This is a genomic window from Paenibacillus plantarum, assembly GCF_013141695.1.
In the GTDB taxonomy this organism is placed as follows: domain Bacteria; phylum Bacillota; class Bacilli; order Paenibacillales; family NBRC-103111; genus Paenibacillus_E; species Paenibacillus_E plantarum.
In genome coordinates, this window is record NZ_WHNY01000060.1 from 173,015 (window position 1) to 230,685 (window position 57,671).

Here is a 57,671-nt window from a genome sequence, read left to right on the forward strand (position 1 = left end):
TGGAGGAGGCGAGCCATGGCGCGTTCAAAACCGCTTTGGTTGCTAATTAGTTGGTTTGTTGTTGCTATTCTTGGACTACTCGTATTGAAATGGGCAGGTGTATGGGAACATGTAGATCTGAATTGGGTCACGAGATGGCTTCGTGATTTGGGCCCGCTTGGGGGTCTGTTGTATATCCTGGCGTATACGCTCAGGCCGTTGGTTTTGTTCCCGGCAACACCTTTGACGCTCTATGGGGGCTATGTATTTGGCGCCTTTTGGGGGACTATCTACGATATTATTGGTGCAGGTGCAGGGGCCTTGCTGTCTTTCTACATTACACGCAAATGGGGCCGCGGCAGCTTTCAACGCATATTACGAAGCCCTAAGCTGCTATCTTTTGATCAAAAAGCGGAGGAAAAAGGCTTCATGGTGGTGCTGTATATGCGGCTTATGCCTTTTTTTCCATTCGATGGGATCAGCTATGGCGCTGGCTTATCGAAGATCCGTTTCTGGGACTATACGTGGGCTACATTCATCGGCATTATTCCGGGAGCGATTGTTTATAACGTTTTTGGTGCTTCCTTAAATGATATCTGGTCATGGAAGTTTCTCGGAGCCGTAGCGATGTATGCGGTTTTTGCTATCGTTCCACTAATTATTAAGAAAAGGCAAGGGCGCAAAGTACGCCAAGCAGCGTAAGAATAGGTAGGCATAGACGATTCGCCTTGGGAGGGCATGAAACAGATGAAGGGGAAAGTAGTAGTAAGGCATGGAATGTGGAGAACAGGGGGAGCAGGTGCTCTGCTCCTTATGTTTATTGTGTTGTCGCAGAGTATTTCGGCGAAATGGTTACAAGCTTTTGATCAACATGTAGGCGGTTACATCCAGGAACAGAGAGGAGATTCATGGACCTCTATTGCAAAGTTTTTTACATTTCTAGGAAGCGGTGCCACGGAATTTATTCTCTTTTTTCTAGTAGCTGGACTGCTGTATTTTAAATTCAAGCATAGATGGGAAACCCTTGTCTTATTCGTTGGCGTACTTGGTGCATGGCTGCTAAATTCGGGGTTGAAAGATCTTATTAAACGTGATCGTCCATCTGCTGAGCGATGGCTAGTGGAGGTGGATAGTTTCAGTTTTCCTAGCGGTCACGCGATGGTCTCCATACTCTTCTACGGTTTGCTTGCCTACTTGTTATGGGTGAATGTGCGACAAACATGGAGAGCGGCTTGGCTGATACCACCAGTTGCTGTTCTAGTCATTCTGTGTATTGGTCTTAGTCGGATTTACCTCGGTGTGCATTATCCAAGTGATGTACTGGCTGGCTACTCAGCTGGTGGTCTTGGGCTTATCGGCTGTATGTACGCAATTCGCACAATTAGGCGCAGAAGAGTCATGACATCCACTCAGAAAGGGAATTACACATTCTTCGAGAATATGTAATAAATAACAATATATATAAATGATATATGGGGGAATGTGCATGGCTATAGATACATCTCGCTTTTTTACTTATGAAGATACCAAGAATCAAGATATTTTTTATCGGTTGCCTGATCATTGGTGGAGTAGACATTATGAGTACATATGGGCTTCCCATTTTGTTGAAAAAGGTGATGTTGTTCTAGATGCTGCATGTGGATTAGGTCATCCCTTTAAGTATTATTTAGCGGACAAGTGTAAAGAAGTGTACGCTTGCGACATGGATGAACGTATATTAGATTCAAACGAAATTATCAAAGAGCTGGAATATTATATTGGGAAAGAGAATATAGATCAAATTAACCTGCCTATTTTAAGTATTCCTAAATTCGCTGTTTCTGATATTTCAAATTTACCTTATGAAGACGCTAAGTTCGATGTAGCGTTCTGTATTTCTGTCATGGAGCACATCGAAGACACAGAGGTGCAGCTTCGTTCGCTGCAAGAGTTTAAGCGGGTTATGAAAGATGACGGCAAATTGATTATTACCGTTGATTATCCGGATGTAGATGTTGAAAGCTTTCTAAGTTTGATTTCGGCTTCGGGGTTGCAATTGGTCGGAGATCACGACTTTACGAAACCTGATAATGCGATTACTTCTGACTATTATGGCAGGGACTTATGGTGTATTCGATTTGTACTTGAAAAAATAAACCTCTAAAATAACGACTACGGTAATTACACACCTCAAAGGACAACGCCACATCGGTTTGTCCTTTTTTCTTTTGTGAGCCGAGCGTTGTATAATTATGATTGTCATCATTAGCAGAAGACTCAGAAAGAAGGGATGACCATGCTAAAGCTAAGTATTCTTGATCAGTCACCGGTATCATCCGGCTTTACCCATAGTGAGGCATTACAACAAACGATTGCGTTAGCGCAGGTCGCTGATCGACTAGGCTACACCCGATTCTGGGTGTCAGAGCACCATAATTCAGCAGGGCTTGCAGGTTCTTCTCCAGAGGTGCTCATATCCACGCTTGCTGCTCGCACAAGCCGCATACGGCTTGGCTCTGGCGGCGTGCTGCTTCCTCACTACAGCGCCTACAAGGTCGCTGAGAACTTCCGTATGCTCGAGGCGCTCTATCCCGGGCGTATCGACCTTGGTATCGGGCGTGCGCCCGGCGGCACGCCGCATACGGCCAAGGCGCTGCGTGGCGTCAGCGCCGATCTGTTCGAGGGACTTGAGCGGTTCCCTGCGCAAGTCACGGATTTGCTGCGGTTCCTCACCGACTCGGTGGAACCTGGGCATGTGTTCGAGGGCATCCGTGCCACCCCTTTGGTGGCCTCGATGCCCCAGGTGTGGCTGCTCGGCTCCACCGGGCAGAGCGGGGTGTATGCGTCGCAGGCAGGCGCAGCCTTCTGCTTCGCGCACTTCATCAACGGCGCGGGAGGTCAGCATGCGGTGCGAAGCTACCGCAGCTCGTTCCAACCGTCCGCTCTCAATGTCGTGCCGCAGGCGACGGTCTGTATTTATGTGCTGTGCGCAGAAACGACAGCGGAGGCAGAGGAGCTTGCGACCTCGGTCGATTTGCGTATTCTGCAAATGGAAAAAGGCGAGTTCACCGGAGTGAAATCGCCGAAGGAAGCAGCGGAATATACGTATTCCGATTGGGATCAAACCCGTGTGAGAGACAATCGCTCACGGATGATCGTGGGCAATCCTGGCCAGGTCAGGGAACAAATCCTTCTGCTAGCCGAAAGCTATGGTGTCGACGAAGTCATGGTCGTTGCAGGTGGACACCAAGTGGAAACGAGACTGCGCACCGTGGAGTTGTTGGCGGAAGCTTTTGAACTCAGCCATCAGCACAGTTATGTCATCTAGGCAAGGGAAGCCCAGGTGAATGAGAAATCACCTAGCGCGTGCGCTTCGGCCGTTTATCGATTTCTTGCGTCACAATGAACGCCAGCTCTTCATTGCCAAAGAGGGAAAGCACGCCAAGCAACGTGTCATCCGGCACTTCGCCGGCTTCCTCTTTCGGCACGGTTAGTTCAAGTGCTTTCTCAAGCGCTTCATTATTCGGCTGTTCTGGATAGGCGCTATGATAAAGTGCTGCGGGGTCCAGACCATGGTTAATACACCACTGTGCAAAAACCAAAATCATCATATGCTCTTCACGTTTGTAATTTTCGATCATTTGTTCTTCTAATTGTTTATTGTTCATCGGGTAACAGACAGCTCCTTATACAACGATTGCAACACGCGTAATAACTAGGCCAACCTCTATCCACCTACGGGTGGATGGGTTCATTATAGCGAAAGATTAGGTGGATTCACAATGATTATTAAGAATGAGAAAATCAAAGCTTCCGAAGTCCAGGTAACGGGGCTGCAGGGTGAGGATTTAGGTGTAATGTCCACGAAAGATGCGCTTGCTCTTGCCAAAAAGTTAAAGGTAGACCTCGTCTGCACCTCGCTCATGAGCAGCCCGCCTCCTTGTAAGCTGATTGGAGCAGGCTCAGCCAAACAAGAGGCTCTGCAAGAAAAGCAGCAAGCCCGTAAGCAAGAACAGGGCCCGAAAGTCAAGGAGCTTCGCTTGACGGCCAACATCGAGGATCACGATCTCGAGACGAAGCGCCAGCAAGCTGAGCGCATTTTGAAGGGCGGGGACGCCGTCCTGCTGGTCGTTAAGATCTCCGGCAAGGAAGGCGCGAAAGCCAAGGAATTGCTGGAAAGGCTGGTCAAGGAGCTTGGCTCCCACGGCAAGAAGCATACCGGCATTCAACTGAGCGGCAAGCAAGCTGCTGTTCAGCTGGACCCCTTGTGAAAAAGCATGGACAACCCCTTGGGGATGTCCATGCTACTTTAGCTACTTTAACAACTTCGACTACCTAAGCAACTTTGACTACCTAAACGACTTCGACTACCTAAGCTACTTCGACCACTTAAGCAACTTCGACTACCTAAGCAACTTCGACTACCTAAGCAACTTTGACTACCTAAACTACATCGACTACCTAAGCAACATCGACTACTCAAGCAACTTCGACTACCTAAGCTACATCGACTACCTAAGCCACTTCAACTATCTAAGCCACCCCAGCTATCTAAGCAACTCTATCTAATCAACTACTCCTACTAGTCTCAAAATACGCAACCTCAGTCGGCCGCACGATTACATGTAAAAAATACAGTTAATTTTATGAAATTTAACGAGTCTGAGTAAATAGATGGAAAAAATCCATCTAATCTGGATAAAATAGCCGAAAAGGTGCGATAACAGCTAAATTAGCTACATATTTTCCATCTAATGCTTACTATTTGTCTGAACGAGCAGAATTAGATGTACTTTTTCCAGTTATTGTGAAAGATAGCCGTTATCCAATGATCGTGATGGCCTGGGAGCCCATGAACTCCCATGCTTCCTTGAAGGAAGGGAGTGGATAGGCTTCTTGTTCACCCGTCATCGGATCGTTCATATACGCATAATTATCATCCCAGCCAGTTAGTAGTAAGGCATGCTCGGGCTGATACCACGGGACAAGCTCACCCGTCTCATCCTCCCACTCCAAGTCGAAATAAGGGCTATCCATATGCTCAGTTGCCCAAATCATGGCAGGGTTGCCTTTGGCAATGACGCCAAGTAAATCCTCGAAGGAGGTTCCTGTCAGATCACGAATGTGACCAGGTAACCACTGGTTCATCAATTTAGCGACTGGGGTATGATAAATCCCATAGCCGATATCAAAAGGATCGCCAACGAAAACATCTTTAGGATTTGCACCAACAAAAGCACCAAACTCATTCTCATAGGGCATATCTCCCGTGGGCAGAGCATGAGCCACTTCTTCCTTCGTTAGCGGCAGTCCAGCCCAATTCAGCAGCATGGTCGCAGCGACAGCTTCACAACCATTTGGTAGCTCAGGAAGCTGTGAGAGCGCGGGAATCGCTTGTATTTGAACATGATGCTTAGTGAGTGTAGGGGCTTCATCAGTGGATGTCTGGTTAGTTGTGGATTCCGCCTCGGCTACGACAGCATCAATAGGTGAAGGGATTTCCGTTGCGGTTTCCCCTGCAAGATGCTGATCTGCAACTTTTCCCTTAGGACTAGATAGCGTGAGGAGTTGTTTCGCATCGGGGGAATTTGATTTTATAAGTAGAATAAGTGTAAAGCTGGACAACGCCAGCAATAGCAGTGTGAGCAATTTCAATTTCTTCATGTAGCACGTCCGTTCCTGTCAATGTTCTCATTACATCATGCGAGGATAGAGAATGCAAGACATGATATCCAAAATATGCCTTGAGACACATACGCTGCTGCCTTGTTCGCATAGACTAAGTAAACAAGCTTATCCAAACTACTAATCTCTATCAAAGTTGAGCCTATCAAGATGAACGTGGAGGCATGGGATGAAACGTTTCTATTTGTGGTGTGCAGCTGCTTTTGCTGGTTATGCCGTTATCGTGATTTTATATTTCTTAAAAGGGGATTTGTTTCAAATCCCTATGGCGTTAGTTGGTTCTGTGGCGGATCCGAATACGTTCATGACCCATGCAGAAATTGCTAAAGCGGAGACACTTTCAAGGATTCATTCGTTAACGTTCTTTTTAAGCGCTCCCCTGCAAATGGGTGTGACCGTTACTTTATTCGGCATAGCCGTCAGCTTCCGTCAACTCGCGGAGAAAGTATTCCGAGCTTCTTTCCTGCAAATGATCCTTTTTGTGGTTCTTTTTACCCTCGTCATGGACGTGCTATTTCTTCCCATTGATGTGTTTCTGTTCAAAATCGACCAAGCCTACGGCATATCCAATGAGACGCCAATCATTTTCCTGAAGGATTATGTAAAAACATTTCTCATAGATATCGTAGGCACGATACTCATGGTGGGGATTTTCAGATGGATCAGTAAGTGGAGCCCTAAGCGGTGGTGGGTATGGTTGTGGTTAATTTCAATTCCATTAATCTTATTCGTCACGTTTATTCAGCCTGTGGTACTGGACCCGTTGTTCAATCAGTTCCAGCCACTTCAAAATCAGGAATTGAAAACGCAAATTCTTGATCTTGCAGCCAAATCACATATACCGACCGATCAGGTTTACGAGGTCAACATGTCGGAGCGGACGAATGCCATTAACGCTTATGTCAATGGGATCGGCGGGAACGCGCGCATTGTACTGTGGGATACCATTTTGAATAAATTGCAGCCAGATGAAATCTTGACAGTGATGGCACACGAGATGGGACATTACGTAGAACGACATATCTATTGGGGGATTGCCTATGGTGTTGCACTCAGTTTCGTTGGTTTCTGGTTGGCTTTTCATGCGTACCGGCTAATCTTAAAACGCTGGGGGGCACTTTGGGGCATGCGAGGTGAAAGAGATCTAGCCGCATTACCAATTCTTCTGCTGCTCATCTCACTGATGAGCTTCCTGTCATCACCGGCTCAGAATGCGTTCTCAAGGGTGATCGAGCACCGGGCAGACGTCTATGCGATGAAAATGACGGGGGATGGGGATGCAGCAATTCGGGCGTTTCAGCATATCGCCAAAGAAAATCTTAGTCCCGTTACTCAGCCAAAACTGGTGCAGTGGTTCCGCGGCTCTCATCCGACGATTGAGGAGAGAATTGTGTATTTTGAGCGGTATAAGAAGTAGATGAATCAAAAAAAGCACGAATGCCAATCTTCCCACATGGGGAAGAGGACATTCGTGCTTTTATGATTACTCAGCTACACATTTCTGCGTGTCATTTGCTGCCAAACAGATCCTTCAGCGGCATGACCGCCTTCGATACGCTCGAGGGCAATCTTGACCTGCATCCGCACCTCGAACTCGGGGTCGTCTGCAGCTTGCTTTAGGTCAGGAAGCACGGAGTCGTCCCCGACTTCATAAAGGAAACGGGCTGCGCGCCAACGGACAAGCTTGTTGCGGTCCTTGAGCGCCTTGGCCATCGCCGGCATGGCGGCGGGGTCGCCAAGATCGGACAGCGTATCGCCTGCCGTCCGACGCACAGAAGCTGTATCGTCCTCGAGGGCGCGATACAGATAGGGCAGTACCTCGGGTTCCTTGATATCCCCGAGGTATACCGTGGCCAGTCGCCGAAGCGACGTGTTCTCGTCCTGCAGGGCCTGGACGAGAAGCGGCAGCGTCTCAAGCGACGGCTGGATCTTCTGAAGCGCGGCGTAGCGCAGCTTCCAATCACTGTGTCGCAGCTGCTCAGCGGCTGCGACAAGATCCCCTGTGGCAGCCTCCTCCACAGGGGCATCCGTGTTCTCCTGCATCGCGCGGGAGACTAGTTCCTCGACGCGGGCATCGTCGTAAGAAGCGTCCAGTTCCTGGACGACTTCGCCCGCGATGTCCGAGAGCTCGCCGTAGCGGACGCCGAGCTCCTCGAGCTTCCGCTCTTTGATCAGGTTCGGCGAAGCCGTACCTGCGCGTACCGCGGCTTGCGTGAAGCGCTCTGGCATAGCGACGCGCGCTTCTTCGGAGCCTGCGCGTACCCTCACCTGGAGCGGAATGCCGCGAAACATTTGCACGAGCACCTGCGCCTCGCCAAAGGCGGCGTCAGCAGCAGGCTGCTCGGCTGGCAAGCCAGCGCCAGCCTTTGGCTGCGCTTCGCCATAAATCTCGCGCGCCTGTGCCAGGATGAACTGCCAGTCACCCTTCGAGCTGCGGTCTACCGCGATGAAGTCGGCTGCATGGAAGATGCTGATAACGCCAGGTACAGCAAGCAATTTTTGCACTTCTGCAGGAGCGCCTGTCAGATTCTTTTTCGTATACGTTTCACGCACACCGGCAGGTAAGGACTCATCCATATTGAGTTTCATGGAGTTGGGGCTGGGTGTAGGTTCAATGGAAATGATTTTCATATCATTCAACTCCTTAGTAGGAACGGACCACTTACGAAGCCGTTCATTCGTTAGATGAAAAGGCCCGGACGGGGGACCGTCCAGGCCTTATTTCGGCATTTACTGCCCTTCGTTCTAGTCTAAATCAACCAGATTACGATTCAAATAGTGATCTAATGTTTTGGTAAGATCAAATACCGTATGAGCCAAGTCCACATTTTCAAAAACATGATCACATTGGTCACGGTAGGCTAATTCATTTTCGTAGTCAGACAAATATTTGGAGGCGATTTCTTCGGAATCTCCGCTTTCTTTCATCCGCTCTTCAAGTGTGTCTCGCTGGGCATAAATGAAGATTTGGACAACGCGGTCGCCATATAGCTTTTTGAGAGTTTCGGCACCGAAGCGGTTCAAGATCAAGTAGATGCTGCCGCTTTGCTGGAACATAAACTCAATATCAGAGCTTTTGATTCCATAGAGATGGTCATTCACAGTACTAACTTCAATGAATTCGCCGCCTGCTTGTGCTTGCACAAATTGAGCGGGTGAGATGAAATGATAATCTTGACCATCTTCCTCTGTTGCTTTCGGAGGTCGTGTGGTGTACGAAATCACTTGTTTCATCCCCAGCGTGGAGCCGGACATTTCCGCAACGGTTTTTCGGCCTGCCCCGTGTGGGCCAGTGAATACAAAAATCATTTCCTTATCCTTTAATGCGTACATGGAACATACCTCCTTTGATTGGATGGGGGGTAAATCCTACGTGCGAGCACGGGTTGAAACGATTTTTATAAAATAGAATCTGAATAAATCATACCTATATCTTACATCGTAAGGCTTCATCGGTAAAGACTTGCATGAAATCGCTTCATCAGCCTAGCGTTTGCTGCCGCCGCCGCGAGTGCCTCTTGGTGCACCTCCACGAGCGCCGCCTTGGCCACCGCGTGGGCCGCTTGGTCTGTCACCGCGCGGAGCACCGCCGCGTGAGCCGAAGCTGTCGCCACGAGGTGCTGCGCTGCGCGCACCACGCTCATCACTCCGTCCGCGAGGAGCGCCGCCCGTACGAGCGCCAGAGCCCTCACCGCGAGGAGCGCCGCCTGTGCGAGCGCCGAAGCCCTCGCCGCGAGGAGCGCCGCCCGTGCGAGCGCCGAAGCCCTCACCGCGAGGAGCGCCGCCCGTGCGAGCGCCGAAGCCCTCACCGCGAGGAGCGCCGCCAGTGCGAGCGCCGAAGCCTTCACCGCGCGGAGTAGCACCGCGTGCTGCTCCGTCGCCACGGCCTTTGCCGCCGCGAAGCGTGCGAGACGCGCTAGCCGCGTCATCACGACCTGCGCCGGCGTACTTGTTGTATGGCGAGTAGGACTTATCGCCATGTGGAGCGGAACGCTTGCGCTCTGCACCTTCACCGCCACCGTTGTAGGAACCGGTTACGCGTGCTTTGGCTGCGCCAATGTTCGCTCCACGAGCTGGAGCCGCATTCGTAGTTGGCGATTCGTGAACAACGGTTGCACGTCCCCATGTATTCGGGCTACGTTCCGAATTGACTTTAGCTGGTCTTTCGCCTGAACGCCCAGCACCAGCTGAACCTCCGCGTGAGCCGAATTTGTCGCCTTTGGAACCAAAACCTGTTTTCCGCTCGCCACCGTACTGAACGTTAGCGCGATCGCCTCGCAGCTCGCGTGCTCCAGGTCTTCCCGCACGTCCGCCGCTGCGTTGTTCTGGCGCACCAGTGCGGTCATTGCGTCTGCCACCGCGTGAGGAAGCACCAGCTCCTCCTTTACGTGCAGACCCTCTGCCTTCTTGCTCGATGTAATCATCGTTTTGGGAACGAACAACACGTCTTTGCTGTCCATCAGCACCGCGCAATGACATTTTGATACCTTTTTCGATAAGCTCGATCGTTGGCATATCTCGTTGCGTTGCGAAAGTCACGGCAACGCCTGACTCACCGGCACGCCCCGTTCTACCAATCCGATGAATGTAGCTTTCGGCATCTTGAGGTACATCGTAGTTGAAGATATGCGTTACGCCTTCCACATCTAAACCACGAGCTGCGATATCCGTAGCGACTAAGAGCTCGATCCGGCCTTCTCTGAAACGCTTCATCACTTGCTCACGTTTCGCTTGAGACAAGTCACCATGCAGCTCATCGGACATTAATCCGATTTCTTGCAGCGTTTCATTGAGGGCAATCGCTTTGGCTTTGGTCCGACAGAAAATCATCGCAAGATAAGGCCTATATTGTTTAATTGCTGCAATAAGAGCATCCTGTTTATCACGATCAGTCGTAGGGACAAGTACCTGCTGAATCTCAGTCAAAGTGACTTGTTTACTTTGAATTTTTATTTCTTTTGCTTCCTTCATATAAGCCTTAGACAGATTAATGACCTGTTCGGGCATGGTCGCAGAGAAGAGCAACGTTTGGCGATAAGGAGACGTTTGCGCAATGATATCCTTGACTTCATGCAAGAAGCCCATATGCAACATTTGATCTGCTTCATCTAAAACGAGTATTTTCAATTTATAGAAGTTGATAGAACCGCGACGAAGATGATCAAGCAATCTTCCCGGTGTTCCTACTACTATATGTATGTTGCCTTGAAGCTTTCTAAGCTGTTTTTCTACATCTTGACCGCCGTAGGCAGCTAGAACCTTCGCACCTGTGATCGGGACAAGGGTTTTCAACTCATTGCTGATTTGAATCGCTAATTCACGGGTAGGAGTAAGAATAAGCGCTTGAACATCCGAGCTTTCTACATCAATGGTTTCTAATATAGGAAGTACAAAGGCAAGGGTTTTACCTGTACCTGTTTGAGCTTGTGCGATAACGTCCGAACCTTTTAACAATACTGGAATCGCTTCTCGTTGAATGGGGGTCGGTTCTACGACACCTTGATTTTGCAAAACTTGAACTAATTGTTCTCTAATACCTAATGAGGCAAATCCATTTGACATGGGTAATTGGCCAGCTCCCTTTTTCCTTCTTAGTAAAGACGATTCCCTCATTGTACAGGAATGAAAGACAAATGAAAACAGGAGCCGACCCACAAGCAGAAATAAACTACTTTATTAATAGAAGTTTTACATGCTGGTTGTGCTCCAAAAGGCGTAGTAAGACCTCCTATGAGAAGTAGAGCTTCTTTTAGGAGGCCAGCCCTAATTAATCTAGTCCTGAGGTAGTGATTGTGCCGTTCCAAACACACGTGTCACGGTCTGATTGAAGTCGGTTAGAAGAGGCATAAGCGAATGGCCTTTCCAACTTTCCTGTGCGAAGCTATTCATTTTATTAAGGAAATCTCGATTTGCCGAAATATAGACGTCCATCAGATCGGGTTTAAGAACGCGAAGCTTTTCAGCAATGGCTTGTTTAAACTGATGAGAAAGTAGATCATGATGCACAGCTGTTTCATAACTATTGTAACCTTTATTTATATCGTTAGACGGAAGGGAGTCATCATAGGGATTATCATCGTTGTAGAAGCCTTTGTTTGTACCTTGATTATTCGTCTCTTTTGTTAACCCTTTCGTGCCAATTGCGCTGTTATCCATCATTAGTGCAACATAAGCATTCTGATTTGTAATCATGACAAAGGCTGTATTTACACCATCCATGGTATGCAGTTGATCCGATAGATATTGACTGTATTCCAACTTGGTATTGTTGTGTGAGACAGGACCAGAGAGTTGTTGTACTTGATAGGCACGGTCCATCGCGTCTCCCTTTTCGACATTTGCGCCAAAATTCGAGCTAGTAGAGTTATTTGGATTGCCTCTGTACTCTTTTCCGCTAGTGCCACATGCGGATAATGTAAGCAGGAGGAATATGATTCCACAAATCGGAAAACCTAACTTCCTGAACATAATTTACAGACCTCCTAAAGCGATTTGATGTTTATAGGATGAGATGTTTCTGTCTAATTATTCGTCTTCACAAATAAAGGCTTTTATGCATAAAGAGGTGGGTGTATGGAAATAACCATGAAGGGAAATATATCGCTACAGACGCTGTTTAAGAACAATTTGTGAACTCTCCTACAGCGATTGACAAAAAGTTTTCACGAATTTATAGTTATTAAAGTGAATTGACATGGGCATGGCCTTCGTGGTAAAAATATTGTTTTAAAAGTGGGGTTGATACAATGAGTCAATTGAAAAAGTTCTGGCGTCTGCTACCCCTTCTAGCGGTGATGACGCTCATGCTAACTGGGTGCGGAGACCCAACCTTATCTGCTTTAGTGCCAAAAGGTCCTGTGGCGACGGAGCAGCTTTATTTAATGAAATTAAGTCTCTTTATCATGATTTTTGTCGTAATTGTCGTATTTGCGATTTATGTGTACGTTTTAATTCGCTTTCGCAAGCGTAAGGGCGACGAAAGTATTCCGAAACAAGTCGAAGGAAGTCATGTTTTGGAGATTATCTGGACGGTAATTCCAATTCTCTTGCTGTTAGTACTTGCGGTGCCAACAGTATCTTACACGTTCAAACACTCCGAGAATTACAACAAGAACAAAGACGCTATCCATGTGAAAGTCACTGCACATCAGTTCTGGTGGCAGTTTGAATATCCAGACCTTGGTATCGCTACAGCTCAACAGCTCGTGATTCCGAAGGACAAAATCATTGCGTTTGATGTCGTTTCTGCTGACGTAGCACATGCTTTCTGGGTACCATCTCTAGGTGGTAAAGTTGATACGAACCCAGGTATCCGTAATACGCTTTACTTGCAAGCGGATGAAATTGCAACGTTCCAAGGTAGATGTACAGAGCTTTGCGGAGCTTCCCATGCTTTGATGAACTTTACCGTTGCGGCTAAGTCTGAAGCAGACTTTAATGCTTGGGTTGCGAAAATGAAAGCACCTTCTACCGTGCCAGCATCTGCTCAAAAAGGTGAAGAGCTTTTCAAAGAAAACTGTATGTCTTGTCATGCTGTTAATGCAAGCGGCCCTGGGGTTGCTCCTAACCTTAAAGGTTTCGCAGATCGCGACACTCTTGCAGGTATCTTAGAGAAGACACCTGAGAACTTAGCATCGTGGATACATAATCCGCAAGCACTGAAACCGGGTAACAAAATGCCAGCTTTCGGTAAAGAAGCAAACGGCAAATTAGATGACAATCAAATTAAAGATATTGTTACGTACTTACAAACATTGAAATAAACTCTTGATGTAAAGGAGGTTCATACGTTGGCTCACTCTCATCCAGTAAAAAAACATACCGGGCTTATGGATTGGCTTACAACCGTCGATCATAAGAAAATCGGTATCCTGTATTTACTAGCGGGCGGCTTCTTCTTCCTCGTAGGGGGACTAGAAGCGATCTTAATTCGGATACAACTCGCTTATCCAGATCAACAAATTTTTGTTGGAGATTCATTTAACCAATTAACAACGATGCACGGAACAACGATGATTTTCTTTGCGGCAATGCCGGTCATCTTCGCTTTCATGAATGCCATCGTTCCGCTACAAATTGGTGCAAGGGACGTTGCGTTCCCGTTCGTTAACTCGCTTGGTTTCTGGTTATTCTTCGCCGGCGGCGTGCTTATGAACACTAGTTGGTTCTTAGGTGGAGCTCCAGATGCGGGTTGGACAGGATACGCACCTTTATCCTCGATCACCGATTCAAACTGGGGGGCAACTCTTGAAGGCAACTTGCAAGGAACGGACTTCTACGTTCTTGGTTTGCAAATTGCAGGTATCGGTACGCTAATCGGGGGGATTAACTTCCTTGTAACGATTATCAACATGCGTGCTCCTGGGCTTACATACATGCGTTTGCCAATGTTTACTTGGTCTGCTTTTGTAACTTCAGGTTTGATCGTTCTTGCTTTCCCTGCAATCACGGTTGCATTGGTTGAGCTCATGTTTGACCGCGTCTTCGGTGGTGCATTCTTCGATGCAGCCAGAGGCGGTAACAACGTACTTTGGGAACACTTGTTCTGGATTTTCGGGCATCCCGAAGTTTACATTTTGATTCTTCCTGCTTTCGGTATTATTTCTGAGATCGTTTCTACTTTTTCGAAAAAACGTCTGTTCGGATACAGCTCCATGGTATTTGCAACAGTGCTAATTGGTTTCTTAGGCTTCATGGTTTGGGTTCACCATATGTTTACAGCAGGTCTAGGCCCAGTAGCGAACTCGATCTTCGCGATTGCTACGATGGCGATTGCTGTTCCAACAGGTGTGAAAATCTTCAACTGGTTGTTCACACTTTGGGGTGGTCAAATCCGCTTTACAACTGCGAATATCTTCGCAACAGCGTTCATTCCTACATTCGTTATGGGTGGAACTACAGGGGTTATGCTTGCGATTCCTGCAGCTGACTTCCAATATCACGATACGTATTTCGTAGTAGCGCATTTCCACTATGTTATCGTTGGTGGTCTAGTACTTGGTTTGTTCGCAGGTCTTTACTACTGGTGGCCGAAAATGTTCGGTCGTATGCTAAGTGAAGGCTTAGGTAAATTGCATTTCTGGTTGTTCTTCATCGGTTTCCATTTGACATTCTTCCCGCAGCATTTCTTGGGACTAATGGGGATGCCGCGACGCGTCTTTACGTATCAGCCAGGATACGATCTCGAAGTTGGTAACTTAGTTTCAACGGTTGGTGCGTTCTTGATGGGTATTGGTACGTTGGTGTTCCTTATCAACATTATCACTACAGCAAGAAAACCAATGACAGCTCCTGCAGATCCGTGGGATGGACGCTCCTTGGAGTGGACAATTCCATCACCTGCACCTGAGTATAACTTCAAACAAACTCCGCTTGTTCGCGGTTTAGATGCTTTCTGGAAAGAAAAAATGGCTGGTAACAAGCAAATGACACCAGCTGAGCCAATTGGTTCGATCCACATGCCTTCGGCATCGATCTTGCCGCTTGTGATGTCTGTTGGTTTATTCATCGCTGGTTTTGGTTTTATGTACAAAAACTATTATGTAGCTGCTGCAGGTATCGTAGTTACTTTCATTGCCATGTTCTTGCGTTCCGTATATGACGACCACGGTTGGCATATTGAACCAGAAGAACTTGAAGACGATCATAAGGGGGTAAAGGCATGAGTAGTCATCACACGGGCGCACTGCCTGCTAATCCGGAAACGGCTACCCTCGAAGGGAAAAATAAAGTTCTTGGCTTCTGGCTTTTCCTTGGTGCAGAGGTTGTATTGTTCGGTTGCTTATTCGCAACTTACATTGCCCTTCGGAACTCAGCTCCGGATGGCCCAACAGCTGAAGAGCTTTTCAAGCTCAAAACAGTTGGTTGGTCAACATTTATTCTCTTAACTAGCAGCTTGACGAGTGTATTCGCAATCATTGCGATGCACCGTCAAAAAGTAGGTCAATTGCTAGCTTGGTTGGCAGTAACTGTTTTGTTCGGTCTTTCGTTCTTAGGAATGGAGATCTACGAGTTTTACGAGTATGTGCATGAAGGACACAAGTTTACAACAAGTGCTTTCTCCACCTCGTTCTATACGTTGGTTGGTTTCCACGGTGCTCACGTAGCATTCGGTGTTTGCTGGATTACACTGTTGATTTTCCAAGGACTTAAGAAAGGTCTTACAGTCGTTACGGCACCTAAGTTTTATGTCGCATCCCTGTACTGGCACTTTATCGACTTAGTCTGGGTATTTATCTTCACAGTTGTTTATCTGATGGGGAAGGTGGGTCACTAAATGAGCAGCAATTCTCATGATACACACGCACCTAGCAAGCGGGTTAAACACGATTCACCTGTAAATCACTATTTGACTTACATTATCTCGATTCTACTCACGATGTTGGCATTCGCTGTCGTACTTTACGGAGATTTGGATCGTTCGTTTATCTTAATTTTCATCGTATCCCTCGGGATCGTGCAGGCACTTGTTCAGTTACTATTCTGGATGCATGCCAAAGAGAGAGGACATTTGTTCCCTCTAATCTTTATCTTTGCAGGAGCGTTCGTTGCTCTTACTGGCGTAATCATGGCCGTATATTGGGTTTGGTGGTAAAAAAGGAAGAAGAGGCAACTTTGTCTAGACAAAGTGCCTCCTCTTTGTTTAAAGGGAGATATTCGGATATAGTCAGCTTGAAAGGAGAAAGATGCAGGTATGAGTCAGATTGGTGGATTTTTTGATTTGTGGAATCCTGTTTTATTGTTGATCGTCATTGTAATCGGATATAGTTATGGTCGCTTTGTTGTAAAAGGGAATGGGAGCGCTGCGAAATCAGAGCCAATTTCGATCTCACAGCAGCTTCTCTTCTATGCAGGGCTAGTCTTATTCTATATTGGGCAAGGAAGTCCAATTAACTATATCGGGCATCACTATTTGTTCAGTATGCACATGCTGCAACAAACGATTCTTTACTTGATTGTACCGATCTTCATTTGGTTAGGAACACCGGCTTGGTTGGTTCGTTCTTGCATGAAAAATATCGTGTTTCGCGGTCTGTTTTCCTTCTTTACTCGGCCTCTGATCGCTTTATTCATGTTCAATATGCTATTCTCTATCTACCATATGCCGATGGTTATGGATTACTTGATGAAGAATGATGTACCGCTTCTTGTTTATCATACGTTACTCTTAGTGACGGCCTTTATTATGTGGTTTCCAGTATTTTGTCCGCTTCCTGAGCTGAATCGATTGAACGATTTGAAGAAGATGGCGTATATTTTCGGAAATGGTGTATTGTTGACACCCGCATGTGCGCTTATCATTTTTGCGGATTCAATTATCTACGATATGTATGACAACGTCACTGTTCCGTTTGCTCATTTGTCACCACTCGATGATCAACAGCTCGGTGGTGTAATCATGAAGATATTGCAAGAAATTATCTATGGAGCTACTTTAGCTTATATTTTCTTCCGCTGGTATCGCCGAGAACGCAAGGATGAGGATGAATTGGATCCTATTCCATCACAAGATAGCTTGAGTAATCAAGGCGGGAACTGGAATCGCGCTTAGAGAGAGGATTAGAAAGATGCACATATTACCCACGATTTCTACGATGTTTATTGTGATTAGTGCCATTTTTGTTGGGTTCGGGTGGTATCATATCGTCAAAGGAAACCGGGATACGCATGAAAAGCTGATGGTTCTAGGCGCGATTTTCGCTTTAGCCTTTTTCATCATCTACATGTCCCGTACCTTATTTGAAGGAAACACGGCGTTTGGTGGGCCGGAGAGCTTAAAGTTGCCTTATCATTTGTTCTTGTTCTTCCATATTACCTTGGCTACAATAGGAGGCGTTCTTGGCCTCGTTACACTATGGTTCGCTTACAAAAAGAAATTCCTCAAACATAAGAAAATTGGTAAAGTTGCGGCGATAGTATGGCTGCTAACAGCGCCAACAGGCGTTATGGTTTATGTCTTGTTGTATGTCTTATATCCAGGCGGAACAACGAAGCCAGTTATTGATGCCATTTTCGGTTTGTAAAAGGTTACAAATAGCACGGAATGATGTGAAAGATCATCATTCCGTGCTATTTTTTTGTCTATTTTAGGGCTGATTTTGTGATTTCGCCCATCGGATAGCGGAAATCAACAATTTGAAATGACGAAATGACCATGCCATTCTTCATATTGCTCATAGGTTAATCCGATGGATTCCACTACGCTTAAGGAAGAGATGCATCTCGCCATAACATGTAGTGGAGGGTCAACGAATGAAGAAAATTTTAGCTTCAACCATGATTGTCATGATGATGGGCACAGCGATTGCCTGTTCCTCGAAAACGGAAACAACGACAACAACGAGTGAGTCACAATCACCAGCAACAACAACAGCGACTACATATCCGATAACAACGGATAAAACACTGACCTACTGGGGTGAGTTGAACGGAAACTTAACAGGTGTGAAAACGACACATGCGGATGTTCCCTTTTTCCAAGAGTGGCAGAAAAAAACGGGAGTTCCGCTTAAATTCTTAGCGCCTCCGACAGGACAAGCCAAAGAAGCGCTAAACGTGATGCTCGCATCCGGCGATTTGCCAGATATGATCGAATATAACTTCTTGAGTGATTTCCCAGGTGGACCTGAGAAGGCCATTAAAGATGGTTACATTTTGAAATTGAATGATCTGATTGATAAATACGCGCCGAACCTGAAGAAATACCTCAAAGAGCATCCAGACGTCGACAAGATGGTGAAAACAGATAACGGTAGCTACTATGCATTCCCTTTCATTCGTGGAGATGAGTATCTACAGGTTTTCCAAGGCCCGATGATTCGTAAAGACTGGTTGGATGAGTTAGGACTCCCTGTTCCTGAAACGATTGATGACTGGACGACGACATTGAAAGCTTTTAAAGAGAAGAAAGGTGCAGCCGCGCCATTATCCTTTATCAGCAAACCAAGATTTTTCAATGAATCGTACAACGGTGCATTCTTAGGCGCATTTGGCGTGAACCGCGGATTCTATTTGGATAATGGGAAAATCAAATTCGGACCGTCAGAGAGCGGCTTCAAAGAGTACTTGAAGACGTTCCACCAATGGTTTCAAGATGGCTTGCTAGATAAGAACATCGCTACGGTGGATACGAAAGCCTTGGATGGCAGCTTCGCAACGGGAGCGACAGGGGCGAGTATTGGTAACGCAGGCGGTGGAATCGGCAAATGGCAGCCACTCATCCAGGCCAAAGATCCTAAAGCACAGCTGGTAGCCGCGCCATATCCGGTATTAAAGAAAGGCGATACGCCGAAATTTGGTCAAAAAGATAACCCTTATTCCTCTGGAGGCATTGTCGCGGTAACGGGGAAGTCCAAGAATCCAGAATTAGCTGTGAAGATGCTGGACTATGGATATAGTGAAGCGGGTCACATGTTCTTCAACTTCGGAACAGAAGGTGTTAGCTACGCGATGGTGGATGGCTATCCGAAATATACGGATTTACTGATGAAAAATCCAGATAAGCTAGCTCCTGCACAAGCGATGTCCATGTACATTCGTGGCAGCTACAACGGTCCATTTATCCAGGACAAGCGTTATGCGGAGCAATTCTTTGTACTGCCAACCCAACGCGATGCAATCAATGTGTGGAAGAAAACCGATACAGCCAAATACAGCTTGCCGCCGCTTACGCCTACTCCGGAAGAAAGCTCCGAATACGCGAAAATCATGGGCGACATGAACACGTTGGTGGATGAAATGACGCTGAAAATCATTTTGGGCAACGAGCCTGTAGATGGCTTTGAGAAGTATGTGGATAAAATGAAGTCCCTGAATTTAAACCGCGCTATCGAGATTCAACAAGCAGCACTTGATCGCTATAACAAGCGATAAGTTTTATTTATCAATGAGGAGGTATGGGGGATCTAAGATCTCCCTCCTCTACAAGTAAACGGGTGAGAGGGTGAGGATGGAGATGGCGAATACACAGCCACTGGAAAGCGTAACGCTCACGAAGCAACGAACGGGGACAAATAGATATATCCGTGATTTTATAGCCAACAAGTACTTGTACCTCATGATGGTACCCGTGCTCGTTTATTACTTGATTTTCCATTATGCACCGATGTATGGAGCCTTAATTGCCTTTAAAGAATATTCACCCATGAAGGGGATTCTAGGAAGTGATTGGGTAGGTTTTAAGCATTTTCATGACTTTTTCAGTTCTTTTTACTTTTGGCGCATATTGAAAAATACGCTGGTTATCAGCTTGTACTCCTTGATATTTGAGTTTCCTGCTCCGATTATTTTGGCGCTTTTGATTAATGAGGTGCGAAGTAAGACTTTCAAGCGAGTCGCACAAACGATTACGTATATGCCTTATTTCATATCACTAGTCGTTATTTGTGGGATTATTACGGACTTTACGAATGCAGATGGTGTCATTAACAATATCGCGATGTCTTTCGGATATGACGGGCAAGCGATGCTGCAGAAAGCAGAGTTGTTCCGACCGATCTACATTTTATCCGAGATTTGGCAACGAATTGGATGGGAATCTATCATTTATATTGCGGCGTTAATGAGCATTGATACGGAACAGTATGAAGCTGCACGGATGGATGGCGCAAGTCGCTGGAAACAGATGATGTATATCACATTGCCAGGTATCATGCCGACGATTGCGATTATGTTTATTTTGCGTATGGGTAATTTGTTGAACGTAGGCTTTGAGAAGATCATTCTGCTCTATAATCCGGTCAGTTATGAAACGGCGGACGTTATTTCTTCCTTTGTCTATCGTAAAGGGTTGCTGGAGTTCGGATGGAGCTACAGCTCAGCGGTTGGCTTATTTAATTCCGTTATCAATCTAATCCTGCTCATTACAGCGAATTACATTAGTCGTAAAGTAAACGAAAGCAGCTTATGGTGAGGTGATGTTGATGAGAAAAGGACCTAGTTTCGTAGAAAGACTATTCGATGTTGCTATACATTTGATTTTGACCCTACTCGTTGTGGTTACGTTGTACCCTTTGCTTTACGTTCTATTTGCTTCGTTCAGTAATGCGGGTGAATTAGTTGCACACAAAGGGATATTATATAAATCACTTGGCTTTAGTTGGGAAGCCTATAAAGGGGTTATGAAGAACCCCGGAATTCTCATTGGTTACCGAAACACTATGTTTATTGTGGTCGCTGGTGTAATTGTGAATCTCCTGATGACAGCCTTAGGCGCATACGTGCTCTCTCGTAAAAATGTGATCTGGAATAAGGCATTTATGATCATTATCGTGATCACGATGTTCTTCCACGGGGGCTTAATTCCGCTCTATTTGATCGTCAAAAATGTAGGCTTGCTCGACACCTTATGGGCGACGATTATTCCATTCTCCATAAGCACATTTAATTTGATTATTATGCGAACAGCATTTATGGCGATACCCGACAGCTTAGAGGAGTCGGCCAAAATCGATGGGGCCAATCACTTTACGATTTTGTTCCGAATCATCATCCCGTTGTCCATGCCCGTCATTGCCGTCATGATTCTGTACTATGCCGTTGATAAATGGAATGGCTGGTTCTATGCTTCGATCTTTATCAAAAACAGAGACCTCTTCCCGTTACAACTCGTACTCAGGGAAATATTAATATCCAACTCAACAGATGGCATGTCCGTCGGAGCTGATGCGGGCGATCGTTTCCAGATCGGGGAAACCATCAAATATGCGACGATCGTCGTAGCGACATTGCCAATCCTATGTGTCTATCCATTTGTACAACGCTTCTTTGTCAAAGGGGTTATGGTAGGCTCCTTGAAAGGATAGATCATGGAAATAGGGATCTAGTAGCGTTTTTATCAATCGGATTTGTCATTTTGGACATTCCTCCCCTTGCGAACAGAGGTATAATAGTGTGAAGGAGTCAATCCCTTCAGAGGAATTTTCAAGGTGCGCAGTGGGAGGAGATCCATGTGAAGCTTCGTTTTTTTTGGCCCAAAAGAAAAAGTATTGTATTTACCTGGTTGTTATCCTACAGTGCCGTATTATTCGTGCCTATGCTGATGAGCATTCTCATATACTCGCAGTCTAGTCATGCATTAAAAAGTGAAATTCATCGTGCAAATGATTCCTTATTGAAACAAGTCCGTTACACGATCGACACGCAGTTCGATTTGATGAAACGGTTGAATATGGAAATTACTTGGAATGCTAAGTTACAAAGTCTGATGTACACGAATATACGAACCAATGATGATCAGTATCTGGCTTTTCAACTAGTGAAAGAGTTTCGGATGTATCAAACCTCGTATGCGACGATCGATGAGTTCTATGTGACTTGGGATCAGGAGGCTTCGATTCTTCGTCCAGGCAATATGCGAGATCTGCATACAGCGTTTGATACGATTCACAATACGGGTACCCTCAGGTATGAACAATGGCTGGATACGATCCACCAAGCTACGAATAACCAATTTCTGATCCTTCCCCGCGTTGATGCAGGTCCGTCTGCCACCTCCATCGCGTACATCACACATTTGCCTAAGGATCTGAATGGTAAGCAGACAGGTACTGTCGTTGTGATGGCGGATAGGGAGCGGTTCGAGAAGGCAATCGAAAGCATTTCAGGGTTTAGCGGCGGGCAAATCGTCATCCTTAATCATGACAATCAAGTTCTACTCTCCAATGTCCCTGTGACGGTGAATAAGAATCTCATTTTGGAGCAATTGCAGGATGAGGATAATGTGACGTATAAACCTTCGCAGGATGGAGAATCAGAGCTTTTCTATATTCAATCGTCGGTTTCTGATTTGAAATATGTATTGATCATTCCAAGCAGCATTTATTGGGAAAAAGCGGAGTATGTCCGCAAGTTTACTTACATCAGCATACTGATCAGCTTATTCGGTGCAGCGGTGCTAACTTGGTTCTTTCTGCGCCGTAACTACTCACCGATCCAACGTTTGGTTCAATCGATTTCTGACAAAAATGCCTTCGAAGAACGTGCTGATGGAAATGAACTGCATTTCATTCAGAAAATGATCTCGCATACGCGGAACGAGAAAGATCAAATCGCACTGCAGCTGCAATCTCATCATCACGTGCTTCGTTCAAATATGTTAAATCGACTGTTGAAAGGGCGAATTGACTCGCTCGTTTCGTATGAGGAAGCGTTCAAAACCTTTCATATGGATTTAATTTCGAATCATTTCGCGGTAATTCTGTTTGCGGTTGAGAATTCCGATAGTATATCTACGAATTTGCCAGGTATGGACATCAGTGAACGCAGAAAATTGATGCAGTTCATTATCACGAATGTCGTGGAAGAGCTCGTCGGTCATCGCCAGCATGCGGGTTATGTGGCTGAGATCGATGATATGATGGTTTGTTTGGTGAACTTTGCAGAAACGGACGCGGCAGAGCGGAAAGTTGATCTGGATTGGATAGCTGCAGAGGCACAGCGCTTCCTGACGCGGTTCCATATGGATTTAACGATCTCTATCAGCGGTGTTCACACTTCTTTAGTTGGCGTTGCCGAGGCTTATAGTGAAGCTTTGGACGCGATGGAATATAAGATGGTTAGAGGGAAAAGAGAGATCATCACCTATGATGAGATCCGAATCGATACGGCTGATAAGCTGCAGCTGGGTTATTATTATCCGCTCCAAGTAGAGCAGCAAATTATTAATCTCATCAAAACAGGAGATATTGAGCAAGCCTCGGCTAGCATGAACGAGATCATGGGGCGCAATTTCGATAAGCCACTAGTATCGCTGACGTTGGCCAGATGTCTTATCTTCAATCTTGTCGGCACGATGGTGAAAGCGATGAATGAGCTGGGGGACGGGACTACGCAGCCTTGGCTAGGGGACAACCCGTTATGGATGGATTCAATCATTGCCTGCGACACCATTCTGGAAATGCAGCAAGAGCTTCAGCTGTTGCTCCGAGAGGTATGTGCGTTTGCGGCTTCCAAGATAGAAGCGAACCAGACGAAAGAACGTACGGAAACCTTGCGTGAGCTCATCGCGAAAGTTATGCAATATATCGAGGAGCAATATCAAGACGCTAATCTGAATGTGAATACGATTGGTGAAAACTTTGCCTTAAGAGGCAGCTACGTATCCAAATTATTCAAGGATCAGACAGGTGAGGGTTTGCTCGACTACATCACGAAATATCGCATTCAACAAGCGAAGAAGATGATCGGCTATAAGCAAGATTCGATATCGGAGATCGCGCGGCTAGTTGGCTATAATGAAGTGGCGACTTTTATTCGTGTTTTCAAGAAATACGAGGGAATAACACCTGGGAAATATAAGGAAATGAACTGATGAGGATCGAACGATCAGATGCGGGGAGGGAAACAGAGTGAGCAGACGAGCTGGCAGTAAGATGCTAGTACTTCTAGGTATAATCACCCTTGGGCTGACGGCATGCTCATCTGAGAGCCCAACGACGCTTACGACACCGTCAGGGCAGCCTACAGCTACGGTTAAGGATAAGGAGCAGTCTCAGCCAGCAGCTACGAAAATGACCTATTGGTCAGAGTTGAATGGGAATGCCGCGAGTGTGAAAGCGAAATTCAAGGATATTCCTTTTTTCCAAGAATGGCAGAAGCGAACTGGTGTTCAGCTTTCCTTCATACAGCCGTCAGCCAATCAGGCTAAGGAAGCGATGAATGTCTTATTAGCCTCTGGCGACTTGCCTGATATGATGGAGTACGAGTGGGACAGCTTCCCTGGCGGGCCTGAAAAGGCGATCAAAGATGGTTATATTTTGAGATTGAATGAGGTCATTGATAAGTATGCGCCTAATCTGAAGCAGTACTTAAAGGAAAATCCCGAAATCGATAAGCAAATTCGAACCGATGACGGCAGCTATTACGTTTTCCCTTTTATCCGTGGTGATGATAAGCTTCGTACCTATCAAGGGCCCATCATCCGTCAGGATTGGCTTAACGAGCTCGGGTTAGAGATCCCAACCACGATTGAGGAATGGCATACGGTGCTCAAGGCGTTCAAGGAGAAAAAGGGAATTGCTGCTCCGTTGACATTTCTAGGCGTGCCGAATCCGCTGTTCGGGATTGAGGGTGGCGCTTTTGTAGGCGCTTATGGGATTCGCAAAGGCTTCTATCAGGATCATGGTGAGGTCAAGTACGGTCCCATGGAGAAGGGCTACCAAGATTTCTTAGCTACGTTCCGAGGGTGGTATGAGGAAGGATTAATTGATAAGAATATCGCTTCCGTGGATACCAAAACGATGGACTCCAATATGGTAACAGGGCGAAGCGGAGCGACGATTTGGAATGCGGGGGCAGGTATTGGGAAATGGCAGCCGATTGTCGAGGAGAAAAACAAATCTGCTTTGTTTGCTGCAGCCCCTTACCCCGTCTTGCATAAAGGGGAGAAGCCTAAATTTGGGCAGAAGAGCTACGCTTATGTCGGTACCGGTGGAGTAGCTATTTCAAGTAATAGTAAACATGCGGCAGAGGCAGCCAAGCTGCTTGATTACGGCTATAGCGACGAAGGGCATATGCTCTTTAATTTCGGGATTGAAGGAACGAGCTACACGCTGGTAGACGGCTATCCGACCTATACGGATTGGATCCTGCGGAATCCAGACAAGCTGGCACCTTCGCAAGCTTTGTCGAAGTATACGAGAGCAAGCTATTTTGGGCCGTTTGTGCAGGATGCTCGGTATGTGGAGCAATATTACACCTTGCCTGAGCAAAGGAAAGCTATTGGCATCTGGGCGGATACGCAAGTTGAATCGTACACGTTACCGCAAATTCCGAAGACGGAGCTTGAGAGTGCTGAATTTTCTTCGATTATGATGGATGTGATGACACTCGTCGATGAGATGTCTCTGAAGATTATTCTCGGTGTCGAGCCGCTTGATGCGTTCGATAGCTACGTTAGTAAAATGAAAGCGTCCAAAATTGATCGAGCGATTGAGATCCAAAAGTTAGCGTTAAATCGCTATGAGAAGCGTTGATGGCTTCTCTTTTTTTTGTTCATGTGAAGAAAAATTCATTGTTTTTCCATTTTCATGTAAAATAGTGTACGTAAGCAATTTCGTGAGGGAAGGCAGGTCAATTGATGACATACCCTTTGATTGTACAAGACGTATCGAAGCAATACGGGGATAAAACCGCCGTGAATCGCATTGGGCTGCAAGTGAAGCAAGGAGAAATTTATGGCTTGCTAGGCGCAAATGGGGCCGGCAAAACGACAACGATGCGAATGGTACTCGGACTTATTTACCCAGATGAAGGAAATATACGGTGGAACGGGCAGGGGTATCGGGAAGAACTTCGAAGCTTAATGGGCTATTTGCCTGAAGAGCGTGGCCTGTATCCCAAAGTGAAAATAAGTGAGCAAATCGTGTACTTAGCCGAGCTTCGGGGAATGAAACGTAGTGAAGCAGATCGCAGTTTGAAGATGTGGTTGGAACGGTTCGAGGTTCCGGATTATTACAACCGTAAGGTTGAGGAGTTGTCCAAAGGGAACCAGCAGAAGATTCAATTTATTGCCGCGGTTATTCACAATCCCGATATCCTCATTCTGGATGAAGCTTTCAGTGGACTCGATCCAGTGAATGTAGAATTGCTGAAGAAAACGGTGAAAAGCCTGCGCGACGAGGGGAAAACGATTTTATTTTCCAGCCATCGGATGGATCATGTGGAGGAGCTCTGTGAGAATATCTGCATTTTGCATCGCTCGAACACCATTCTTCAAGGCAGTCTGAAGGATATTAAGGCGAGCTTCCCGAAGGAAAGAGTCATTCTCGAGACAGAGACGAGCTTGACTGGGTTAGAGGAGCTTCCAGGCGTGACCTCTGTGAACAAAGGGCATAACGGGTACGAGCTTCGCATCGCGCATCCAGAAGCAGCGCAGAGCATTCTTCAATACGCTATGGAACGGTCATCTGTTCAGCGGTTTCAAATCATGGAGCCGACCCTGAATGAAATATTTATCCAGAAGGTGGGGAACAGCCATGAATAGGATTTTAACGGTGATCAAATTTACCTATATGACGCGTTTCCGCATGAAATCCTTCCGCATTATGACGCTGATATTGATGATTGTCTTATCTGTCTTATTCCATCTTCCCGCCATTATCAGTCAATTATCTTCAGATGAACCTACTAAGATCGGGGTTTTCGGTACTAGTCAAGCTGTCATAGCTGGCAAACTGACCGCCTTTTACAATAATCAACCGAAACCAGATATTCTCATTGTGCCACTACCGGATGGAGGCAGCGCAGCAGCGAATGAAGCCTATGGGAAGCAGCAAATCGCGGATAAAAAGATTAAAGGCTTCTTGGAGATTGCCGATGCGAAGCAAGGCGGATTTCCTAAGGTGATCTATAAATCCAAAGGTACGATGGAGTTTTCATTGAAAAATAAGCTCCAAACGACGCTCCACCTCATCAAAACGGATATCGTCTTGCAAGGTGCAGGCCTGTCGGATGCGGTAAAAACGGATCTTCAAACGCCAGTGTCCCTGGAGACCGTACAAATTTCAACAACAGATCAAGCAGCTGCAGGTAAAACAGAGTCGCAAATCGCGATTTCCTATGCACTCGTGTATGTCATGTTATTTCTCTTGTATATGGGCGTAATTGGCTTCGGAAACTTGGTCGCTACAGAGATTACAGCGGAGAAGAGCACGCGTGTTATGGAATTGTTAATAACAAGTGTCTCACCGCTTAAGCAGATGTTTGGTAAAATTATCGGGGTTTGCTTGCTTGCGTTAACGCAAATTGGGTTGTTGATTGCGGTCGGCGCCGTTAATCTAAGCTTGAGTGGCAGCTCTTCTATGATCACTGATTTGCACTTAAGCTGGCAAGATTTGCAGCTAGCGCTCATTGTGTACTTTTTGATCTTTTATTTGCTTGGCTTCTTCATCTACGCCACGGTTTTTGCAGCTGTCGGTTCGCTTGTGAGTCGAACAGAGGATGTGGGGCAAGCGATTATGCCAGTTACCCTCGTCATTGTAGCGGCCTTCATGATTGCGATCTTCGGGCTGAATCAGCCGAATGCGGGCTTCGTAGTCACGATGTCCTTCGTGCCTTTCTTCTCACCACTCATCATGTTCCTGCGGATTGGGATGAGTACGCCGCCATTCTGGCAAATCGCGATCTCGATTGCGATTCAGTTGGCGTCGATCGGCGCGATGGCTTGGCTTGCGGCGAAGATCTACCGTACTGGTGTGTTGATGTACGGCAAGCGGCCTACATTGAAGGAGCTGCGTAAGGCGATGCGGGCGTATCGGTAGGCAGTAACCCAATAAAGCTGTGAGCAACGGTTATAAGTGAGACTGATTTGGTCGATAAATGAGACAAATTTAGGTATATGTTTGAGACTTAATAAAGAAGATAGATGAATCAATCCGTTGATACATCTATCTTCTTTGCTGTGTCCTACCGTGCCGTACGGAAAGAGCAGGATCATGTTTGATGAAAAATTGAGTCAATTTGAAACATTGGATGCCGTTTATGCGGCTTTTACAATTACAATTATTTCTTCAATACGTTTAAGAAAAAGGTCGGTACGACTCCTGGGCAATATTTGAAAAAATAATAGTGAGCGGTAATTGGGAAAGCATGCTTAATCAGTGAAATCATTCATTGATTAAGCATGCTATTTTCCGTGAAAAGAATTCAGGGCTGGTTTGTCACGCCCCCCACATTCACGTTTTAAAGAAGGTCAACTTCTTATATGCGAAAATCGGCTATATACAATTTCGCCCAAGCAGCGCTGTAACTGGATAATCGTATACCGAAGAGAAACTTGTGTATGGCATTTCCTCCCGCGTTCCGTTTGAATTAGAGCTAGAAAAACTTTCATAATTTGCGGATAAGGAGAAAAGCAGATGAAGCCTCACATGGAAACAAAAAAAGCAAAATATCAGCAAGCTGCTGCGGTTCGTACAAAGGAGGAAAGGCTCCGAAGGCGACGACGCTTCAACATGAACGTCCCCCTTATGATCATGTTTGCACCGATTTTGGTTTACTTCATCACTTTCAAATACATCCCGATGGGGGGACTGATTATTGCCTTCAAGAACTACAACTTAGCTGACGGCATTCTTCACAGCCCTTGGACGGGCTTGGATAACTTCCGGCTACTATTCAACAGTCCGATGATGCTTACCATTATCAAGAACACGTTTTTTATAAGCGTGCTGACCATCGTGGTCTCGTTTCCCTTTCCGATTATTTTGGCGATCCTGCTGAACGAAATCAGGCGCATGTTCTATAAGCGTGTCATCCAGACACTTGTTTATTTGCCGCATTTTTTGAACTGGGTCATCGTTGGCTCGTTCATCGTCCTGATCTTTGCTCAGGAACAGGGGATTATCAATAAACTAATTAGTGCATTGGGCTGGGAAAAGATACAGTTTCTGTATAATAAGTCGTCCTGGCTCAGCATTTATCTCGGTTCGGGGATTTGGAGGGGAGTTGGATTCGGGGCAATCATCTATTTGGCGGCGCTCGCCAATATCGATCCGAGCTTGTACGAATCGTCGAGTATGGACGGTGCCAATAAGTTGAGACAAATCTGGCATATTACGCTGCCGGGCATTACGCCGGTCATTATTCTTATGCTGATTCTCTCGATGGAGAATGTGATGGATGTCGGATTCGATCAAATATATGTGCTCAAAAATCCAATGGTTAGCGATATTTCCAATGTCATCAGCGTGTGGAGTTATGAAGTCGGTCTCGGGCGCGGCCAATTCAGTTTAACGACCGCTCTAGGATTTTTCACCTCTTCAGTCGGGCTGGTTCTTGTGCTAATCACGAACAAAATTGCCCGTAAATTCGACCAGGGACTCTGGTAAAAGGAGAATCGACATGAAGCCTACATTCGGCGAAAAAATCTTCTATGGCTTTAACTATGTGTTGCTCGGTATATTCGGTATCAGTTGTATCCTGCCGATTATCCATATCCTATCCCTCTCTTTAAGTTCGGAGCATGCCATCCTCTCCGGATTTGTTGGGTTGTGGCCGGTCGGTTTCACCCTGGATTCGTATAAGCTGCTGATCGAGGGAACGAGAATCGTGCATGCGTTTAAAAATAGCGTCCAGATTACCGTCGTCGGAACGATACTGAATTTGGTATTCACCATTCTTGCGGCGTACCCGCTATCACGCACTTATTTTTACTACCGGAAACCTTTAACCTTAATGATTCTCTTCACTATGTTATTCTCCGCCGGACTCATTCCGAGCTATCTGCTGGTCAAAAGCTTGGGACTGGTGAATACATACGGCGCTTTATGGATACCCGGTCTTGTCGGGGTGTACCATTTGCTTGTCCTGAAAACCTTTTTCGAGAATATTCCGGGCGAGCTGGAGGACGCGGCGCGGATCGACGGATGCAGTGAAACCCGATTGATTATGCAAATCATGCTGCCTCTGTCGATGCCTGTGATAGCCACGCTCATCTTGTTCTCCGCCGTCGGCCATTGGAATTCGTTTTTTAGCGTCATGATTTATATTAACTCTTCCGAAAAGCATAATTTGACGGTGTTGGTGCAGCAGATGATCATGAACAACCAGCTAGCCCAACAGGTTACGGAAGGACGTTTGAGCGATGACATGATGGAGTCCGTCACTCCGCAGTCGATACAATCGGCAGGCGTCATTGCCATGATCGTTCCGATGTTAATCGTCTACCCGTTTTTACAAAAATATTTCGTCAAAGGCGTCATGATCGGGTCGATCAAAGGGTAGAGGGTTCGGCCGCAGTGAATTTGCTGAAAGGGGGAATGGAAGGACTATCATGCAGAATGGATGATGCAAAGTTGTGAGGCGGAATTTCCTTGTTTATCCCAATTATGAAGGAGGAATCAATATGCCAAATGAAAAGACGGAGCAGGACGCACAAAAAAGTTTGGACCAGGATCGGCCGGGGGAGACGGATGTCAAAGTAAGCCGTAGGAAACTGTTGACTGCCTTTGGCATGGCCGGCGCAGCGATAGCAGCGGGCAGCATGCTCCAAGTGTCGTCAACTGTCTTCGGGAAAGAGGGAGGATCGGTTACCGAATCCGTGTATGGAGAGCTTAAAGGCAAGGGGAAGGTGCCGATCCTAAAAGCGGCGGATCTGGTCGTGTCGACTACGATTGCCGAGATCCAAGCCAATTCCAGTCCCGACCCAGAGTTTCTCTATTTTGTACGGGATGAAGGAAAAGAGGGTCATTTTCGTATCGATTTGGCCGATACCACGTCGGCTGACAATACGGGAACGATTGTCGTCGCGGCGTCCGGTGCCCGGTTCAAACGGTTGATGGTGGACGATACGATCGATGTCCGGTGGTTCGGCGCGAAGGGAGACGGAACGACCGACGATACGGAGGCGATCCGTGGAACGATAGCATACGTTTCATCCTCTTTCCCGGACGGAGGCGTCGTCTATTTCCCCAATGGGAAATACCGGATCACGGACGGGTTTACACTAACAGGACAAAAAGTGAGCTTACTTGGTACGAAAGCGGAACTTTTTCTAGACAACACGTCCGATACCGTTACGGTACTTACTTTCCTTAATTGCACCGAATTCTTCGTGGAAAACCTGAAAATATCCAGCTCGAAAACGACGAAGTTGTTTTCCAAGCAAGCGCATGGGCTAAATGTCCGGGATTCGAGCAAATTCAAACTGTCATCTTTGGATGTCTCTTATCGTACGGACGCTATGAATATCACTCACTGCAACAATTTCACGGTAGAAGGCAATGACGTTTATTATTTGGGCGAAGAAGGAATAAGGATTGGAGGGAGCTGGAATTGGCGCGTAGCCAACAACCGGATCCATCACCATAACGGCGACGGTATTTTGCTCAAACACGCCGGCAGCCCGGAGGGCATGTATAATGGCGAAGTCATCGGCAACTTCCTGTACGACGGCGTGAGTACGTTCGGTCTCTCCAATTCAATCGGCGGAGGGATCAATTCCAATGATGAAGTGTCGGGAACTGCTGCAAGCAACCTCCATAATATGGTGATTAGCGGCAATACACTTAAAAACCTGCGGTACGGTATCGCGCTCGCAAGCATTACTAATTTTACTGTTTCCGGGAATGTGATTAAGAATGTCAGAACCGCCGGTATCCGGATGGACAATTCCACCGGTAACAATCCGACACATAATCCGGGAGGGGAAAGTTCGATTACGGGGAACACGGTCGAGAACGTATCGGACGGGGAGGGCATACAGTTTCTCACTAACCAGGCTGTCGTGGAAAAGGTGTCCATCACAGGAAATCATGTCAGAGGGGTTATGCATGCAGTTTCGCATTACCCGGGCATAGCGGCTTCGAATGCCGCCGTCTCCGGCAATATGGTAAGCGATTGCAAGGTTCTCCTGCAGGCCAGTAATTGTACGGTGTCCGGCAATCGCTTTATCCAAGGCGGATTTACAGCTTCCGATGCAGCGTCCAACTCTATTAAGTTAATCGAATCTTTCGTGTTTACAGGGAACACATTCGAAGATACGAACGGCCAAATCGGGATCAGCAACGGATCGGGAATCATTAGCAGCAATTCGATCAAAACGGGCTCAAGCTTATGCGCGATCCGATTTAGAAGCAATCCGACAGGCAACGTGTACATTATGAACAACAGCTACGATTGCCCGAACGCCGTGGAGAAGATTACATACGAGACGGTGGTGACGTCGATTGGAGCGGGAAAAATTAGCAGCGACTTTACGCTGGCGGGAGCCCTCCAACGTTACGGTACTACGGTTCCAACGGTAGGAACTTATACGCCGATGTCCATTATTTGGAGTAAAGACATTGGAAAAGGGAAGCCCATTGGCCATGTCTGTGTCTCAGGCGGCACCCCTGGCGTATGGTCCCCGTTTGGATATATTGGCCAAATCAAGCACGGAACGGCTACGATAAGCGGATTGACGGATTCCGTCATCGTCGCGCACGGCCTTGGCGAATTGCCGGGATACGTCTCCCCGACTCCTCTCGGCAATATGGGGTATGTTTGGATTTCGGACATGACAACTACGCATTTTACGATACGATGCTCCGCAGCTCCATTAGTGAATACCCCAATATTGTGGGAAGCGAAAGCATAGTGATCAAAGGAGAACGTGATGACGACTTTAACATTTAACGGAAATCCGCTGACCATCCTACTCGAAGATGTGCTGGGTCATCCGTACTTCGAATGGCCGACGACGCTAGTCAGCTATCCTTTGATTCTTACTTCTGGCGTGGACCCGTCAACGCTTCGGTTAACCGACATGGATACCGGTCATAACGTTATGTTTCAGCTGTCGCCTCCAGATTTATCCCGGGGCGGAGCGGAAGTTATGCTCCGTTTTATGACCGATCTGCCTTCGGCCGGGAGACGCGCCTACCAGCTGTCGGTAGCCGAAGAGCGAGAAGCGGCGCAGCGGGACCAAGGAGACGAAATTAGGCATGCCAGGGTGCAGTGCACCCTGGAGAACGACTTGTGGATCATCGACAACGGACGAATACAGCTAGCAATTCCTTGTGATGCGTTAAGTCAATCCACAAGCCTGTCCGAACGAATGCTCGTTTACCAGATTGGAAGAGGCGGCGTATGGCAGGGAGTTTCCTACCTTTATAACAACGGATCGAAGGCCAGCATGAGATGCGCCATCGTCGAGAATGGCCCGCTTCAGGTTGTCGCCCAAATAACGTGTCTGGTGGATGAAGCAGCCTACGTCATAACCTTGAAGATGATAAGCGGGATGGATTTCGTAGAAGTGGACGAACAGATGGACGGCTTCAGCGACGAGGATGATGTTCATCTGTGTACGGAATGGATACATTTCCATCCTACTCACCGGTATGCGCCCAACCGACCTTTCAATAGGAATGACAGGCTCGAAGGCTTTCAGCGGTATCCTTTCGAGGAAATTGACAGGCAGGTAACGGACACGCACATTGAATTGAGAGTGCACGCCTCCGGCGACTCGAAGCTGCCGTTCTGCTTGCTTCCTTATGAACCGTGGCAAGGGTTCGAACGATTGAATATGGCGACTTTCTGGGATAGCCGTGCGATGGACAGCGTCGGTATTTATATTCGAAATCCGGAGAGATGGAACGACGGACAATACAGCATATGGAGCTCTGGCAAACGTTTGGCCGTCCAGTACCATTATAATGAAAATCGGCTAAGCTGGAAGCATCCGATCCGAAATGGTAGCAGATCCACTGCGGTTTGCTGTTACGACCATCAGAGAGATATTGCAGAAGTCGAGCGGCTTGATCGAATATGGAGAGAAGCGGCCGACCGCGGGCAGGCATGTCCGAGAGGGCCGAGCTCGTATACGCTTTGGCTGCAGCAGTGGTACAGCCTTCTCAGTCTGGATAAAATCAAAGATTGGGTGCTCACGTATCCGAGTGACGGAGCTTATCCGGAGTCTATGTTCGAGACAGGAACGATCGCTACGGTAGCAGAGCTGGAAAGCATGCTTCGGAATAGCGAGCTTGTAAACGGACTTGCGTTGTACGGTCCTCGTCAGGATCAAGGCTTCTCTCCGGTACCTACACGAGCCATCTACGATGAATGGATCGACGCCTATCACCGTCTTAGGGAACAAATGACAGGGGATGAACGGCGAAGGATTACGGGCATGTATTTGCTGATGGCGTATTTGCACGCATCGGAGGATTACATGCCGCTACAAACGATGCTCAGCGGACACCCTAATTTTTTGTCCGATGTCAGAGGGGTTCCAGCGCTGATGGCGGTGTTCTTTCCCGAGCATCCTTGTGCTCGGGAATGGGTCGAGCAGTTCGACCGGTCGCTTGAATGGAACATGCGGGTTCATACGCGGTCCGATCAAGAACAGATCGATTCTAGGGGCGGAAGGTGGACGGAGAACGTTGCTTGCTATGTTTGGGCTTTCTTGAAGCCGGTGATGAAGACCGCTCATATGCTGAAATATTTTTATACCGGAGACAACCACTTACTGACCGAGGAGATGCCGAAGCTAGCGCGCTGGATTCTGAACAGCTTGGCGAGTCCTTCCATAGATTTGCAGGCAGGGGTTGAGCAGCAGGCAAGGCTGCTGCTTCCGCAAGGCGCCCATGCGAGGCGCAGAGTGCCACCTTGGAGTTTCCGTCAGCTCGGCCATGAACTGATACAGTACGATCCGATGACGGCGGAAGCCATTCTATGGGCAACCTCACCGGATGATTCCGACTTTGAGGCCTCTCCAGCTTCCGCATGGAAGTTTATGCAGAAGCGGTATTCACCGAATAGGGGGACGAAGCCGAGGTTGACAAGCTGTAAATATACCGGATACGGTATCGTGCTCAGAGCGGGAGTCGGCACCCCGGAGGAGGCGTTCGTCATGCTGCAGCAGCTGGATAAGGGCTATAATTATCGCTGGGGGATAAGCGGTCAAGGTGGTTGCGGCGTGCTGTATTACTATGCCGGAGGGAAGGCGTTCAGCCATAACGGTCATGAGGACGTAGGGGATGACCGATTGGCCGACACCGATTTATGTACGAATTTCGGTATTTTTAAAAAGGGAGCGTACCGGTCGATCGGACCGAACAGCCTTCATCGTCCTCTCGTCGACTTAGGCGCCGCTTCGTTCGCGGAAATCGTTTCGGCGAAGGAAGATGCGTACGCTTGGCCCGAGTATGCGAGCAGAAGCGTCATGATGGTCGGCACCGATTACATCGTCGTTTATGATGCGGTGTTCAATTCCTCCGTCTATCGGAGATTCTCATGGTTTGTGCATAAGGAGGAGACGTTCCCGCACATCCATCCTGTTTACGGGAACGTAACGAAAAGAACAGAGTTAGCCACCGGCATGACTAGAGGAATGTGGCTGGACGGTACAGGTGACTTCATGACGGTCATTACGCCGTACGAATCGGTTAACCCCCAGACTACTGGGTACGGATGCTCGATCATGATGCCTAATGGAAACGATATGATATTCCGCAGACAGAAGCCGTTCCGCTGGGAGGAAGCGGAGAGCGCCTTTGAAGGCCGGGCTGGCTGGATCAGAAGACGGGCGGAGGGAGTTACGTTAGCGATCCTTGCCGGTAGTTACATTTGCTGTGGACCGTTCAGTATATCCGTCGATGGAGAAGCGGAAGGAGCGGTTCAAGCAACCTTCGATTTGGCAGGGCGTTTCATAGGCCGCTGTCAAACAAACGGTCCCATCACCTTGACGATTCGTATTCATGCCGATTCGCTTGCAACGATAGATCTGGCGGGCGGCGAGATCGGCATGTACATAAACGGAACAGCCGTACCGGTTCAAATCGATGAACGCGACGGCTTGCAAATCATCGTCTCAATCGAAGCGAAAGGGTCCTATGTCCTCGAATGGTCAGAAGCTCCTGTTCCGATGGTTCCTGAGGTCAGGAAAGCGGTACAGGTTGCAGGCGGTGCGGTCATTCATTGGAAGAGATCGTCTGTGGCGGTATGCTACCGCGTTGAAACGAGCTCCGATCATGGGGAGCGATGGACAGTGGCTGGTTTGACGAATGACTTGAAGTACCGTCTGCATGCGGACGGACATCGGAAACAGCATGTCCGGATTACAGCTCTTACCGGGTTAAGTGAAAGTGAGCCGTCCGCCGATTACCCTGTTTATTACAGTGACTTGCCGCCATCGGTCCCGCAAGGGCTACGAGTCCGAAGAGACTCCGGAAATGCGGTAGAGCTTGCTTGGGGACAAATGCTCGGGGTTGAAGGGTACAAGCTATATGTCCGGTTTAAGGACGAGGATGATTTCCGCTTGCTTTGGGAGGGCGAGGATACCTTCTATCGTCATCAATTGGATGGAGAGTCGTGCCATTCGCCGACTTATGCCGTCAGCTGTTGGAACGGGTTGGGCGAGAGCTTGCTAGTTTATGACGCCAGACAGGCACAAGGGGGATAACCATATGATTGTTCGCGCGGAGCTGTTTGGGGCGAAGCCGGAACAAGGATTTGACAACACACTGGCCGTACGATCGGCGCTAGAATCATGTGAAGAAATCGATGGCGCTAAGCTCGTGTTTCCGCAGGGCGTCTATCATTTTTGGCCCGATAGAGCAATAGAGAAGCATCTGTTTATTTCTAATCACGATCAGGACGGATTGCGGCGCATAGGCTTTCTTTTGACCGGCAGAAACGGGTTTACGATTGACGGACAAGGCTCAGAATTTATTTTCCATGGTCCGATGATTCCGTTTGTTATGGAAGACTGCAGTCATACAACGATTCGCAACCTCGTGATCGATTGGGAGAAGCCGATGTTTGCCCAAGGAACGGTCTGCCGTATAGACGCTGAATCGTTCGATATCCAACTGCCCGAAGGTGCCTACTATAAAGTTGAGGGAAACGCCGTGTGGTTCGAGTATGGCGGGAAACTGGAAAAGGTATGGGGACTGAACGAATTCGACAAGCAGACAAAGGCGCCTGCCTATCAAAGCGGCGACAGGCTGAGCTGGGGCGCTTACTCTAAAGTGCGCGTCGAGGAAGCAGCAGCGGGCGTGATCACGTATCGTGGTGACAACATCAAGCTGCCGCAAGCGGGAAACGTTATCGTCATGCGGTTCGGCAGAAGAGAGGACCCGGCTTTTTTTATCGATGGCGGGGAACAGCTCAGCCTGGAATCGATCTATGTCCATCATGCCCCGGGGATGGGACTCATTGCACAGAAGTGTACGCATATTCACTTGCGTGAATTCAACGTGATGCTTAGACCCGGAACAGACCGACTCGTAACCGCCGCCGCCGATGCCACTCATTTTGTCAACTGCCGGGGGCAGATCGTCATCGACCATTGTTTGTTCGAGAATCAATTGGACGATCCGTGCAACGTACACGGCATATATGCCCGGATTGCGGAGCGTCTTGGCGACAACCGGCTATTGATCGAGCTGGTTCATAGTATGGCCAAAGGCATTCTGATTGCCGAGCCGGGAGATACGATCGAATTCGTTCGCCGCGATTCGCTGCTTACGTATGCTGTTTCTACGATTAAAGATGTGAAAGCGTTGAATAAGGACTATCTGCTGCTGACATTCGAGCAGCCGCTGCCTAGCGACGCGAACGTCGATGACATGGTCGGGAATGCGACATGGAATCCCGATCTGACGGTCGTGGGCTGCGCCGTGAGGTCAAACCGCGCCCGCGGTTTCTTGATTAGCACATCGGGGAACGTGCTGCTTGAGGGGAATAGGATCAGCGCCCCGGGGGCCGGCGTTAAAATTTCCGGTGACGCCAATTACTGGTTCGAGTCGGGGGCGGTGAAGCAAGTTATAATTCGCCACAACGAATTTTTGGATTGCAATTATTGCTGTCCGGACTGGGGAAGAGCCGTCATTGACATCGATCCTGAGATTGAGCGTCCGGAGTCATTTGAGGCCTGTTATCACCGCAACATTTCGATTGAAAACAATGTTTTTGCTACGTTCGATGTCGGCATTGTGTATGGCCGTTCTATCGACGGAATCACCTTTGCCAACAATGTCATAACGAGAAGCGATTCCTATCCGCTGCATAACGTCATGCAATACCCGATTCAGCTTTATGCATGTAAGAACGTAAATATTGTAAGCAATCAATTTGCTGACGGTACAAAAATAATTGCTCTGATCAACGATGTCGAGGTGGACATAACGTAGACGCAGAAACAAGCGAGTTTATGTCCGATAAGCGATAATCAGTTATATACAATTTTACCAATATAACGCAGGAACTGGATTATCGTATACCGAACCGAAAACTTGTGTATTGCATCTCCTCCTGAACTCCTATTGAATTAGAGCTAGTCATAACGAGATTTTAGTAGGGGGTGATGCTTAAGAGATAAGGTTGTTGCCGTTTTTCAAAGTTAAACGTAAAGGCTTCTACTGATAAAAGGGAGGATTTTCTGTGCAGAAAAGAAATAAAACGATCCTATTGGCGCTTACCTCAATGTTGGCTGCAGGATCCGCGCTCGCAGGCTGCAGCAAGGAGCAAGGAAACGAATCGGCTGATCAGCCGGCTACGGCTAAAGCGCAAAAAAGAGGGAATATTTCCGTCATGGTCTATGACAGAGGCCGCGTTCCCGCAGATGAAGGCACCTACGAGAAAAACCGTTGGACCGAGTGGATCAACAAAAATGGGCCGGTCGACGCCACTTTCGTGCCGATCTTGCGCAACAATCCGGGAGAAAAGCTGAACGTCCTGCTCGCTTCGGGCACTGCGCCGGATTTTATCCAGGATTACGATGCTTTGAACAAAAATGCCTGGTACACGTCCAAGCAGCTAATGCCCTTGGATGATCTCATCGAAAAATACAGTGTGGAATATAAAGCGTTGCTGAAGAAATACCCGATTCTTCGCAAGCTGGGAACCCAGGATGACGGAAAATTGTATGAAGCCGGAGCTTTCGTTCCATCGGACATCAACTGGGTTTTCTTGGCGCGGACGGATTGGCTCAAGAAGCTCAATCTGGAGGTTCCGAAAACGACCGAGGAATTGTATGCCGTCGCCAAAGCGTTTACAGAGAACGATCCGGATGGAAACGGCAAGAAAGATACGTTCGGCATGTCGCTTGGGGGCGGGTTTAACCAAAATATATTCAACTGGATTTTTGGGGTGCCTGGCGCTGGCTTAGCCTTGGAAGACGGGAAAATGGTATATCCTTGGAAGCAAACGGAGGCTATCGCAGAATTCAAGAAGCGGTTGTATCAGGATGGCCTAATTGATAAGGATTTTGCTGCTGATGCAAATGGGGAAAAGGCAAAGCGCGATTTCGTAAACGGAAAACTGGGCTTTTATACGATGCAGTGGGCCGATGTAAAGTCGACGTTCGAGGCTTTCAAGAAAAACGTGCCGGAAGGTAATGTCATTCCGATCATGCTGCCGAGGAGCCAGTTCGGCCAGTTCGCTCCGGCGCTGTCCGGGGCGGGAGCGACACCGGGTGTTATTAACGCAAAAGCGAAAGATCCGATATCCGTCATCAAATACATCGATTTTCTGAATAAAGAAGAGACGGTGAAAGCGCTCAAATGGGGAATCGAGGGAGAACACTATAAATTGGATGCTAATGGTTGTCCGGCTCCTATAGACCTGGAGAAAAACAAAAAGGAAAAATCTTGGAACGGCGACTATTCCTTGGTGAGCAATCCAACCGATGCAACTCTCAAATGCGATCCCCGAATCATGGATATCGACAAGAGTACTCCCGTTGGTCAAGAATATACAGCCATTCTGGAGACCGCACGTAAAACCTATGTGAATCCGCAAACGCCGATACCTGGTTTTTTCCTGAACACACCGGCCCTGCCGAACGACCTGAATATGATCAATCAGAGCGTTTCCAAATTGGGAGACGAGTATTCGAAGGCGATCGTCACCAAGGACTATAGTGTGCAAAAGGCTACTCAAACGGCGAAGGACATGTGGACCAAAGCAGGCGGCGGTAAAATCGAAGAGTGGTACAATACGTATTACAATAAAAATAAAGACAAGATCGTTACAGTCATGGATATCTACGAGAAAAAATAAGCAAGGAATGAAACGGCGCCCTCAGCGGAAGGCGCCGTGTTTATTTAGGATGAAAGAAACTTGTGGTTGCAGGGTTAATAGCAGGCAGTGATACAATAACGTATATTGACGGAAAGTTGTATATTGACCAGGACGGTTTTTTCAACGATTCTGAACGTATATCTCCGCTGATTGTTCATAAGTCTAAATGCTATTCGAACCTATTGGGGGGGCATCACATGCCGGGCAAATGGTTTATTCGGCTCTTACTTTCCTATCTGCCGATATTTATCCTCGTTATATTCAGCTTGTCGATTATCTTTTTTGCTATTGTGAATAATGTGTCGCGTGAACAAGCTCAACGGGCGAATGAGGTGTTCATGGAACAAGTTCTCGTCCAGTTGGACCGAACGCTGGAGTTCAATAGCCAACAAATTATGAAGGAAACGAGTTATAACGATGAACTGAAGGGTTATTACTTCAAATCATCGCAAGAAGTGTTCGAAAGCCTTGTCGTGCCGTCCAAAAAACTGCGTGAAACGATCGGATCCCTGCCGCTTGTCGATTCAATCTATATGTACCGCACGGCAGATGAAATGGTACTGAGCAAAAACGTGATCATGCCGCTAAGCGAGTTCGGCGACCAAGAGTTTGCAAGAAAAATATTGCGGGAAGGAGCGCCGCCGAAATGGTTTCCAGTTCGCCCGTACAGGGAGTTTGCAGACGAGCCTCCGACAAACGTCATCACTTTGGTGCGTAATGTGCCGCTGCTGAGCGGAGATAGAGGCTTTATTGTCGTCAACGTAGGCGTTCAGGTGCTCGCCAAGTACATATTGGACATGTCCAGCTCTAAATTCAGTTATATTCAACTGGAGGATCAGAACGGAACCGCTATTCTGAACGCCAATGCTCCTCAAAACGGGTCTGAAATCAATTCCGCCGTTTCGGCTTATACCGGTTGGATTATTCACAGCGGGCTTCGCGACGGCGGTTTGTTTCATGTGTTCTCCCGTATTCATTGGATCTGGTTAGGAATAACTGCAGGAACCCTGATCATGGGTTTCGTATGGTTTATATTGGCCACAAAAAGGAACTATCGCCCGGTTGAAGTGATTGTCGAACAAATCCGGCATTTTGCCAAGCAGAAAAGCCAGTTGCTTATCGCTAATGGTGGAAATGACGAGTTTAGGTTCATTGAGACTGCGCTGAATCGGTTGGTTGAACAATCCAACAAATATGAACAGCAGCATCAAGATGATTTGCTATATCGGCGTCAATATTTTTTTCAGGAAACGATAAAGGGCACCAGGGCGATTTCACCGGAGGAGTGGATTGGGGAACTCAACGGTTTGGAGAGTACCCATGAGTTGAAATGTCTGATTGTGGCAGTGATTGAAATCGACAAATATCAGGAGTTCATAAGCGCTTATCATCAGCGGGATCAGAGTTTGCTTAAGTTTGTTGTGAAAAGTGTCGTGAACGAAATTGCCGGAAAGCACGCCATTCCTGTTTGGTCGGAGTGGATCGCCAATGAACGGCTCGGCGTCCTGTATGGAACGGCAAGCGATGAAGAAGCGAGTTTGCGAATACTGAAGAATATGGGGGAAGAGCTCCGCTTGTGGGTGGAAAATCATCTTCATTTTTCGGTTACTTCGGGCATCGGTTCCGGTGTGGTAGAGGTAACCGAAATCCCGCTTTCCTTTGAGGACGCAAGAAATGCATTGAAATACAAGACTGTGCTAGGGGGAGCGGGAACGTTTTTATATTCGGAGATGAACGCCAAGTCTTCGGATACGATTTACCGCAATTTGGATATTATTCGTAAGCTTACCTCCTGTTTCAAACAAAACAATGAGGAGTGGGAATTGATCTTCGAGGAGATGTTTTTGAATTTACATAATAACCTGAGCTCTAAGGAAGAGATCATCATCGCGGTTAATTACTTAAACTATCATCTGAATCAATCATTGGAGGAAATGGCGTATGAATACCGCAGAAACTGGGATTTGGAAATATATCCCAAACTTTCGGGAATAGTAGGGAAGTTTGAAACGTTGGATGAAGTCAAAGTGCAGTATCACGATCTGCTTGGAGAAACATTTGATCATATTCGCCGAATGCGTGAAAAGCGGAGCGGTCACACGTTGATTCTAGACATTAAATCGTATATTGAAGAGCAATATGCGGATCCGAATTTATCATTACAAATGATCAGCGACCATTTTCAATTAAACACCAAGTACATTAGTCAGTTGTTCAAGGACGAGATGGGGGAAAAGTTCGTCGATTATTTGGCGCTTCTCCGGATTCGACATGCGAGGCAGTTATTGGAGGAAACAAATGCTGCTATTCAAGATATTGCAATGAAGGTGGGCTACACACATTCCCTTTCGTTCATTCGATTGTTTAAGAAAGTGATGAACGTAACGCCAGGGGACTACCGAAAGCAAAAGGCAATGTAACGTTTGTTATCATTCTTCGTTTCTAAACGGGAGGTTGTTTATATGAAAGCTGTACATGTTCAAGATTCCCCGTATCAATTCGTTAGTGAAAGCGATCAATTTCATGCGAAGCTTAGTGTTGAATCGTATGATGAAGGTATAGAATTCGTTCATATCCAACTCCAAGCTGATCAGCTATGTATACCATCTGTTATGCAAGTATCATGGAGCTTCCCGATTTGTGATGTAACTGGCGTATGGCATCCGAATGGAAACCGCAACCGCAGTTTGATACCTGATTGGCAATCCGGCTTTTCAAGCAGGTCAACCAATTCCGCGCCAGTCGTTAGTTTATTTAACGGGGCAAGCAACAATAGAATGACGTTTGCGTTTTCAGATACTTTGAATGCTGTTGTGTGCAAGGCCGGGGTCAATGAGGAAAATGCAATCTTTAATTGTTCCATAACGCTGTTTGAGGAACCATCGAGTCCTATTCGTTATTACGAAGCCACCTTAAGAGTGGATCGGCGAAACATTGCTTATTATGACAGCTTAAAAGATGTGCAGCAATGGTGGAGCGAGCGTCCAGGATTAACGCCTTCACAAGTTCCGGCGGCGGCGCGCGAGCCCATGTATTCCACATGGTACAGTTTCCATCAAAATCTAAAGGCACACGAGATTGAGGAACAGTGTCGTTTAGCTAAAGGACTTGGATGCACAACCGTCATCGTGGATGATGGTTGGCAAACCTCTAACAATGAGCGTGGCTATGCCTATTGCGGCGATTGGGAGGTATGTGCGGACAAAATAGATGGCATGAAGGCCCATGTGGCTCGCGTTCATGCCATGGACATGAAGTACATGCTTTGGTATTCCGTCCCTTATATTGGTAAGCATAGTGAAGCTTGGGTTAAGTTTCAGGATAAGATGCTTTATACAATCGACTCGCGAGGTTTTGGAGTTATAGATCCACGCTATCCCGAAGCGAGAGAATATTTAATTGGTATCTATGAGGCTGCAATACGAGAATGGGAATTAGATGGTTTAAAGTTGGATTTTGTTGATAGCTTCCGTTTAGCAGGAAATTATATATATGAACAACGTAGTGGAATCGACTATGTATCTGTACCTGAAGCTGTGGACCGACTCATGATAGATATTATGGAAAGACTGCGTCAAATCAATTCAGAAGTCATGATCGAATTCCGCCAATGCTACGTTGGGCCTAATATGCGGAAATACGGAAATATGTTTCGGGCAGGCGATTGTCCAAATGATTTCTTGGAGAATAGGATTCGTACGATGGATATTCGTCTGCTGTGCGGGGATACTGCGGCACACTCTGACATGTTAATGTGGAGTAAAGATGAGCCAGTGGAGAGCGCAGCCTTACAGTTCATCAATGTGTTGTTTGCTGTTCCACAACTCTCAGTACTTCTTGATCGCTTGCCAGCCGAGCATTTAGAAATGGTCAGCTATTGGCTTAAATTCTGGAATGAACACAAGCAAGTACTATTAGATGGGCACCTCGAGCCTTACAACCCTGAACTTCTATATCCTCTTGTTATTGCTAGCGATACGAGTAAATTGATTGCTGCAGTATACAATCGTATGGTCATTTCGCTAAACCGTGATCTGCCACCTATAGTCATTCTGATCAATGGATCGCATTACGACAGAGTGTATGTCGAGGTGGATCGTGCTGTTGATAAGAAAATAATCGAGATAAAAGATTGTAAGGGGAATTGCATTAAGCGATCAACGCTAATGTTAGAACCAGGAATTCATGCCATTGATATTCCACGTTCAGGCATGGCGACGTTATATTCGGAGAAATGAAAAAGGGGGAATACAGATGAAAATCGCTAAGGGCCAAAAAATATTGTTTATCGGAGATTCAATTACTGATTGCGAGCGTGCAAGGCCGATTGGAGAAGGACTGTACGGAGGAGTCGGAAAAGGGTATGTAAGTCTTATAGATGCGCTGCTGCAGTCGGGGTATCCCGAACTAGGTATTCGTGTTGTGAATATGGGAGTGAGCGCAAATAACGTGCGGGATCTCAAAGCAAGATGGGAAACGGATGTTATTAATCAGCAACCAGATTGGCTGATCATCATGATTGGTATTAACGATGTATGGCGCCAATTCCACTCGCCATTCATTCATACATCTCATGTGTATATCGAAGAGTACGAAAGCACACTTCGTGAATTGGTGAAGGATGCGCTGCCAGTTACGAAGCAACTCGTGCTCATGACACCGTTCTTCATCGAAGCCAATCGCCAAGATGACATGCGAACAACGATGGATCAATATGGAATAGTCGTGAAACGGATCGCCGAAGAAATTGATGCTTTGTTCATTGATACGCAAGCAGCGTTCGACAGCGTATTGAAGGAACTTTACTCCGCATCGCTAGCCTTGGATCGGGTCCACCTTACACAGGCAGGTCATATGGTACTTGCTCGGGCTTTTTTGAATAAAATTGCTTTCGAGTGGAGTAAGGATTAAGAGAAGACGGCTTGGAGCCATGCAATGATATATCCGGGTTAAAATGGTCACGGAGGGACGGTTTATTTTGTGGGATTACGCTGTGCGGGGGCGGGGATTTTTTTATCGACAACACGAGAAGGTTCAGTAACTATTTCCTCAGCTTCGGTCCAGACTATGACGCGAGATGGACGGTCACATTTGTCTGCGTAACTGTTCATTGATAGTGGAAGTTCTAATCATAAGGGAGGAAAAAAATATGTTTTCGGGAATTGGAGCTACAGGAATTATTTTACTTGTCCTTGTTGCATTACTGTTATTCGGACCAAACAAACTGCCGGAACTTGGCCGTGCAGTCGGTCGCACGCTGAAAGAGTTCAAAGCGGGAGCAAAGGACATGCTCGGTGATAGTGACAACTGGGATAAGGATTCGAAGCGGATTGAAGTGAAGGAAGGCGTTGAGGTAGTGGATAATAAGAAACTTCCTAGTTAATGAAGCCATACTGGAAGGAGGAACTGAAGTGGTAGCCGGTAATAGCACTGCTCAAGGGAAACAGTCGAATGAGAAGCAGATTCGAGAAGACGAGGATATGTCGCTCTTCGAGCATATCGGTGAGCTTCGTAAACGAATTATCTACATATTGATCGTACTTGTGGCTGGATTGATCGTCGGACTAATTGCCGTTCAACCGTCTTACAATTACTTGATGAGCTTAGAGCCGGCAAACGGAATAGCCTTGCACGCTTTTTCTCTATGGGATGGGATCGGCATTTATATGAAGTTTGCCGTGGCTATCGCTTTGATACCAGCTATTCCATTCGCCGTGTATCAGCTATGGGCATTCGTAAAGCCTGCTCTGAAGGAGAATGAGCAAAGAGCGACGCTGAAATATATCCCGTTCGCTCTGATCATGTTTCTGATAGGATTAGCCTTTGCTTATTTTGTTGTATTTCCGCTTGCATTCAATTTTACTAGGCATATGAATGCGAAGTTGCATTTAGAGGAGACGGTTGGAATGGCCCAATACTTTACGTTTATGTTCAATATTATTATTCCGATCGCTCTCTTATTCGAGCTTCCTCTCATAATTATGTTCCTGACAGCTATCCGTATTCTCAATCCGAATCGGCTACGCAAAATGCGCCGCTTTGCCTATTTTGTGCTAATTCTGATTGGTACTTTTGTCACGCCGCCGGATTTTATCTCCGATATGCTGGTTGCTATCCCGTTGATTGTCCTGTACGAGATAAGCATCTATATGGCTGGAATCGTCTTTCGCAAACAACTGGGGCTGCTCCCAGATGGGAAAGTGAATACAGTAATTTAGCGGAAAATCCTTGATGCAAGTATGCAGCAGTCTACTCTTCCTTAGGAGGCAGACTGCTTAATTAGACTAACCAGGGTGAGGATAGGTATGAGAATAGTCATCGTGCCGGATTCTTATAAAGGGAGTTTGAGCTCTAGCCAAGTTGCGGATTACATGGAAGAGGGAGTTCTTGTGATTCTTCCAGAGGCAGAGGTGCTAATTCCTGTAATACTCAACTAGTTGTGAAGCAAGCTTTGCCTAGTCGAAGATGCGAAGAAGCCGATTAGTAATGTTCTTAGTGTATTAAAAAATAGGAATTAGATTTGTGCGGGTTAATAGATTCGTTATTGAAATAAGCTAACGACTTGTTCGACACCTTTTATACTGTTTATTCTCCTTCTTTTGTGTATTGTAATAACAAAAGAGGAGATGATTTCAAAAATGAATTACAATTATAAAAATTGTCAAGATGAAAAGTTGTTCCATCTTGTAAAAAATCCAATTATCGGTGACTAACCAAAAGATGCATCTTTAAGAGAGCTTCGTCCGTGGGGAAGATTTCAAAATAATTATGCTAGGTCAGAAAGAGCAGAATAAAAGTATAACGGATATAAAGATGGTTGACCTATCCAAATTATTAGGTACAACAAAGGTTTTTACTGAGTGGTGATTTAAAGGTGAGTAGAAGTTAGGTGGTTCTCAACCTTCTTTTTGAAGAGATTTTTAGCGTTACCAGACTTTATATTAGTGTTCATCACGTTTCGTGGCAAACCTAATAAAATCTACCTCAACGCATCTATGTTCATCTCACTTATAATCAATTTTTATTGACTTTATCTCATTTATAACAAAAGGAAATCTCAAATAGACGTTAATAAAAGCACCCATTCGGCTGCTTTTTAGTCTCGATTATAACCGTTACTCATAAAGTATGAAGAAGAAGACTACCGATGTGATCGGTAGTCTTCTCAGTTTATAATAGGCAAATCGTGAGATTCTCATTAATTATTTGTCAAAAATGATTTGGTTGAAATCGGTGCAGCTACGCAATCCCGGTGGCCCGATGCACGCTCTACCACCTAAGATAAGTCTAAAATGACCATGAGCAATGTCTCCAAATTCCCCTCTGAAAGACAATTCTAAAACGGCAATACCAAAATCTCCGCCTAAGGTGAATGTTGGATTCCTCAAACTTATCGTTCCGGATAAAACAGATGCACCGAACACTCTCACAGTGATTTTAATACTTGGTTCATTGGGATCAACATCTAAATCTAATCCTATACCGTCGATTAAACGCAAAGGAACACAAATATGACCCGTCGGGCATGAGACAATGGGTGGCTGAATTAAATTATCAACAATACGTTGACTAAGAAGAAGGTTCTTGCTGATTGTTTTAAGTTGTTTATTGATTATTCTCAAACTCTTTTTAATCTCTTCACTGTATTTTTTGCATGCTAAGAGACGTTCAATCATCCGTTGATTAATAAGAACATTTCGGTTGATTGTTTGAAGTTGTTTTAAAATTCTTTTCAAGACTTCTTTATTGTATTGTTTGCGTGAGAGAACTAACTTAGTTCCAATCGTTTGCTGATTAATGAGAACTCTAAAGTTGATTGCTCTCAGTTGTTTTCTGATCTGTAATAAGAGTTCCTTATTAGTTGTTTGTTGAAATTCAATGATTTTCTTTCGATTGTGGAGTACGGCATTGTTAATAGCTATCAGTTGTCTCTGAATCCTTACTAAACTAGCATTATTATTAGCTGACAATGACTAGCACCTCCTTTGCAATACTATAATATATGTTCTATTTCATAGTTTGATATAGGACAAACACTCAATTGCTCGAAGGGTGTACGGATTGGGTTGCCTGGCTGGGAGTAGATAGAGGAGCGAGGAAATAGCGCCTATTTGGGGCGCTAAAGTCGACGCGGGGTCGAGACTTCCCGCGGAAGCAAGGGAATAGTGCCCATATAGGGCGCTAAATCGATGCGCGGTCGAGAATTCCCGCGGAAGCGAGGGAATAGCGCCCATATAGGGCGCTAAAGTCTGCGCGGGGTCGAGAATTCCCGCAGGAGCAAGGCAATAGCGCCCATTCAGGGCGCTAAAGTCGGCTCGCGGTCGAGAATTCCCGCGGAAGCAAATCCTTAACGATCAACGTAGCTAAAGATCATCTTCCAACAATTACATAGTTCACATCATAATTGGGCAAAATCCCCTAAGAAGGAGGGGAGAAGCATGCAGTCGATGTTGGAGGAAATCAAAGCACGACTATTTCAAACGGAGGATTTGATCGTCAGGAATTTCGACGTGGAAGGCGAGCCAGCGATGTTAATGTACCTAGAGACATTGTGCGATCCATCCAAAATCGAAATCAGTTTGTTTAAGCAATGGTTTCGTGTGAAATCCCACGAATATGGGGGGCTCCCACTCAATGAACTGCTGACTGCAGTGAACATAAATACTTGCCTCAGATCGGACGAAGTTGTCAAAGCATTGCTGAGTGGAAAGGCCTTAGTGTGTGTTCTGGCTGCCAAGGAGGTGTGGTATGCTTTAGATGCTCAACAGTCCAATGTTCGATCGATTCATGAGCCTGAGAACGAACGCTCCATTGTCGGCGAACGTGCTGGTTTTGTCGAGCACTTGAATGTGAACCTGAATCTCATCCGTATTCGAGCCTCGTCGGCTCAATTAAAGGTACATTATATATTACTCGGGAAACAATCCAACCATAAAGTAGCCATCTTGTGGGAAGAAGGGGTTGCGGAAAAGGGGATCGTTGAAGAGACGATACGACGTGTTGCTGCTTTAAAGACGAATATGGAGGTACATCCCGGCAGACTGCAGCGACAACTGGAGGAGAAGAGCACCATTTTTCCACAGGTGTACAGTTCGGAGAGGGTCGATATGACAACAAATCTGATTATGCAAGGACGTGTCGCGATCTTGTGTGATCAAAGCTCGACGTGTCTCATTGTTCCGGTATCCTTCTATACCTTTTTGCGTTCAATCGATTCGATATTGCTGGGCAGCAATGTGGCCCTTGTACTTCAAAGCTTAAGAGCAATCGGCGTGTTTCTTAGTCTCTATATATGCAGTCTATATATTGCCATCGTAAGTTTCCATCATGAATTGCTGCCTTCACAAATGGCCATCAGTATCAAAAGCTCGTTGGAGAACGTCCCTTATCCGCCAATCGTCGAAGCAATCCTGATGATTGTGATTTTTCAACTTATTGCCGAAGCAACCATTCGTCTTCCCTCGCAAATCGCACAGATGGTAGGCGTTACAGGTGGAATCATTATTAGTGAATCACTTGTAAAGATAGGATTCGTATCCAATGTCTTCATCGTTATTGTTGCACTATCTGTCATCGGTTCATTCCTGATTCCTACCTATCAAATGCGAATATTCGTACTTATCGTTCAATTACTATTCGTTTTTGGTGCGTGGGTTCTAGGCTTTTATGGCATTATGTTGCTCACGGCGGCGCTCCTTATTCACTTCTTCGCACTGGAACCATTCGGCGTACCTTACTGCATGCCAATTAGGAGCAAAGCGAAATGATCACGAAGACGAACCGTATCGGGACCTTTCAACTATATTGTATCGTCATCCAGGCGCAGTTCGGCTCTGCGATTATTTCCATCGCCCATGCCGTTACGGCCAAGTCGGGGTCGGATGCTTGGATCTCATGCTTAGTAGGCGGAATGGTAAACAGCCTCTTTACCTATTTGATATGGAAATTGGCGTGTCAATCACCGAAGTCGACTGTCATGCAAATGTTGATCCGACGTCTGGGAGGCATTAGCGGGCGATTCATTCTTGCGATCATGGCTGTCTTTTATGCCTTTATTGCCTATGTGATTTTGATGAATTGGATTTATACTACGAAATTATGGGCTTATGCCCGAACGCCGAATTGGTTTCTACTGCTTGCGTTAATTAGTATTTGTTTCTATTTAACTCGGCAACCGATAAGGGTATATGCACGATTTGCTACGTTTGCGACCTTTTTTATGATATTCTTCATCGTATTTGCCGCTTACTTGTTAAAGGACTGGAATCCCTATTATGTTTTACCTGTGTTTGAATCTGGACCGCTAGCGATCCTTGATGGATCACTAGTCGTGCAATGGGCGCTGATGGGTGTCGAGATTCTCCTTTTGCTGCCTCAGTATGTTGACCATATGAATATGCGAAAAGTACTGCGTATAACGATGTATGCAAATTGGACAACGACATTGTTCTATGCTTTCTGCGTTTTCTCTTCCACGGCTTTATTCGGGAAAGACATGATCGCCATCATTCGGGAACCGCTGCTGTACCAAATGAAAGCTATCGAGTTTAATGTTGTCGAACGGATCGATCTGATCATCATTTCGATCTGGATTTTGTTCATCATTACTTCTTTTTATTCGTATTTGATGCTATTCGTTTCATCCATTTCGGCGATGTTCAAGCAACAGCAAGATGCCCCACTGCTGATTACCATCATTTGCTCCATTCTCTTGTTTGCGGTTAGTATGTATGCAGTAAGTGCCGACCAATTGGATCGGATCCACAAGATGATTGACCGATTGGCCTCTGCTGTTTCATTTGGATTGGTCACCTGTACACTACTTTTACTATGGTTCGTCAATGTCTTCCAGAAAAACGGAGGAAAAAATTCAAAGCCATGAAACGACGATACATGACTGTGTTGCTGTCTTTCCTTCTACTCCTGACCGGCTGCTGGGATCAGCGAGAATTGCGAAACATCCGAATGGTCCATACCGCAGGGGTAGATTTGTTGAACGAGAATAAAGTGAGGCTGACAGTGTCCATCCCTACGGTCAAAACATCCATCGAGCAACAGGGAAAAGTAATAACGCCTAAGATCAGCGCCGAGGGTCGTTCTGTCCAAGAAGCAAGCATACAATTGCAAAAGATGGTCTCCCAGCATATGGACCTACGCGAGACTCGGGTGCTTCTTATCAACAAGAAGTTTGCGGAAAAGAGCCTGTATGAAGCTTTGGACTTTTTTTACCGCGAAGCGCATTTTCCGATCAGCGTGTTCATTGCAATAACGGATGGCACCGCTCATGATGTTGTTCAGCTTAATGTTGAGGACCGATCGATGATAAGCGAATATTTATATGATTTGTTGGTTAGCAGCGAGCAGGAAGGGTTTATTCCGAAAGAATCCCCTTTTTTGATTTCCTCTATCATGAAGGTTTCGGGTTTTGATAATGTACTTCCCTTTATCAGCTTACGTACTGGTAAGGAGCGGGTGAAAATCGATGGGGTCGCGTTATTTCATGAGAAGCAAATGACGGGTAAGCTCGACGATCTTCATGCGAGAGCTTTCGTCATGCTAGCGACAAAGAAATCATACGGTTCGATTACAGAGCCAATTGGACCACGCGATACCTACGTGACGCTGTCGTTTAAACGCTCGCGCCATAAAGTTGAATTGACTTTCCCGGATAATAAAGTTACCGCCGATATCTTTCTCACCTTAGATTGCACGTTAATGGATAATCCTTCAGGGGAACCGCTAGATAAACCTATGATCGATTCGATGTCGCTGAAGCTGGAAAAACTGCTGAACGACCGTGCTGAAGAGACAATCCGACAGTTGCAGCAAGCTAATTGCGATGGACTTAGCATTGGTCTTCAAATGAAAGCTCGGCATAACCGGAAGTGGGAGAAGCTAGATTGGAATCAAGAATATCCGAAAATAAATATCAAACCCCATATTCAAGTGAAGATCGAAAATCACGGCTTATTAAATTGAAAAAGACAACCCGCGATCCCGTGATCCTAGGTTGTCTTTTTGTTTTATTTTGATAGCATGATTGGACCAAACGCTTTTCATTTTAAAGAGAAAGCTTCAACAGCATAGACGCATGTGGCTCAAGTGTAAAAGAAAGCTCATCTGGTGAACCGAGTTCCTTGCGTTGCCATAGGTCACGCACACTTCCCAGTGTAGGAGTGCCCAATTGGGAAGATGTTACTGTAACGCTCTGAACTTCGTCACCCGTATTGAACAAAGCGACATACCGAACACCGCCAGTGCCATTCGAAGTCCAAACAACACGTTCATTCTCGCGATATAATTGACGGGCATCTCGCCCGTTACGAAGAACATCCAACACTTCTTCATTCGTGAGTAGTGATAATGTCCACGCATCATTGTCCCTTAGTTCTCCGCCAAACATCAGCGGTGAGCGGAAGATTGCCCAAAGCGTCATCATTGTTTGCTGCTCGTCCTTTGTGAATCGCGTCCAACGGTCGCTAGCCCCACCGTCAACGGAACGTATGCCGATGTGACCGAGTGGCAGCATATCGCAGTCCGGCCAATTTCCTGCGCCAACATGAGGCGCCCATTTCTCACAGCGTTCGAACATAGCGTATAGTAGCCGCCAGATGTCCCAGAAATCATCGGTCATACGCCAGAGGTTGGCATGAGTCTTTAGCTCCTCAGCGAACTCAAGCGGAGCGGGACCAGGAGAAAGGCTCAGCACCATCGGACGGCCACACGTATCAATAGCCTTCCGGATCATCTGAATCTCGTCTAATTGAATCCCGTAGAGTAGAGAGGCTGCGATATCGTCCACTTTGATATAGTCGACGCCCCATGAAGCGTAAAGTTCGAATAACGAATCATAATAGGCCTGCGCACCTTCCCTTGCCGGATCGACACCATACATATCCGTATTCCACTTGCAAATAGCGCCATTCCATGTCTTTGCAATGGACCGTGCGCTTGCATTTGTCCCCAAAAGGGGTGTATCAGCATGAACCGCCTGACGTGGAATACCTCTCATGATATGAATACCGAACTTCAAGCCCAGGCTGTGAACATAATCAGCCAATGGCTTGAAACCTTGTCCATCTGCAGCGGATGGAAAACGGTTCACTGCTGGTAGGAGGCGGGAAAACGCATCCATCTCGAGCGGAACATAAGGACGGTAAGCGGAAGAAATGGCACCAGGTTCGTACCACTGTATATCGACGACAATATAGTCCCAGCCGTAAGCTTTTAGATGTTCAGCCATATATTGTGCATTCCCACGTACTTCTTCTTCCGTGACGGCTGCGCCATAACAGTCCCAGCTATTCCAGCCGAGCGGCGGCGTGGCAGCCCATTGGTGATGATTGGTCATTACATGAACTCGTCCCTTCTCATTTGAAGTAATAGCCATATAATAAGACGAAGTTGGTATGGAAGCTAGCGTAATGTTTTGCTGTCGTATGTAAAATATTGCGGTGTGCCTCTAGTCAAACATGATCTCATCGATGGAAAGAAGTTCCTTTCCTTCACGAAACCTGCTTGGTGGGTAGCCGGTCCAATTGCGGAATACTTTGCTAAAATAACTGCCATTTTGGTAGCCAACCTCCCTAGCGATCTCTTCAACTGTTAATGCGCTGTTCCGAAGTAATTTCACGGCAAGTTCGATTCGGAGTTTAGAGGTATAGGCCATTGGTGAGAAGCTAGTTACTTGATGAAAGGTACGTGCCAGATGGTACTTTGAGCTGCCAGCTGCTTCCGCAATTTGGTCGAGTCCTTCCAGCATTCTGAAGTTGATTTCAATATAATCAGCTGCCCGTCGTACGATCTCTGGCCAATTACTTCGCTCCTGGCGCAGCGCACTGCTGCTTCGAATAAGCTCCATCATGAAGCTATAAACAAGGGAGGATGCGTAATATCCGTCTTTTATTGCTCCAATTCGGGCTTCTGAGTAGATGGTCTCGAGCCGACGAATGGCCAAGCTCCGGGGGGCGAACTGTGGCATCGGTCCAAGTTCCTGAAGTATTTCCTTCCACAGATGCTGCAGATGGCTTTGCCTAAATAAAGCGAAATAGAACGTCCAATGGGTGCTGTCTTCAGGTAAGTAGTAGCGATGCCTGCCGGGTATTTCGACCAAAAAGGAAGTTCCCTCTGGCACATCATGATGTTGGCCATCTAGTTCGATCTTCCCGCGTCCGGAAATTGTATATTGGAACAAATATAAGGGCCCGTCAATTCGCTTCATGCCGTCCCAATCATATTCTTGCTGCCGAATATCCTGAAATCCAACGGCAAATAACTGGTAAAGCGGAAGTACGGGGTTTTCTTGGAAGCGGTACCCGTAAACACCGTAGTTATCTTTTATTACCATAATCGATGGTTACCCCTTGTATGAGTAGTTGGGTGAATAGTTGAATTCAAAAACTTCTTATTAAAAAGTCGTGATTTGTGTCTCATTTATTAATCTCAAATAGACATTGCAAAAAGCACCCGTTTGGGTGCTTTTTAGTCTCAATTATAACCGTTACTCATAAGTCCTAGTTTTTAGCTAAGTGCAGTCCCTACAATCCGAACGGAATATTCTGCCTCCGGAGTTTGAAGAATGAAGGTTTCACCTGTTGATCTCGATAACAATTGATTTCCAATTGGCGAAAACAACGATATCCTATTTTGATCAGGATCTATTTCTGTTGGGAGGACCACCGTAAATAATTCATTAGATCCTTCCTCTTCGTAACAAATCGTAATGTTACTTCCTATTACCGTAACTTTGCTCAACGTTTTTATAAGATTAACATCATCAAGCTCAAGTAACTTCTCCAATATTTTTACATAGTGTTTAATACTCTTATTCACTTGGATCTTCTGCTGTGAAGGATAACTGTCAAGGTACGTCGTCACTTGCTCGTCAAGAAATACAAGCTGATCAACAAGTCGACTCCGGGTAGGGTTGGACATATGACTACGGTTCATCGTAGATTCCTCCCCACATAATTAGATTCCAATATCGATCTAATTGCCTCATATACAAAACCTCCGGGAAATTATTTTTCTCAATAACTTTTTTCAATACTTCTGAAAGATTAAATAAAATAGGATTACAGCAAGAAGAACGGTAGAGATGACTGAGAGCAGTTTAAAGAAGGTCTCCATTTTAGTGTGAACACCTCGTTTACTTGGGAGTACTTTCTCCCGATTTATAAACTACAAGGATTGCACTACGTTGAAAACCTACCCCGCTTGCAGATGACTTCAAGATGGAGCCATAGCAAACATTAACAATTTGTTCCTCTTTCAATTCGGCTAAAAACTGATTAGCCCTTGTCTCCGCATAAGACGCATCCGTATCTAAAAACTCTTTTACCTGAATCACTTAGAATTCCTCCCTAAAATTGTCGATTGACTAGCATGTACAGCAGGCAGAATCACATAAGACCTCACCCTTTCGCAAAGTAAATATATTTGATGTGCAATATCCATAAAAGTACAACAAGACATTCCGCAAAAAAAGGCGGAACGTCTTGTTGCTTTGACCATATCACTTTATCTAATTGGTGTCAATTTGAATAAGCGGGAGGATATCCGTCTTCTGAATTATCATGAGGGGAGGAACTGTAACTTGACTTGGAGTTAACTCCAGAGAGTAAACTATATATGTGAGAATTATGAGCTATTGGAAAGCGAGGAATCATCAGATGGATTATGTGAAACTTGGAAATACAGGTTTGGACGTATCGCGGATAAGTCTTGGTTGCATGAGCTTTGGAGTCGCAGAACGGTGGACGCATCCTTGGGTGCTGAATGAAGAGAACAGTCGTCCTATTATTAAAAGAGCACTCGAGCTTGGAATCAATTTCTTTGATACAGCGAATATTTATTCAGATGGAACAAGTGAGGAGATTGTTGGACGAGCGCTGAAGGATTATGCGAATCGTGATGAAGTTGTCCTCGCGACAAAAGTTCATTTCCGTATGCATCAAGGTCCAAATGGGGCTGGACTTTCCCGCAAGGCCATTCTGAGTGAAATCGATAAGAGCCTTAAGCGATTAGGAACCGATTATGTTGATTTGTATCAAATCCATCGCTGGGATTATCATACGCCGATCGAAGAAACGATGGAAGCTCTGCATGATGTAGTCAAAGCGGGGAAGGCAAGATACATTGGTGCTTCTGCGATGTACGCCTGGCAGTTCCTAAAAGCCCTGCATGTATCTGAGAAAAATGGCTGGTCACGATTTGTGTCGATGCAGAATCACTTAAACCTCATTTATCGTGAAGAGGAAAGGGAGATGATGCCGCTTTGCAAGGATCAAAAAATCGGCGTAATCCCTTACAGTCCGCTGGCCTCCGGAAGATTAACGCGTGATTGGTCGGAAACCACACATCGGTCCGAAACGGACCAAGCTCAGCGAATGAAATATGACGCATTTGCCGATATGGATCGATTAATTGTAGATCGCCTTGCGGTAATAGCAGAGAAACGCGGCGTTCCTCGCGCGCAAGTTGCCCTTGCCTGGTTGTTGCAGAAAGAACCTGTAACAGCGCCAATTATTGGTGTTACGAAAATTTCTCAACTGGATGATGCGGTAGATTCTCTATCGCTTACGTTAACACCTGAAGAGATTATGTCGTTGGAAGAACAGTATGTGCCTCATCAGGTTGTTGGTGCAGTCTAAATGTTGATCGCAGAAGTAAGTGAGAAATTCGAGTTATCACAGGACACACTGCGTTATTATGAACGAGTCGGACTTATTCCAAGGGTGAACCGCAAAAATAGCGGAATTAGGGACTATACGGAAGAAGACTGCAGGTGGGTTGAATTTATCAAATGTATGCGAGGCGTAGGCCTTCCAGTTGAAACTTTGATTGATTATGTGCGACTGTTTCAACAAGGTGATGAAACATTGGAGACTAGGAAAGAGATCCTAGTCGAGCAGCATACAGAACTCCTAACCAGAATGGCAGATATGCAGAAAGTCCTTGAGCGACTAGAAGGTAAAATGGATAGATACGACCAGATGATTGGTGCCGCTCGCGAGATAACTGGAATTTCTCCCGTTAATTTCAGAGGAGATACGGGGAATTAAGGAACGATTTCTCGCGAATGCGCCAGTTTCGGCACTGTAACGTTGTTTTTCACCGTTACAGCAGGGAGAGGCATCGAAAGTGGGCGGTTTCGGCACAGTAACGTTGTTTTTCACCGTTACAGCGGGGAGAGACATCGAAAGTAGCCGGTTTCGGCACAGTAACGTTGTTTTTCACCGTTACAGCAGGGGGAGGCATCGAAAGTAGCCGGTTTCGGCACAGTAACGTTGTTTTTCGCTCCCGCCTGAAGCTACAATGGACAATAACTCAAGGTACCCGCAAAAACGTAAAGGAGCTAAGCGCAAATACGCTTAGCTCCTTTACGTTCTATTTATCTCCGGCTGCCTATCTGCCCGGCAGTAGCTGCTTAATCCAACCGCCGAAGCTCTTCGGATTCCGCGTTTGAATGAGCACGACGCCTTCGCCGCGGAAGCGGCAGACCACGCCTTCGCCACTGGTAA

49 protein-coding genes (1 of these 49 cut by a window edge) are annotated in these 57,671 nt (G+C 46.4%); 37 read left to right on the forward strand and 12 right to left on the reverse strand.

Going from position 1 to position 57,671, the window contains the following annotated elements; translation table 11 throughout:
* The first annotated feature begins 15 nt into the window (after positions 1–15).
* The 4 genes from GC096_RS18925 (at position 16) to GC096_RS18940 (ending at position 3,289) form a co-directional block, all read left to right on the forward strand.
* Positions 16–681, forward strand: coding sequence for a TVP38/TMEM64 family protein (locus GC096_RS18925; RefSeq protein ID WP_171632343.1), 666 nt, complete (start codon positions 16–18; stop codon positions 679–681).
* A 36-nt stretch (positions 682–717) separates the two neighbouring features.
* Positions 718–1,425 (forward strand): phosphatase PAP2 family protein, encoded by a 708-nt coding sequence (locus GC096_RS18930; RefSeq protein ID WP_171632345.1) that lies wholly within the window; start codon positions 718–720, stop codon positions 1,423–1,425.
* A gap of 40 nt (positions 1,426–1,465) precedes the next feature.
* The gene (locus GC096_RS18935; protein WP_171632346.1) at positions 1,466–2,125 is read left to right on the forward strand and encodes a class I SAM-dependent methyltransferase; all 660 of its coding nucleotides are present in this window, start codon (positions 1,466–1,468) and stop codon (positions 2,123–2,125) included.
* Between the two features lie 132 nt (positions 2,126–2,257).
* Positions 2,258–3,289: an LLM class flavin-dependent oxidoreductase gene (locus GC096_RS18940; protein ID WP_171632348.1), complete on the forward strand. Its 1,032-nt coding sequence runs from the start codon at positions 2,258–2,260 to the stop codon at positions 3,287–3,289.
* Positions 3,290–3,320: 31 nt separating this feature from the next.
* On the opposite strand, the gene yxiS is transcribed toward GC096_RS18940, so the two are convergent.
* A complete protein-coding gene (gene yxiS / locus GC096_RS18945; RefSeq protein ID WP_171632349.1) occupies positions 3,321–3,629 on the reverse strand; it encodes a protein YxiS in 309 nt (102 codons plus the stop codon).
* Positions 3,630–3,746: 117 nt separating this feature from the next.
* On the opposite strand from yxiS, the gene infC reads away from it, so the two are divergent.
* The gene (infC, locus tag GC096_RS18950; protein ID WP_171632671.1) at positions 3,747–4,232 is read left to right on the forward strand and encodes a translation initiation factor IF-3; all 486 of its coding nucleotides are present in this window, start codon (positions 3,747–3,749) and stop codon (positions 4,230–4,232) included.
* A gap of 550 nt (positions 4,233–4,782) precedes the next feature.
* On the opposite strand, the gene GC096_RS18955 is transcribed toward infC, so the two are convergent.
* Entirely contained in the window at positions 4,783–5,625 is an 843-nt protein-coding gene (locus tag GC096_RS18955; RefSeq protein WP_171632351.1) for a C39 family peptidase, read from the reverse strand.
* Between the two features lie 190 nt (positions 5,626–5,815).
* Between GC096_RS18955 and GC096_RS18960 the strand changes: the two genes are divergently transcribed.
* Positions 5,816–7,063: a M48 family metallopeptidase gene (locus GC096_RS18960; protein ID WP_171632353.1), complete on the forward strand. Its 1,248-nt coding sequence runs from the start codon at positions 5,816–5,818 to the stop codon at positions 7,061–7,063.
* Between the two features lie 74 nt (positions 7,064–7,137).
* On the opposite strand, the gene GC096_RS18965 is transcribed toward GC096_RS18960, so the two are convergent.
* The 4 genes from GC096_RS18965 to GC096_RS18980 all read right to left on the reverse strand — a co-directional run bounded on the left by GC096_RS18965 (position 7,138) and on the right by GC096_RS18980 (position 12,114).
* Positions 7,138–8,277, reverse strand: coding sequence for a virulence factor (locus GC096_RS18965; RefSeq protein WP_171632354.1), 1,140 nt, complete (start codon positions 8,275–8,277; stop codon positions 7,138–7,140).
* 114 nt (positions 8,278–8,391) lie between these two features.
* Positions 8,392–8,979 carry a guanylate kinase gene (locus GC096_RS18970; RefSeq protein ID WP_171632356.1) on the reverse strand — a complete coding sequence of 196 codons (588 nt, stop codon included), beginning with the start codon at positions 8,977–8,979 and terminating at the stop codon, positions 8,392–8,394.
* A gap of 153 nt (positions 8,980–9,132) precedes the next feature.
* Positions 9,133–11,208 (reverse strand): DEAD/DEAH box helicase, encoded by a 2,076-nt coding sequence (locus GC096_RS18975; protein ID WP_171632357.1) that lies wholly within the window; start codon positions 11,206–11,208, stop codon positions 9,133–9,135.
* A gap of 210 nt (positions 11,209–11,418) precedes the next feature.
* The gene (locus GC096_RS18980) at positions 11,419–12,114 is read right to left on the reverse strand and encodes a hypothetical protein (protein WP_171632358.1); all 696 of its coding nucleotides are present in this window, start codon (positions 12,112–12,114) and stop codon (positions 11,419–11,421) included.
* Between the two features lie 278 nt (positions 12,115–12,392).
* On the opposite strand from GC096_RS18980, the gene coxB reads away from it, so the two are divergent.
* From coxB to GC096_RS19110, 26 genes are all read left to right on the forward strand, one after another.
* The gene (gene coxB / locus GC096_RS18985) at positions 12,393–13,409 is read left to right on the forward strand and encodes a cytochrome c oxidase subunit II (RefSeq protein WP_171632360.1); all 1,017 of its coding nucleotides are present in this window, start codon (positions 12,393–12,395) and stop codon (positions 13,407–13,409) included.
* A 66-nt stretch (positions 13,410–13,475) separates the two neighbouring features.
* Positions 13,476–15,311 carry a cytochrome c oxidase subunit I gene (gene ctaD / locus GC096_RS18990; RefSeq protein WP_171632673.1) on the forward strand — a complete coding sequence of 612 codons (1,836 nt, stop codon included), beginning with the start codon at positions 13,476–13,478 and terminating at the stop codon, positions 15,309–15,311.
* A complete protein-coding gene (locus tag GC096_RS18995; protein ID WP_171632361.1) occupies positions 15,308–15,922 on the forward strand; it encodes a cytochrome (ubi)quinol oxidase subunit III in 615 nt (204 codons plus the stop codon). Before ctaD ends, GC096_RS18995 begins: the two co-directional genes overlap by 4 nt.
* Entirely contained in the window at positions 15,923–16,240 is a 318-nt protein-coding gene (locus GC096_RS19000) for a cytochrome C oxidase subunit IV family protein (protein WP_056608279.1), read from the forward strand.
* A 99-nt stretch (positions 16,241–16,339) separates the two neighbouring features.
* Complete coding sequence (locus GC096_RS19005) at positions 16,340–17,197, forward strand: cytochrome c oxidase assembly protein (RefSeq protein ID WP_171632363.1); 858 nt, start codon at positions 16,340–16,342, stop codon at positions 17,195–17,197.
* A 16-nt stretch (positions 17,198–17,213) separates the two neighbouring features.
* Positions 17,214–17,669 (forward strand): DUF420 domain-containing protein, encoded by a 456-nt coding sequence (locus GC096_RS19010; RefSeq protein ID WP_171632365.1) that lies wholly within the window; start codon positions 17,214–17,216, stop codon positions 17,667–17,669.
* Positions 17,670–17,898: 229 nt separating this feature from the next.
* Entirely contained in the window at positions 17,899–19,518 is a 1,620-nt protein-coding gene (locus tag GC096_RS19015; RefSeq protein ID WP_171632366.1) for an extracellular solute-binding protein, read from the forward strand.
* A gap of 82 nt (positions 19,519–19,600) precedes the next feature.
* On the forward strand, positions 19,601–20,557 hold the full coding sequence (locus GC096_RS19020; RefSeq protein ID WP_216626190.1) for an ABC transporter permease: 957 nt from the start codon (positions 19,601–19,603) through the stop codon (positions 20,555–20,557).
* A 10-nt stretch (positions 20,558–20,567) separates the two neighbouring features.
* Positions 20,568–21,449 (forward strand): carbohydrate ABC transporter permease, encoded by an 882-nt coding sequence (locus GC096_RS19025; RefSeq protein WP_171632369.1) that lies wholly within the window; start codon positions 20,568–20,570, stop codon positions 21,447–21,449.
* Positions 21,450–21,595: 146 nt separating this feature from the next.
* A complete protein-coding gene (locus GC096_RS19030; RefSeq protein ID WP_171632371.1) occupies positions 21,596–23,956 on the forward strand; it encodes a helix-turn-helix domain-containing protein in 2,361 nt (786 codons plus the stop codon).
* 37 nt (positions 23,957–23,993) lie between these two features.
* A complete protein-coding gene (locus GC096_RS19035; RefSeq protein WP_312886303.1) occupies positions 23,994–25,619 on the forward strand; it encodes an extracellular solute-binding protein in 1,626 nt (541 codons plus the stop codon).
* A 104-nt stretch (positions 25,620–25,723) separates the two neighbouring features.
* Positions 25,724–26,629, forward strand: a complete 906-nt coding sequence (locus GC096_RS19040) for an ABC transporter ATP-binding protein (protein ID WP_171632373.1) — start codon at positions 25,724–25,726, stop codon at positions 26,627–26,629.
* Complete coding sequence (locus tag GC096_RS19045) at positions 26,622–27,905, forward strand: ABC transporter permease (protein ID WP_171632374.1); 1,284 nt, start codon at positions 26,622–26,624, stop codon at positions 27,903–27,905. The genes GC096_RS19040 and GC096_RS19045 overlap by 8 nt, the downstream gene beginning before the upstream one ends.
* 206 nt (positions 27,906–28,111) lie before the next feature.
* Positions 28,112–28,210: an AraC family transcriptional regulator gene (locus GC096_RS39565; RefSeq protein WP_171632675.1), complete on the forward strand. Its 99-nt coding sequence runs from the start codon at positions 28,112–28,114 to the stop codon at positions 28,208–28,210.
* Positions 28,211–28,502: 292 nt separating this feature from the next.
* Complete coding sequence (locus tag GC096_RS19055) at positions 28,503–29,474, forward strand: ABC transporter permease (RefSeq protein ID WP_246302835.1); 972 nt, start codon at positions 28,503–28,505, stop codon at positions 29,472–29,474.
* A 13-nt stretch (positions 29,475–29,487) separates the two neighbouring features.
* Positions 29,488–30,369, forward strand: coding sequence for a carbohydrate ABC transporter permease (locus GC096_RS19060; protein ID WP_171632376.1), 882 nt, complete (start codon positions 29,488–29,490; stop codon positions 30,367–30,369).
* A 121-nt stretch (positions 30,370–30,490) separates the two neighbouring features.
* Entirely contained in the window at positions 30,491–32,722 is a 2,232-nt protein-coding gene (locus GC096_RS19065; protein WP_171632378.1) for a right-handed parallel beta-helix repeat-containing protein, read from the forward strand.
* A gap of 18 nt (positions 32,723–32,740) precedes the next feature.
* Positions 32,741–36,526, forward strand: a complete 3,786-nt coding sequence (locus GC096_RS19070; RefSeq protein ID WP_171632379.1) for a hypothetical protein — start codon at positions 32,741–32,743, stop codon at positions 36,524–36,526.
* Complete coding sequence (locus tag GC096_RS19075) at positions 36,498–38,258, forward strand: right-handed parallel beta-helix repeat-containing protein (RefSeq protein ID WP_171632382.1); 1,761 nt, start codon at positions 36,498–36,500, stop codon at positions 38,256–38,258. The genes GC096_RS19070 and GC096_RS19075 overlap by 29 nt, the downstream gene beginning before the upstream one ends.
* A 250-nt stretch (positions 38,259–38,508) precedes the next feature.
* On the forward strand, positions 38,509–40,128 hold the full coding sequence (locus GC096_RS19080) for a type 2 periplasmic-binding domain-containing protein (RefSeq protein ID WP_171632383.1): 1,620 nt from the start codon (positions 38,509–38,511) through the stop codon (positions 40,126–40,128).
* A 218-nt stretch (positions 40,129–40,346) separates the two neighbouring features.
* Positions 40,347–42,569: a helix-turn-helix transcriptional regulator gene (locus GC096_RS19085; RefSeq protein ID WP_171632385.1), complete on the forward strand. Its 2,223-nt coding sequence runs from the start codon at positions 40,347–40,349 to the stop codon at positions 42,567–42,569.
* A gap of 42 nt (positions 42,570–42,611) precedes the next feature.
* Positions 42,612–44,387 (forward strand): glycoside hydrolase family 36 protein, encoded by a 1,776-nt coding sequence (locus GC096_RS19090; protein WP_171632386.1) that lies wholly within the window; start codon positions 42,612–42,614, stop codon positions 44,385–44,387.
* 16 nt (positions 44,388–44,403) lie between these two features.
* Positions 44,404–45,060 (forward strand): SGNH/GDSL hydrolase family protein, encoded by a 657-nt coding sequence (locus GC096_RS19095; RefSeq protein ID WP_171632388.1) that lies wholly within the window; start codon positions 44,404–44,406, stop codon positions 45,058–45,060.
* A 238-nt stretch (positions 45,061–45,298) separates the two neighbouring features.
* Positions 45,299–45,532, forward strand: a complete 234-nt coding sequence (gene tatA / locus GC096_RS19100) for a twin-arginine translocase TatA/TatE family subunit (RefSeq protein WP_171632389.1) — start codon at positions 45,299–45,301, stop codon at positions 45,530–45,532.
* Between the two features lie 28 nt (positions 45,533–45,560).
* A complete protein-coding gene (gene tatC / locus GC096_RS19105) occupies positions 45,561–46,367 on the forward strand; it encodes a twin-arginine translocase subunit TatC (RefSeq protein WP_376769508.1) in 807 nt (268 codons plus the stop codon).
* 87 nt (positions 46,368–46,454) lie between these two features.
* Positions 46,455–46,586: a glycerate kinase gene (locus GC096_RS19110; RefSeq protein WP_171632390.1), complete on the forward strand. Its 132-nt coding sequence runs from the start codon at positions 46,455–46,457 to the stop codon at positions 46,584–46,586.
* Between the two features lie 765 nt (positions 46,587–47,351).
* Here GC096_RS19110 and GC096_RS19115 read toward each other — a convergent pair.
* Complete coding sequence (locus GC096_RS19115; protein ID WP_171632392.1) at positions 47,352–48,119, reverse strand: hypothetical protein; 768 nt, start codon at positions 48,117–48,119, stop codon at positions 47,352–47,354.
* Positions 48,120–48,587: 468 nt separating this feature from the next.
* Between GC096_RS19115 and GC096_RS19120 the strand changes: the two genes are divergently transcribed.
* From GC096_RS19120 to GC096_RS19130, 3 genes are read left to right on the forward strand one after another with little or no spacing between them, the layout of a single operon-like run.
* Positions 48,588–49,916 carry a spore germination protein gene (locus GC096_RS19120; RefSeq protein WP_171632393.1) on the forward strand — a complete coding sequence of 443 codons (1,329 nt, stop codon included), beginning with the start codon at positions 48,588–48,590 and terminating at the stop codon, positions 49,914–49,916.
* Complete coding sequence (locus GC096_RS19125) at positions 49,913–51,031, forward strand: GerAB/ArcD/ProY family transporter (protein ID WP_171632395.1); 1,119 nt, start codon at positions 49,913–49,915, stop codon at positions 51,029–51,031. Before GC096_RS19120 ends, GC096_RS19125 begins: the two co-directional genes overlap by 4 nt.
* The gene (locus GC096_RS19130) at positions 51,028–52,128 is read left to right on the forward strand and encodes a Ger(x)C family spore germination protein (RefSeq protein WP_171632396.1); all 1,101 of its coding nucleotides are present in this window, start codon (positions 51,028–51,030) and stop codon (positions 52,126–52,128) included. Before GC096_RS19125 ends, GC096_RS19130 begins: the two co-directional genes overlap by 4 nt.
* 82 nt (positions 52,129–52,210) lie before the next feature.
* Here the strand turns inward: GC096_RS19130 and GC096_RS19135 are convergent, their stop codons facing one another.
* From GC096_RS19135 to GC096_RS19150, 4 genes are all read right to left on the reverse strand, one after another.
* Entirely contained in the window at positions 52,211–53,500 is a 1,290-nt protein-coding gene (locus tag GC096_RS19135; protein WP_171632398.1) for a glycoside hydrolase family 27 protein, read from the reverse strand.
* 111 nt (positions 53,501–53,611) lie between these two features.
* Positions 53,612–54,496 (reverse strand): helix-turn-helix domain-containing protein, encoded by an 885-nt coding sequence (locus tag GC096_RS19140; protein ID WP_171632400.1) that lies wholly within the window; start codon positions 54,494–54,496, stop codon positions 53,612–53,614.
* A gap of 173 nt (positions 54,497–54,669) precedes the next feature.
* Positions 54,670–55,098 carry a GreA/GreB family elongation factor gene (locus tag GC096_RS19145; protein ID WP_171632401.1) on the reverse strand — a complete coding sequence of 143 codons (429 nt, stop codon included), beginning with the start codon at positions 55,096–55,098 and terminating at the stop codon, positions 54,670–54,672.
* Positions 55,099–55,297: 199 nt separating this feature from the next.
* Positions 55,298–55,498 carry a hypothetical protein gene (locus GC096_RS19150; protein WP_171632403.1) on the reverse strand — a complete coding sequence of 67 codons (201 nt, stop codon included), beginning with the start codon at positions 55,496–55,498 and terminating at the stop codon, positions 55,298–55,300.
* 322 nt (positions 55,499–55,820) lie between these two features.
* Here GC096_RS19150 and GC096_RS19155 point away from each other — a divergent pair, with 322 nt between their 5' ends.
* Both GC096_RS19155 and GC096_RS19160 read left to right on the forward strand, forming a co-directional pair.
* Complete coding sequence (locus tag GC096_RS19155) at positions 55,821–56,801, forward strand: aldo/keto reductase (RefSeq protein ID WP_171632404.1); 981 nt, start codon at positions 55,821–55,823, stop codon at positions 56,799–56,801.
* A complete protein-coding gene (locus GC096_RS19160; RefSeq protein WP_171632406.1) occupies positions 56,802–57,212 on the forward strand; it encodes a MerR family transcriptional regulator in 411 nt (136 codons plus the stop codon). It abuts the gene before it with no gap.
* 343 nt (positions 57,213–57,555) lie between these two features.
* Here GC096_RS19160 and GC096_RS19165 read toward each other — a convergent pair whose 3' ends face one another.
* Positions 57,556–57,671 carry the 3' portion of a TIGR00266 family protein gene (locus tag GC096_RS19165; RefSeq protein ID WP_171632407.1) on the reverse strand. Its footprint extends 562 nt past the window's final position, so the window shows 116 of its 678 coding nt (coding positions 563–678); its start codon lies off the right edge, out of view; the stop codon is at positions 57,556–57,558.

What these genes read in the sequence shown, in the direction of transcription:
- GC096_RS18930 (WP_171632345.1), top strand. Translation starts at nt 718, where the DNA reads ATGAAACAGATGAAGGGGAAAGTAGTAGTAAGGCATGGAATGTGGAGA.
- GC096_RS19130 (WP_171632396.1), top strand. Translation starts at nt 51,028, where the DNA reads ATGAAACGACGATACATGACTGTGTTGCTGTCTTTCCTTCTACTCCTG.
- GC096_RS19085 (WP_171632385.1), top strand. Translation starts at nt 40,347, where the DNA reads ATGCCGGGCAAATGGTTTATTCGGCTCTTACTTTCCTATCTGCCGATA.
- GC096_RS19070 (WP_171632379.1), top strand. Translation starts at nt 32,741, where the DNA reads ATGACGACTTTAACATTTAACGGAAATCCGCTGACCATCCTACTCGAA.
- GC096_RS19120 (WP_171632393.1), top strand. Translation starts at nt 48,588, where the DNA reads ATGCAGTCGATGTTGGAGGAAATCAAAGCACGACTATTTCAAACGGAG.
- GC096_RS19000 (WP_056608279.1), top strand. Translation starts at nt 15,923, where the DNA reads ATGAGCAGCAATTCTCATGATACACACGCACCTAGCAAGCGGGTTAAA.
- GC096_RS19125 (WP_171632395.1), top strand. Translation starts at nt 49,913, where the DNA reads ATGATCACGAAGACGAACCGTATCGGGACCTTTCAACTATATTGTATC.
- GC096_RS19155 (WP_171632404.1), top strand. Translation starts at nt 55,821, where the DNA reads ATGGATTATGTGAAACTTGGAAATACAGGTTTGGACGTATCGCGGATA.
- GC096_RS18940 (WP_171632348.1), top strand. Translation starts at nt 2,258, where the DNA reads ATGCTAAAGCTAAGTATTCTTGATCAGTCACCGGTATCATCCGGCTTT.
- coxB (WP_171632360.1), top strand. Translation starts at nt 12,393, where the DNA reads ATGAGTCAATTGAAAAAGTTCTGGCGTCTGCTACCCCTTCTAGCGGTG.
- yxiS (WP_171632349.1), bottom strand. Translation starts at nt 3,629, where the DNA reads ATGAACAATAAACAATTAGAAGAACAAATGATCGAAAATTACAAACGT.
- GC096_RS18980 (WP_171632358.1), bottom strand. Translation starts at nt 12,114, where the DNA reads ATGTTCAGGAAGTTAGGTTTTCCGATTTGTGGAATCATATTCCTCCTG.
- GC096_RS19005 (WP_171632363.1), top strand. Translation starts at nt 16,340, where the DNA reads ATGAGTCAGATTGGTGGATTTTTTGATTTGTGGAATCCTGTTTTATTG.
- GC096_RS18965 (WP_171632354.1), bottom strand. Translation starts at nt 8,277, where the DNA reads ATGAAAATCATTTCCATTGAACCTACACCCAGCCCCAACTCCATGAAA.
- GC096_RS19055 (WP_246302835.1), top strand. Translation starts at nt 28,503, where the DNA reads ATGAAGCCTCACATGGAAACAAAAAAAGCAAAATATCAGCAAGCTGCT.
- GC096_RS19140 (WP_171632400.1), bottom strand. Translation starts at nt 54,496, where the DNA reads ATGGTAATAAAAGATAACTACGGTGTTTACGGGTACCGCTTCCAAGAA.
- GC096_RS19020 (WP_216626190.1), top strand. Translation starts at nt 19,601, where the DNA reads ATGGCGAATACACAGCCACTGGAAAGCGTAACGCTCACGAAGCAACGA.
- GC096_RS18935 (WP_171632346.1), top strand. Translation starts at nt 1,466, where the DNA reads ATGGCTATAGATACATCTCGCTTTTTTACTTATGAAGATACCAAGAAT.
- GC096_RS19025 (WP_171632369.1), top strand. Translation starts at nt 20,568, where the DNA reads ATGAGAAAAGGACCTAGTTTCGTAGAAAGACTATTCGATGTTGCTATA.
- GC096_RS18970 (WP_171632356.1), bottom strand. Translation starts at nt 8,979, where the DNA reads ATGTACGCATTAAAGGATAAGGAAATGATTTTTGTATTCACTGGCCCA.
- GC096_RS19010 (WP_171632365.1), top strand. Translation starts at nt 17,214, where the DNA reads ATGCACATATTACCCACGATTTCTACGATGTTTATTGTGATTAGTGCC.
- GC096_RS19060 (WP_171632376.1), top strand. Translation starts at nt 29,488, where the DNA reads ATGAAGCCTACATTCGGCGAAAAAATCTTCTATGGCTTTAACTATGTG.
- ctaD (WP_171632673.1), top strand. Translation starts at nt 13,476, where the DNA reads ATGGATTGGCTTACAACCGTCGATCATAAGAAAATCGGTATCCTGTAT.
- GC096_RS19040 (WP_171632373.1), top strand. Translation starts at nt 25,724, where the DNA reads ATGACATACCCTTTGATTGTACAAGACGTATCGAAGCAATACGGGGAT.
- GC096_RS19075 (WP_171632382.1), top strand. Translation starts at nt 36,498, where the DNA reads ATGACGCCAGACAGGCACAAGGGGGATAACCATATGATTGTTCGCGCG.
- GC096_RS18960 (WP_171632353.1), top strand. Translation starts at nt 5,816, where the DNA reads ATGAAACGTTTCTATTTGTGGTGTGCAGCTGCTTTTGCTGGTTATGCC.
- GC096_RS18975 (WP_171632357.1), bottom strand. Translation starts at nt 11,208, where the DNA reads ATGTCAAATGGATTTGCCTCATTAGGTATTAGAGAACAATTAGTTCAA.
- GC096_RS19095 (WP_171632388.1), top strand. Translation starts at nt 44,404, where the DNA reads ATGAAAATCGCTAAGGGCCAAAAAATATTGTTTATCGGAGATTCAATT.
- GC096_RS19160 (WP_171632406.1), top strand. Translation starts at nt 56,802, where the DNA reads ATGTTGATCGCAGAAGTAAGTGAGAAATTCGAGTTATCACAGGACACA.
- GC096_RS19015 (WP_171632366.1), top strand. Translation starts at nt 17,899, where the DNA reads ATGAAGAAAATTTTAGCTTCAACCATGATTGTCATGATGATGGGCACA.
- GC096_RS19135 (WP_171632398.1), bottom strand. Translation starts at nt 53,500, where the DNA reads ATGACCAATCATCACCAATGGGCTGCCACGCCGCCGCTCGGCTGGAAT.
- GC096_RS19045 (WP_171632374.1), top strand. Translation starts at nt 26,622, where the DNA reads ATGAATAGGATTTTAACGGTGATCAAATTTACCTATATGACGCGTTTC.
- GC096_RS19145 (WP_171632401.1), bottom strand. Translation starts at nt 55,098, where the DNA reads ATGAACCGTAGTCATATGTCCAACCCTACCCGGAGTCGACTTGTTGAT.
- GC096_RS19090 (WP_171632386.1), top strand. Translation starts at nt 42,612, where the DNA reads ATGAAAGCTGTACATGTTCAAGATTCCCCGTATCAATTCGTTAGTGAA.
- GC096_RS18955 (WP_171632351.1), bottom strand. Translation starts at nt 5,625, where the DNA reads ATGAAGAAATTGAAATTGCTCACACTGCTATTGCTGGCGTTGTCCAGC.
- GC096_RS18925 (WP_171632343.1), top strand. Translation starts at nt 16, where the DNA reads ATGGCGCGTTCAAAACCGCTTTGGTTGCTAATTAGTTGGTTTGTTGTT.
- GC096_RS18995 (WP_171632361.1), top strand. Translation starts at nt 15,308, where the DNA reads ATGAGTAGTCATCACACGGGCGCACTGCCTGCTAATCCGGAAACGGCT.
- GC096_RS19065 (WP_171632378.1), top strand. Translation starts at nt 30,491, where the DNA reads ATGCCAAATGAAAAGACGGAGCAGGACGCACAAAAAAGTTTGGACCAG.
- tatA (WP_171632389.1), top strand. Translation starts at nt 45,299, where the DNA reads ATGTTTTCGGGAATTGGAGCTACAGGAATTATTTTACTTGTCCTTGTT.
- GC096_RS19110 (WP_171632390.1), top strand. Translation starts at nt 46,455, where the DNA reads ATGAGAATAGTCATCGTGCCGGATTCTTATAAAGGGAGTTTGAGCTCT.